Source organism: Blautia sp. HCP3S3_B11, from assembly GCF_052064435.1.
GTDB lineage: Bacteria > Bacillota > Clostridia > Lachnospirales > Lachnospiraceae > Blautia_A.
The window spans coordinates 57,672-115,342 of the sequence record NZ_JBQHVP010000008.1 but is presented as its reverse complement, the minus strand read 5'-3'; the positions used below and the strand labels follow the sequence as shown (position 1 = coordinate 115,342).

Annotated in this window: 61 protein-coding genes and 2 pseudogenes (2 of these 63 cut by a window edge); 53 read left to right on the top strand and 10 right to left on the bottom strand. The window is 42.9% G+C overall.

Annotated features, from left to right (window positions below; all coding sequences use genetic code 11):
• The 9 genes from ACTNC0_RS07920 to dusB form a co-directional block, all read left to right on the top strand.
• On the top strand, positions 1-1,042 hold the 3' portion of the coding sequence (locus ACTNC0_RS07920; protein WP_441086946.1) for a TrkH family potassium uptake protein. 257 nt of this gene lie to the left of the window's left edge; the window shows 1,042 of its 1,299 coding nt (coding positions 258-1,299); the start codon falls outside the window, past its left edge; the stop codon is at positions 1,040-1,042.
• Between the two features lie 28 nt (positions 1,043-1,070).
• Entirely contained in the window at positions 1,071-1,724 is a 654-nt protein-coding gene (locus ACTNC0_RS07915) for a potassium channel family protein (RefSeq protein WP_441086945.1), read from the top strand.
• 9 nt (positions 1,725-1,733) lie between these two features.
• Positions 1,734-2,507, top strand: coding sequence for a TrmH family RNA methyltransferase (locus tag ACTNC0_RS07910; RefSeq protein ID WP_441086944.1), 774 nt, complete (start codon positions 1,734-1,736; stop codon positions 2,505-2,507).
• A 98-nt stretch (positions 2,508-2,605) separates the two neighbouring features.
• Complete coding sequence (locus ACTNC0_RS07905; protein WP_117676872.1) at positions 2,606-3,040, top strand: NfeD family protein; 435 nt, start codon at positions 2,606-2,608, stop codon at positions 3,038-3,040.
• A 2-nt stretch (positions 3,041-3,042) separates the two neighbouring features.
• On the top strand, positions 3,043-3,984 hold the full coding sequence (locus tag ACTNC0_RS07900) for an SPFH domain-containing protein (RefSeq protein ID WP_441086943.1): 942 nt from the start codon (positions 3,043-3,045) through the stop codon (positions 3,982-3,984).
• 167 nt (positions 3,985-4,151) lie between these two features.
• Positions 4,152-5,153 (top strand): ornithine carbamoyltransferase, encoded by a 1,002-nt coding sequence (gene argF, locus ACTNC0_RS07895; protein WP_117846163.1) that lies wholly within the window; start codon positions 4,152-4,154, stop codon positions 5,151-5,153.
• Complete coding sequence (locus ACTNC0_RS07890; RefSeq protein WP_441086941.1) at positions 5,153-5,962, top strand: biotin--[acetyl-CoA-carboxylase] ligase; 810 nt, start codon at positions 5,153-5,155, stop codon at positions 5,960-5,962. The genes argF and ACTNC0_RS07890 overlap by 1 nt, the downstream gene beginning before the upstream one ends.
• Before the next feature lie 38 nt (positions 5,963-6,000).
• Positions 6,001-6,366: a DUF6145 family protein gene (locus tag ACTNC0_RS07885; RefSeq protein WP_008707791.1), complete on the top strand. Its 366-nt coding sequence runs from the start codon at positions 6,001-6,003 to the stop codon at positions 6,364-6,366.
• A 52-nt stretch (positions 6,367-6,418) separates the two neighbouring features.
• The gene (dusB, locus tag ACTNC0_RS07880) at positions 6,419-7,378 is read left to right on the top strand and encodes a tRNA dihydrouridine synthase DusB (protein ID WP_441087006.1); all 960 of its coding nucleotides are present in this window, start codon (positions 6,419-6,421) and stop codon (positions 7,376-7,378) included.
• Between the two features lie 43 nt (positions 7,379-7,421).
• Here the strand turns inward: dusB and ACTNC0_RS07875 are convergent, their stop codons facing one another.
• The 4 genes from ACTNC0_RS07875 to ACTNC0_RS07860 form a co-directional block, all read right to left on the bottom strand.
• On the bottom strand, positions 7,422-8,672 hold the full coding sequence (locus ACTNC0_RS07875) for a lipopolysaccharide biosynthesis protein (RefSeq protein ID WP_441086939.1): 1,251 nt from the start codon (positions 8,670-8,672) through the stop codon (positions 7,422-7,424).
• Positions 8,673-8,756: 84 nt separating this feature from the next.
• Entirely contained in the window at positions 8,757-9,980 is a 1,224-nt protein-coding gene (locus ACTNC0_RS07870) for a Coenzyme F420 hydrogenase/dehydrogenase, beta subunit C-terminal domain (RefSeq protein WP_441086938.1), read from the bottom strand.
• Between the two features lie 77 nt (positions 9,981-10,057).
• On the bottom strand, positions 10,058-11,137 hold the full coding sequence (locus ACTNC0_RS07865) for a polysaccharide pyruvyl transferase family protein (protein WP_441086937.1): 1,080 nt from the start codon (positions 11,135-11,137) through the stop codon (positions 10,058-10,060).
• Between the two features lie 45 nt (positions 11,138-11,182).
• Positions 11,183-12,775 (bottom strand): DUF6020 family protein, encoded by a 1,593-nt coding sequence (locus ACTNC0_RS07860; RefSeq protein ID WP_441086936.1) that lies wholly within the window; start codon positions 12,773-12,775, stop codon positions 11,183-11,185.
• 486 nt (positions 12,776-13,261) lie between these two features.
• Here ACTNC0_RS07860 and ACTNC0_RS07855 point away from each other — a divergent pair, with 486 nt between their 5' ends.
• From ACTNC0_RS07855 to ACTNC0_RS07815, 9 genes are all read left to right on the top strand, one after another.
• Positions 13,262-14,227 (top strand): glycosyltransferase family 2 protein, encoded by a 966-nt coding sequence (locus ACTNC0_RS07855; RefSeq protein WP_441086935.1) that lies wholly within the window; start codon positions 13,262-13,264, stop codon positions 14,225-14,227.
• A 216-nt stretch (positions 14,228-14,443) separates the two neighbouring features.
• Positions 14,444-14,926, top strand: coding sequence for a transcription elongation factor GreA (gene greA / locus ACTNC0_RS07850; RefSeq protein ID WP_117676877.1), 483 nt, complete (start codon positions 14,444-14,446; stop codon positions 14,924-14,926).
• A 265-nt stretch (positions 14,927-15,191) separates the two neighbouring features.
• Positions 15,192-16,793, top strand: a complete 1,602-nt coding sequence (gene lysS / locus ACTNC0_RS07845; protein WP_441086934.1) for a lysine--tRNA ligase — start codon at positions 15,192-15,194, stop codon at positions 16,791-16,793.
• 293 nt (positions 16,794-17,086) lie between these two features.
• Entirely contained in the window at positions 17,087-17,560 is a 474-nt protein-coding gene (locus tag ACTNC0_RS07840) for a DUF6075 family protein (protein WP_441044460.1), read from the top strand.
• Positions 17,560-17,736: a hypothetical protein gene (locus tag ACTNC0_RS07835; RefSeq protein ID WP_002582201.1), complete on the top strand. Its 177-nt coding sequence runs from the start codon at positions 17,560-17,562 to the stop codon at positions 17,734-17,736. Before ACTNC0_RS07840 ends, ACTNC0_RS07835 begins: the two co-directional genes overlap by 1 nt.
• 23 nt (positions 17,737-17,759) lie before the next feature.
• Positions 17,760-18,542: a ParA family protein gene (locus ACTNC0_RS07830; protein WP_441086933.1), complete on the top strand. Its 783-nt coding sequence runs from the start codon at positions 17,760-17,762 to the stop codon at positions 18,540-18,542.
• Positions 18,535-19,428 carry a ParB/RepB/Spo0J family partition protein gene (locus tag ACTNC0_RS07825; RefSeq protein WP_441086932.1) on the top strand — a complete coding sequence of 298 codons (894 nt, stop codon included), beginning with the start codon at positions 18,535-18,537 and terminating at the stop codon, positions 19,426-19,428. The genes ACTNC0_RS07830 and ACTNC0_RS07825 overlap by 8 nt, the downstream gene beginning before the upstream one ends.
• 15 nt (positions 19,429-19,443) lie before the next feature.
• Positions 19,444-20,517, top strand: coding sequence for a DUF6017 domain-containing protein (locus ACTNC0_RS07820; RefSeq protein ID WP_441086931.1), 1,074 nt, complete (start codon positions 19,444-19,446; stop codon positions 20,515-20,517).
• Positions 20,498-20,827 (top strand): DUF6050 family protein, encoded by a 330-nt coding sequence (locus ACTNC0_RS07815; RefSeq protein ID WP_441086930.1) that lies wholly within the window; start codon positions 20,498-20,500, stop codon positions 20,825-20,827. Before ACTNC0_RS07820 ends, ACTNC0_RS07815 begins: the two co-directional genes overlap by 20 nt.
• 50 nt (positions 20,828-20,877) lie before the next feature.
• On the opposite strand, the gene ACTNC0_RS07810 is transcribed toward ACTNC0_RS07815, so the two are convergent.
• The gene (locus ACTNC0_RS07810) at positions 20,878-21,084 is read right to left on the bottom strand and encodes a helix-turn-helix domain-containing protein (protein ID WP_035779437.1); all 207 of its coding nucleotides are present in this window, start codon (positions 21,082-21,084) and stop codon (positions 20,878-20,880) included.
• Positions 21,085-21,253: 169 nt separating this feature from the next.
• Here ACTNC0_RS07810 and ACTNC0_RS07805 point away from each other — a divergent pair, with 169 nt between their 5' ends.
• The 12 genes and pseudogenes from ACTNC0_RS07805 (at position 21,254) to ACTNC0_RS07750 (ending at position 31,497) form a co-directional block, all read left to right on the top strand.
• Positions 21,254-21,616, top strand: coding sequence for a hypothetical protein (locus ACTNC0_RS07805; protein WP_441086929.1), 363 nt, complete (start codon positions 21,254-21,256; stop codon positions 21,614-21,616).
• Between the two features lie 100 nt (positions 21,617-21,716).
• Positions 21,717-22,364: a hypothetical protein gene (locus ACTNC0_RS07800; RefSeq protein ID WP_441086928.1), complete on the top strand. Its 648-nt coding sequence runs from the start codon at positions 21,717-21,719 to the stop codon at positions 22,362-22,364.
• 126 nt (positions 22,365-22,490) lie between these two features.
• On the top strand, positions 22,491-23,531 hold the full coding sequence (locus ACTNC0_RS07795; protein WP_441086927.1) for an HNH endonuclease: 1,041 nt from the start codon (positions 22,491-22,493) through the stop codon (positions 23,529-23,531).
• Positions 23,532-23,625: 94 nt separating this feature from the next.
• Complete coding sequence (locus ACTNC0_RS07790; protein WP_441086926.1) at positions 23,626-23,931, top strand: hypothetical protein; 306 nt, start codon at positions 23,626-23,628, stop codon at positions 23,929-23,931.
• A gap of 249 nt (positions 23,932-24,180) precedes the next feature.
• Complete coding sequence (locus tag ACTNC0_RS07785; protein WP_441086925.1) at positions 24,181-24,657, top strand: PcfB family protein; 477 nt, start codon at positions 24,181-24,183, stop codon at positions 24,655-24,657.
• Between the two features lie 224 nt (positions 24,658-24,881).
• Positions 24,882-25,676, top strand: a pseudogene (locus tag ACTNC0_RS07780) (type IV secretory system conjugative DNA transfer family protein); the annotation flags it as partial.
• Between the two features lie 92 nt (positions 25,677-25,768).
• On the top strand, positions 25,769-27,631 hold the full coding sequence (locus ACTNC0_RS07775; protein WP_441086924.1) for a recombinase family protein: 1,863 nt from the start codon (positions 25,769-25,771) through the stop codon (positions 27,629-27,631).
• A gap of 30 nt (positions 27,632-27,661) precedes the next feature.
• Positions 27,662-27,928 carry a hypothetical protein gene (locus ACTNC0_RS07770; protein ID WP_441086923.1) on the top strand — a complete coding sequence of 89 codons (267 nt, stop codon included), beginning with the start codon at positions 27,662-27,664 and terminating at the stop codon, positions 27,926-27,928.
• 15 nt (positions 27,929-27,943) lie between these two features.
• Positions 27,944-29,188 (top strand): serine/arginine repetitive matrix protein 2, encoded by a 1,245-nt coding sequence (locus tag ACTNC0_RS07765; RefSeq protein ID WP_441086922.1) that lies wholly within the window; start codon positions 27,944-27,946, stop codon positions 29,186-29,188.
• A 9-nt stretch (positions 29,189-29,197) separates the two neighbouring features.
• Positions 29,198-29,833, top strand: a complete 636-nt coding sequence (locus tag ACTNC0_RS07760) for a CHC2 zinc finger domain-containing protein (RefSeq protein WP_002592618.1) — start codon at positions 29,198-29,200, stop codon at positions 29,831-29,833.
• Positions 29,787-31,070 carry a virulence-associated E family protein gene (locus tag ACTNC0_RS07755; RefSeq protein WP_002592617.1) on the top strand — a complete coding sequence of 428 codons (1,284 nt, stop codon included), beginning with the start codon at positions 29,787-29,789 and terminating at the stop codon, positions 31,068-31,070. The genes ACTNC0_RS07760 and ACTNC0_RS07755 overlap by 47 nt, the downstream gene beginning before the upstream one ends.
• A 274-nt stretch (positions 31,071-31,344) precedes the next feature.
• Positions 31,345-31,497, top strand: a complete 153-nt coding sequence (locus ACTNC0_RS07750; protein ID WP_080633429.1) for a transposon-encoded TnpW family protein — start codon at positions 31,345-31,347, stop codon at positions 31,495-31,497.
• Positions 31,498-31,539: 42 nt separating this feature from the next.
• On the opposite strand, the gene ACTNC0_RS07745 is transcribed toward ACTNC0_RS07750, so the two are convergent.
• The 4 genes from ACTNC0_RS07745 to ACTNC0_RS07730 form a co-directional block, all read right to left on the bottom strand.
• Positions 31,540-32,088 (bottom strand): sigma-70 family RNA polymerase sigma factor, encoded by a 549-nt coding sequence (locus ACTNC0_RS07745; RefSeq protein ID WP_441087005.1) that lies wholly within the window; start codon positions 32,086-32,088, stop codon positions 31,540-31,542.
• Positions 32,089-32,687: 599 nt separating this feature from the next.
• Complete coding sequence (tet(40), locus tag ACTNC0_RS07740) at positions 32,688-33,908, bottom strand: tetracycline efflux MFS transporter Tet(40) (RefSeq protein ID WP_024407615.1); 1,221 nt, start codon at positions 33,906-33,908, stop codon at positions 32,688-32,690.
• A 50-nt stretch (positions 33,909-33,958) separates the two neighbouring features.
• Entirely contained in the window at positions 33,959-35,878 is a 1,920-nt protein-coding gene (gene tet(O), locus ACTNC0_RS07735; RefSeq protein ID WP_117477955.1) for a tetracycline resistance ribosomal protection protein Tet(O), read from the bottom strand.
• Between the two features lie 366 nt (positions 35,879-36,244).
• Positions 36,245-36,619 (bottom strand): TnpV protein, encoded by a 375-nt coding sequence (locus ACTNC0_RS07730; protein ID WP_013291955.1) that lies wholly within the window; start codon positions 36,617-36,619, stop codon positions 36,245-36,247.
• Between the two features lie 55 nt (positions 36,620-36,674).
• Here ACTNC0_RS07730 and ACTNC0_RS07725 point away from each other — a divergent pair, with 55 nt between their 5' ends.
• The 8 genes and pseudogenes from ACTNC0_RS07725 (at position 36,675) to ACTNC0_RS07690 (ending at position 40,841) form a co-directional block, all read left to right on the top strand.
• Entirely contained in the window at positions 36,675-37,367 is a 693-nt protein-coding gene (locus tag ACTNC0_RS07725) for a serine hydrolase domain-containing protein (RefSeq protein WP_010073961.1), read from the top strand.
• Positions 37,368-37,509: 142 nt separating this feature from the next.
• Positions 37,510-38,346: pseudogene (locus ACTNC0_RS07720) on the top strand (VirD4-like conjugal transfer protein, CD1115 family); the annotation flags it as partial.
• A gap of 167 nt (positions 38,347-38,513) precedes the next feature.
• Positions 38,514-38,672, top strand: coding sequence for a Maff2 family mobile element protein (locus ACTNC0_RS07715; protein ID WP_066548971.1), 159 nt, complete (start codon positions 38,514-38,516; stop codon positions 38,670-38,672).
• Positions 38,673-38,827: 155 nt separating this feature from the next.
• The gene (locus tag ACTNC0_RS07710; protein WP_002593556.1) at positions 38,828-39,100 is read left to right on the top strand and encodes a helix-turn-helix domain-containing protein; all 273 of its coding nucleotides are present in this window, start codon (positions 38,828-38,830) and stop codon (positions 39,098-39,100) included.
• A complete protein-coding gene (locus ACTNC0_RS07705) occupies positions 39,060-39,437 on the top strand; it encodes a TnpV protein (protein ID WP_173877592.1) in 378 nt (125 codons plus the stop codon). The genes ACTNC0_RS07710 and ACTNC0_RS07705 overlap by 41 nt, the downstream gene beginning before the upstream one ends.
• 150 nt (positions 39,438-39,587) lie before the next feature.
• On the top strand, positions 39,588-39,851 hold the full coding sequence (locus ACTNC0_RS07700) for a helix-turn-helix transcriptional regulator (protein ID WP_173877593.1): 264 nt from the start codon (positions 39,588-39,590) through the stop codon (positions 39,849-39,851).
• Positions 39,826-40,284, top strand: a complete 459-nt coding sequence (gene def / locus ACTNC0_RS07695; protein WP_173877594.1) for a peptide deformylase — start codon at positions 39,826-39,828, stop codon at positions 40,282-40,284. Before ACTNC0_RS07700 ends, def begins: the two co-directional genes overlap by 26 nt.
• 44 nt (positions 40,285-40,328) lie before the next feature.
• A complete protein-coding gene (locus tag ACTNC0_RS07690; RefSeq protein ID WP_173877595.1) occupies positions 40,329-40,841 on the top strand; it encodes an AAA family ATPase in 513 nt (170 codons plus the stop codon).
• Between the two features lie 62 nt (positions 40,842-40,903).
• Here the strand turns inward: ACTNC0_RS07690 and ACTNC0_RS07685 are convergent, their stop codons facing one another.
• A complete protein-coding gene (locus ACTNC0_RS07685) occupies positions 40,904-41,710 on the bottom strand; it encodes a helix-turn-helix transcriptional regulator (RefSeq protein ID WP_173877596.1) in 807 nt (268 codons plus the stop codon).
• Between the two features lie 473 nt (positions 41,711-42,183).
• On the opposite strand from ACTNC0_RS07685, the gene ACTNC0_RS07680 reads away from it, so the two are divergent.
• The 15 genes from ACTNC0_RS07680 to ACTNC0_RS07610 form a co-directional block, all read left to right on the top strand.
• Positions 42,184-42,372: a hypothetical protein gene (locus ACTNC0_RS07680; RefSeq protein WP_005930722.1), complete on the top strand. Its 189-nt coding sequence runs from the start codon at positions 42,184-42,186 to the stop codon at positions 42,370-42,372.
• Entirely contained in the window at positions 42,369-42,710 is a 342-nt protein-coding gene (locus tag ACTNC0_RS07675; protein ID WP_173877597.1) for a DeoR family transcriptional regulator, read from the top strand. Before ACTNC0_RS07680 ends, ACTNC0_RS07675 begins: the two co-directional genes overlap by 4 nt.
• The gene (locus ACTNC0_RS07670; protein ID WP_173877598.1) at positions 42,703-42,999 is read left to right on the top strand and encodes a DUF3847 domain-containing protein; all 297 of its coding nucleotides are present in this window, start codon (positions 42,703-42,705) and stop codon (positions 42,997-42,999) included. The genes ACTNC0_RS07675 and ACTNC0_RS07670 overlap by 8 nt, the downstream gene beginning before the upstream one ends.
• A 746-nt stretch (positions 43,000-43,745) precedes the next feature.
• Positions 43,746-45,206 carry an Lsa family ABC-F type ribosomal protection protein gene (locus tag ACTNC0_RS07665; protein WP_002584327.1) on the top strand — a complete coding sequence of 487 codons (1,461 nt, stop codon included), beginning with the start codon at positions 43,746-43,748 and terminating at the stop codon, positions 45,204-45,206.
• Positions 45,207-45,420: 214 nt separating this feature from the next.
• On the top strand, positions 45,421-45,966 hold the full coding sequence (locus tag ACTNC0_RS07660) for an AAA family ATPase (RefSeq protein ID WP_002584326.1): 546 nt from the start codon (positions 45,421-45,423) through the stop codon (positions 45,964-45,966).
• A gap of 196 nt (positions 45,967-46,162) precedes the next feature.
• Positions 46,163-47,743 (top strand): MobQ family relaxase, encoded by a 1,581-nt coding sequence (gene mobQ / locus ACTNC0_RS07655; RefSeq protein WP_002584325.1) that lies wholly within the window; start codon positions 46,163-46,165, stop codon positions 47,741-47,743.
• A gap of 65 nt (positions 47,744-47,808) precedes the next feature.
• Positions 47,809-48,453 (top strand): CHC2 zinc finger domain-containing protein, encoded by a 645-nt coding sequence (locus tag ACTNC0_RS07650; protein ID WP_002584324.1) that lies wholly within the window; start codon positions 47,809-47,811, stop codon positions 48,451-48,453.
• Positions 48,422-49,759 (top strand): virulence-associated E family protein, encoded by a 1,338-nt coding sequence (locus tag ACTNC0_RS07645; protein WP_002584323.1) that lies wholly within the window; start codon positions 48,422-48,424, stop codon positions 49,757-49,759. Before ACTNC0_RS07650 ends, ACTNC0_RS07645 begins: the two co-directional genes overlap by 32 nt.
• 241 nt (positions 49,760-50,000) lie before the next feature.
• Positions 50,001-50,198, top strand: coding sequence for a hypothetical protein (locus tag ACTNC0_RS07640; protein ID WP_002592708.1), 198 nt, complete (start codon positions 50,001-50,003; stop codon positions 50,196-50,198).
• Positions 50,199-51,869: a recombinase family protein gene (locus ACTNC0_RS07635; RefSeq protein ID WP_002584321.1), complete on the top strand. Its 1,671-nt coding sequence runs from the start codon at positions 50,199-50,201 to the stop codon at positions 51,867-51,869.
• A 94-nt stretch (positions 51,870-51,963) separates the two neighbouring features.
• Entirely contained in the window at positions 51,964-52,044 is an 81-nt protein-coding gene (locus ACTNC0_RS07630) for a Maff2 family mobile element protein (protein ID WP_334309820.1), read from the top strand.
• A 3-nt stretch (positions 52,045-52,047) separates the two neighbouring features.
• Positions 52,048-52,920, top strand: a complete 873-nt coding sequence (locus ACTNC0_RS07625) for a VirB6/TrbL-like conjugal transfer protein, CD1112 family (RefSeq protein WP_066548951.1) — start codon at positions 52,048-52,050, stop codon at positions 52,918-52,920.
• A gap of 30 nt (positions 52,921-52,950) precedes the next feature.
• Complete coding sequence (locus ACTNC0_RS07620; RefSeq protein ID WP_117567531.1) at positions 52,951-53,364, top strand: PrgI family protein; 414 nt, start codon at positions 52,951-52,953, stop codon at positions 53,362-53,364.
• Entirely contained in the window at positions 53,306-55,756 is a 2,451-nt protein-coding gene (locus ACTNC0_RS07615; RefSeq protein WP_441086920.1) for a VirB4-like conjugal transfer ATPase, CD1110 family, read from the top strand. Before ACTNC0_RS07620 ends, ACTNC0_RS07615 begins: the two co-directional genes overlap by 59 nt.
• Positions 55,756-57,671 carry the 5' portion of a CD1108 family mobile element protein gene (locus ACTNC0_RS07610; RefSeq protein ID WP_441044388.1) on the top strand. 754 nt of this gene lie beyond the right edge of the window, so only the first 1,916 of its 2,670 coding nucleotides appear in the window; its start codon is at positions 55,756-55,758; the stop codon falls past the right edge of the window. Before ACTNC0_RS07615 ends, ACTNC0_RS07610 begins: the two co-directional genes overlap by 1 nt.

The following is a 57,671-nucleotide window of genomic DNA, read 5'->3' as shown; positions in this document are numbered from 1 at the left end:
ATCCTATAACATGGATAGAATGAGCGGAATGGTGAATTTGGTAAGAAAAGTGTTACTTTGTGTACTGGGTGCCGAGGGAATCGGGGCTGTTTGTTATTCGTTCCGATTTATTCCTCAGTTTGGTCCGGTAAAGGGAATCGGCTATTCTGTTTTTACGGCAGTGTCAGCATTCTGTAATGCCGGAATTGATTTGATTGGTGAGGATAGTCTGGCACCGTATGTTGCGGATCCGGTGGTGAATTTTACAACGATCGGACTGGTTATCATGTCAGGACTTGGATTTGTCGTATGGTGGGATATCTGGGATAAGATTAAACAGGTTGTCAGGGGGAAACTTCCTCTGAACAGGGCATTTAAAACACTTCGCCTTCATAGCAAGATGGTATTGGTTATGACTGTTTCGCTGGTTGTCGGTGGAACGGTGCTGATTTTTTTGTTTGAGCATGGAAATATATACAGTATTGGATCTTATTCCATCGGGACGAAATGGATGGCTTCTTTATTCCAGTCAGTAACAACAAGAACCGCAGGATTTTTTACGGTAGGGCAGGACAGATTTTCCAATGCAACGTATCTGTTATGTCTGGTATTGATGTTGATTGGCGGTTCACCGATGGGAACAGCCGGCGGAATTAAGACCACTACTGTAGCGGTTCTTCTTCTGGGGCTGAAATCAAATCTTCAGGGAAAGAAGGATGTAGAAGTACACCACAGAAGAATCAGAGACAGCTATATCCGTTCTGCTATTGTAGTAACGGGAATGGCATTTGGAGTACTGATTGTCATGAGTATTCTGTTATGTGCGATTATGCCGAAAGCAGCAGTGCAGGATGTTGTTTATGAGATCACTTCAGCAGTTGCGACGGTAGGACTGACCAGAGGCCTGACACCACAGTTGAATGCAATTGGTAAATGGATTGTGATTCTGACCATGTATCTTGGAAGAATCGGTCCGCTGACTCTGGGAACAGCAGTGACGGTACGTGCGCAGAAGATGCCATCAGATTCTCATCTTGCGGCTGAAGATATTATGATTGGATAATTGGATTAGAAGGAGAAATTGGGAAGAAATGAAGAACAAATCTTATGCAGTGATCGGTCTTGGCCAGTTTGGAATGACCGTAGCGCTCACGCTGGCAGAGGCGAACTGTGATGTGCTTGCCATTGATGACAAAGATGACAATGTGCAGGATATTGCAGAGAAAGTTTCATATGCTGTCAAAGCAGATGTACGTGATCCGGGCGTTCTGGAGTCGCTTGGCGTACAGAATGCAGATGTTGCAGTCATTGCGGTAGCTGAAAACATGGAAGCCAGTATCACTGCCACCATGCAGGTGAAAGAACTTGGCGTTCCTTTTGTAATGGCGAAAGCAATGAATTCTCTTCACGGAAGAATCCTTGAGAAGATCGGAGCGGATAAGGTCATCTATCCGGAACACTCTATGGGAGTCCGTGTGGCAAGAAATTTACTCTCCAGTGGCTTTATCGATATGTTCGAACTTTCTTCCGATTTCAGCATGGCGGAATTTAAGATTCCACAGGAATGGATAGGAAAAACACTCCGGGATCTGAAAATCAGGGAGAAATATCATATTAATCTGATTGGGCTGAAACAGGGTGAGCGGATAAATATGAATGTGAAGCCGGATAAAGCACTTCCGGCAGACTGCACGATAGTGGCAGCAGGAGCAAACAGTGACCTGAATAAGGTTTCGGGAAATTGAGGATAATATATGATCACCAGTGTAAATAATGGACAGGTAAAAAATATCATACAGTTAAACCAGAAAACAAAAGCCCGCAGAGAACAAGGGCTTTTTGTTGCAGAAGGAAGAAAAATGTTTGGCGAGGCACCAAGAGAATGGGTTTCTAAAGTGTATGTGTCAGAGACACTTACCGACGATACAGGACTGATGACCCAGGTGGAGAAACTTCCATATGAAATAGTTGCAGATTTTGTTTTCCGTCAGATGAGCGATACACAGACTCCACAGGGAATCCTTACTGTGTTGAAAAAACCTTCCTATACAATAGAGGATATTCTTGGCGGTGAGAACCCGCTGGTCATGATCCTGGAGGATCTGCAGGATCCGGGAAATGCAGGAACGATTCTCCGTACAGGCGAGGGTGCCGGAGTAAGTGGAATCCTTCTGACAAAGACTTGCGTGGATATCACTAACCCGAAAGTTATACGATCTACGATGGGCTCTGTCTACAGAATGCCTTTTCTATATGTAGAAAGTGTGGTATCATTAGCACAGGAACTGAAAGACAGAAATATCCGCACTTTTGCGGCACATCTGCATGGAAAGAACTCTTATGATCAGGAATCCTACACAGGAGGAACTGCGTTCCTGATCGGCAATGAGGGAAAAGGCCTGACAGATGAGGCGGCGGAGAGCGCAGATTGTCTGATCAGGATTCCTATGTGTGGAAAAGTAGAATCCCTGAATGCCGCCATGGCATCTGGAATTCTCATGTATGAGGCTGCACGTCAGAGAAGATGAAAGAATAGCTATTCTGGCAGCGATATTTGTCTGTTGAGATGCTGTACCAGAATAGTTACTTTGACTGATGTCAGCACATATCAGAAAGGGGGAGTTTCATGCAGCCTTTGATCTGGCTTGGATTTCTTGCATTATTGCTTGTGATAGAAGCAATCACAGCAGGACTCACCACCATCTGGTTTGCCGGAGGTGCATTGGTCGCAGCCATTGCATGTTATGCAGGGGCGAATCTGACTGTACAGATACTGTGTTTTTTGTGCGTTTCCCTGGTACTTCTGATTTTTACCAGACCATTGGCCATGAAGTACTTCAACAAAGAAACCACACAGACCAATGTAAACAGTCTGATTGGAAAGAAAGCAGTTGTGATTCAGGACATTGACAATCTGGCACAGACAGGTCAGGTTCGTATCAATGACATTGAATGGACTGCACGTTCTGCCGATGACGAAAAAATCGGCAAAGACACCGTCGTGACGATTCAGGAGATCCGCGGTGTGAAACTCATTGTAAAACAAAATAAGGAGGATTAGTTATGAGCGTGGTTTTTCTGATAGTTATTATCATTATCGCAGTATGGGTACTTGCATCCTGCATCCGCATCGTGCCACAGGCATATGCAGTGATTCTGGAACGCCTTGGCGCTTATCAGGCAACCTGGAGCACCGGAATTCATTTCAAGATTCCGTTCATTGAACGAGTAGCAAGAAAGGTAAATCTGAAGGAACAGGTAGTGGATTTTCCACCGCAGCCGGTTATTACAAAGGATAACGTAACCATGCAGATCGATACAGTTGTATTCTTCCAGATCACAGATCCGAAGCTTTACACCTATGGAGTAGAGAATCCGATCATGGCCATCGAGAATTTGTCCGCAACAACCTTAAGAAATATTATCGGTGACATGGAACTGGATGAGACACTGACATCCCGTGAAACTATCAACACCAAGATGAGAGCTTCTCTTGATGAAGCAACTGATCCATGGGGAATTAAGGTTAACCGTGTGGAATTAAAGAATATCATTCCCCCGGCTGCCATCCAGGATGCGATGGAGAAACAGATGAAAGCCGAGCGTGAACGTCGTGAGGCAATCCTGATCGCAGAAGGTCAGAAGAAATCTACGATCCTTGTAGCAGAAGGTAAAAAACAGTCCGCTATTCTGGACGCAGAAGCTGAGAAACAGGCAGCAATCCTTCGTGCCGAAGCGCAGAAAGAGCGTATGATCAAGGAAGCTGAAGGTCAGGCTGAGGCAGTTCTGAAGGTACAGAATGCCAACGCAGAAGGTATCCGCATGATCAGAGAAGCGGGAGCAGATGAAGCAGTTCTGACATTGAAGAGTCTGGAAGCCTTTGCTAAAGCAGCAGATGGAAAAGCAACCAAGATCATTATTCCGTCAGATATTCAGGGAATCGCCGGTCTGGCAAGTTCTTTGAAAGAGATCGTAACTGATTCGAAGTCTGAAACTGATAAATAATAATTTATAAAGTGAATTATTAATGAAGCAGATAGAGATTTTCGTTATTGTTTACTCTGCTTTCAATAATGAGATATCTGCTTTATTACATAGGAATAAAAGAATATAAATGTTATAGTACACGAAGTGAACAGTAACAAATAAATGGCATCGGGGAGAGAATTATCATGAATTTAAAAGGAAGAAATTTTCTGACACTGAAAGATTTTACACCAGAAGAGATCACATATCTTATTGATTTATCCGCAGAACTTAAAGCAAAGAAAAAAGCCGGAGAGCTTCATGAATATTACAAGGGTAAAAACATTGCGCTGATTTTTGAAAAAACAAGTACAAGAACCCGCTGCTCTTTCGAAGTAGCTGCTCATGACCTTGGAATGGGAAGCACATATCTGGATCCTACAGGTTCTCAGATTGGTAAGAAAGAAAGCATTGCAGATACAGCAAGAGTTCTGGGAAGAATGTATGATGGTATCGAATATCGTGGATTTGGTCAGGAAGTTGTAGAAGAACTTGCAAAACATGCAGGTGTTCCGGTATGGAACGGTCTGACAAACGAATACCATCCGACACAGATGATCGCAGATATGCTGACAATCCGTGAACATTTCGGTGATTTAAAAGGCCGCAAACTGGTATATATGGGCGATGCCCGTTACAACATGGGTAACTCTCTGATGATTGCCTGCACAAAACTTGGTATGCATTTCGTAGCCTGCACAACTAAGAAATATTTTCCGAATGCAGAGCTTGTTGCTCAGTGTGAGGAATATGCAAAAGCATCCGGCGGAAGCATCACTCTTACAGAAGATGTTCAGACAGGAACAAAAGACGCCGATGTTATCTATACAGATGTATGGGTATCCATGGGTGAGCCAGACGAAGTATGGACAGAGAGAATCCATGATCTGACACCTTATAAAGTAACAAAAGATGTTATGAAGAACGCAGGAGAGAAAGCAATCTTCCTTCACTGCCTGCCGGCATTCCATGATCTTAAGACAAAGATTGGCAAAGAAATGGGAGAGAGATTTAACCTGACAGATATGGAAGTAACAGACGAAGTATTTGAATCTGAACAGTCCAAAGTATTTGACGAGGCAGAAAACCGTATGCATACTATCAAAGCAGTTATGGTAGCAACATTAGGAGAGCCGGAGAACAAATAATGGCACAGAATGATCTGTATAATGAAGAAACAATTTCACAGGCAATAAATACAAAATGGGCGGGCAAAACCGTCCATTTTGCAAAAGAAACAGATTCTACGAATTCATGGATCAAGCGCCTGGCAAAAGATGGTGCAGAGCATGGAACTCTGGCAGTTGCGGAATTCCAGTCTGCGGGAAGAGGGCGTTTTGACAGAAGATGGGAAGCGCCGGAGGGCAGCTCTATTATGATGACACTGCTCTTACGTCCGGAATTTTCACCGCAGTATGCGTCCATGCTGACACTGGTCATGGGAATGGCAGTGGCACAGGCAGCGGAGGAACTGGGGTTTAATGTAAGTATTAAATGGCCCAATGATATTGTGATCTCTAAGAAGAAAATCTGTGGTATCCTTACCGAGATGGGAACAAATGGTGTGAAGATCAATTATGTTCTCATCGGAGTAGGAATCAATGTAAATCTGAAAGAATTTCCGGAAGAAATGCAGGACAAAGCGACTTCACTGATTTTGGAGGGCGGTCATGAATATGACAGAAATCAGGTGATTGCACTGGTGATGAAATATTTCGAGATCAACTATGAGAAATTTATCCAGACCTGTGATTTTACTCATCTGCTGGATGATTACCACAGAATCCTTGCAAACCTGAACCAGCCGGTCAGAGTGATCGATGGTGACAGAAGTTTCGAAGGAATCTGCAGGGGAATTGATGAAAAAGGTGAGCTGCTTGTGGAAAGGCAGAATAAAGAAGTTGTGAAAGTCAGTGCAGGAGAGGTCTCGGTGCGTGGGCTTTACAGCTATGTATAAAGATTTTGAATAATTTTGAAAGAGGGAAACAGTAATTTATGTATCAGGACAACATTACTCTCTGCGGCGCAAGTGCCTATGAGAAGAAATTTTACTTTAATCAGGATTTCAATGCACTTCCGGATCATGTGAAGAAAGAACTTCAGATCATGTGTGTTCTTTACACAGAGGATGTAGGAGGAATCCTGACTCTGGAATTTGACGAAAACGGCAGACTTCAGTTTAAAACAGAAGCTCTGGAAGCAGATGCCCGTTACGATGAGATCGGAAGCGGACTGAAGATCAAACAGCTTCAACAGGACAAGAAAGAACTTCTGGAATCTCTGGAAATGTATTATAAAGTATTCTTTCTCGGAGACATCCCGGAAGAAGAACTGAAGAAAACATCGGGCAGTGAGGACTGAATCCATGCAGACAAAGAATGAGCCGGTACAGGCAAGACAACTATTCATGAAGATGCAGTGGAAAATAGGAAACGTACAGATTGATAATCCGTTTGTCCTTGCACCAATGGCAGGTGTCACAGACCTGCCATTTCGAACGCTCTGTAAAGAGCAGGGAGCCGGACTGATCTGTATGGAAATGATCAGTGCCAAAGCGATTTCTTTTCACAATAAGAACACCATTGCCCTGATGGAGATTGATCCGTGTGAGCACCCGGTTTCCATGCAGCTTTTTGGAAGTGAACCGGATCTTATGGCAGAAGTTGCAAAATCCATTGAGGACAGAGACTTCGATATCCTGGACATCAACATGGGATGCCCTGTGCCGAAGGTTGTCAATAACGGTGAGGGATCTGCATTGTTGAAGAACCCGAATCTGATTGAAGAGATTGTTCGAAAAGTATCATCTGTAATCAGTAAACCGTTGACTGTCAAGGTGCGAATCGGATTTGAGAATGAACCGGTAGATATTGTTGAGATTGCGAAACGTATTGAGGATGCGGGAGCAGCAGCGCTTGCAGTGCATGGGCGCACCAGACAGCAGTACTATTCCGGCACTGCAGACTGGGATACGATCCGCAGGGTAAAAGAAGCGATTACCATTCCTGTAATTGGAAACGGGGATGTAGATTCTCCGCTGAAAGCAGAAGAACTGGTGAAACAGACCGGATGTGATGCAGTTATGGTGGGACGTGCAGTAAGGGGAAATCCCTGGTTATTCCGCGAGCTGAATCATTATTTCCGGACAGGAGAACTGTTGGAACATCCATCTGTAGAGGAAATACGTGAAATGATCCTGCGTCATGCCAGAAAACAGATTGAATTAAAAGGTGAATTCGTAGGAATCCGTGAGATGCGTAAACACGTTGCCTGGTATACTGCAGGCATGCGTCACAGCGCAGGGCTCAGAAGAGAGTCAAATACCATAGAAAGTTATGAAGCCCTGGAGGAGCTTCTGTCAAGACTTGGATAAACTAGTGTGCCAAGGCCTTGACGGGAACCTTCCCAGGGCTTTTTTAAGATGTTTTGTGTTTCTTACGTCGAAGAATAACATAAATTAAAATTGCGGCAAACAGGATGAACAATATGCTGCAGGAATACAGGTAATTCATACATGCTCCCATGATTCCCCATTTCTGAACCATGAATGTGGCAGGGAAGATTGTAAGTACAGCAGTGATCGCATATACAATAATAATGCATCCGCCATTACGGATCGCGATCAGGATATTGTACATCATATAAACCCCGGCACCAATCGTTCCTCCGACCAGCAGAACAATAAAGTGCAGCTTATAAGGGGAGAGGTCAACCTCGTAGATGATCTCCAGCAGAGTTCTTCCAAGCAGATGTCCGGCAACAACAACTGCTGCACCACAGATCAGGATAATGCCGATGATCCTGAGAACATATATGGAAAACTTTTTGAGATCATTTTTCCACCAGAGTTCTGCGATAGTAGTGATAGTTGGTTTAAATACAAATTCGCACATCAGAGTAATGACAAAGGATGGCATAAACAGAACACTGTAATAGGTCTGATATTCATCTGTCATAACGCTGGACATCGCATATTTCGGTATGTTGTATAAAAGCAGTGACAGAAATGTTCCTGCAAACAGAGGAGTACAGATCTTCAGAAGTTTCCGTACATTGGAAAACTGAAATGATCTGTTTACAGTAACTGCTTCTCCCGGATATTTCTTAGTAAAAACATTATTGATGACCAGACACAGAATCAGCGAAGTCACTGCAGTGGAAGTACAGGTAAATGCCAGATTTTGTGTCACAAGCAGGGCTGCTGTGAAATATACTGCGGAATAAATATTCCTTACGGCAAGCATTTTTCCCATGATCTCAACGTGGTAAGTCTGCTGGAAATTCCCGTGAAATACATCCTCTACGGCATCTACCATTTTCATCATAATAATAAATACACTGATAATAATGTACTCACCCGAAAAGCTCCAGGCACTGTAGATGATTCCAAAGAGGAGCATCAGCCCGCAGGTAATGATACGTGATACTTCATACTCTGAGAAGAGATACTTGCGATCCAGATCAGTGGCCTGATAAGTTCGCATTCCATATCTTCCCACAGTGAGAAGCAGCTGTGCAGTAGCATAACTCAGGGAAAAAAATCCCGCAGGTCCCACACCGCAGATTCTGGTTACGACCATAAGGTACAGAAAAGAAGACAGCGAATAACTGGTACTTCCGATCATGTTCCAGAGGAATGCCTTCTTTGTATTTTTTTCTTTTGCCATATGATGACCTTTCTTTAACTGGTTTTATAAGCGGGCAGTGCAGAGGATTGAGAATAATCTGCCTGAGCTGCCCGGTAGATGAGTTTAATTTTTCTTTCTTACAATAAGTAGTTTATACATTTTACCTGCCAGATTATAAAGACCTGTTTTTCGCAGAAAAGGTGAAAGTGTACGGATAATACGGGTAATCATAGAACCTTTCATATACTTTCTTAAAACAGCTTCCTTTTCAGAGGCAAAAGCTGTCAGATATTCCTGCCAGAATTTCTGCCGGTTTTTTGGAGGCTTGGCAGAGTACTCCAGATGAGGCTGCCAGCATTCCTGTCTGGTGACAGATTTAGAGTCAAACTGACCTTTCAGTGAATCAAAAAGCTGCTGACCCTTTGCAGTGTTGACCAGAACAACATTTACACCGGATTCGATGTCAAACGGCAGATTTGCCTTCTCGCCTGTCCAGAAATCGCCCAGAGAAAAATCACCGGGGCGTTTATAGCTTGTGTATCTGCAGTGGAAGCAGGAAGGACGATTTCCATATAAACTCAGGAAAAATTTGTTGAAAGAAAACGTACTGATAACAGAGTCAACAGAACCTTTTTTTAAACGTACATCAAGAACCTGTTCACGCCAGGAAACTTTTTTGCTTCTCATATTGATATGAGTGATCTCATCGTCGAAAGCAATGTATTTTGTTTTGAGAATCTTTATGTAATCTTCCCAGATCTTACGGCTTGGAACACCGTGACAGATATTGTCACAGGTATACAGTTTTTCTGTGTTGATCCGTTTAACTTTCAGGTATTTACAGACTCCTGAGATTTGACATGGAGTACCGGTGAGAAGAACGGTTCTGCTGTTTTTAAGATCATCAATGATGTGGGCATATACTTCAGAAATATCACTGTCTACATATTTTGATGTTCTGAATTTCCATGCAGTTTCCTCATCTTCGGCACGCATATGGCGGACAGAAAAACTATCGTCAAATGCAACACCATAGATAACACCGTTCTGATTTAAGGTCCATCTGGCAAGAAGTGTAAACATGCCGCCGGAAGAACTCTCCATAAGAACAGACTTATCAGGATTGCGGACTGCATAGATAGCCGGATCTGCTTCCTGGTTTACATAGTTTTCCAGCATAGGACATACTTTTTCGCATAAGCCGCAATTCTTACATTTGGTTTTATCTAAACGAGGATAATAAAATCCGTATTTATCCTGTCTCATGGTAATTGCAGATGCACTGCAGATATTACTGCATGCAGAACATCCGCAGCAGTCTTTGCGGGACTGATTTTCTAAGAACATTTTTACCTCTTTTCCAATTTCGGATCTGTTGTTTACAGCAGGATCACGAAAATCTCTTTTTGTTGTCAGGCAGATATTTATTTTACCATTTCGCTGAGCTTATGTAATGAGAAATTGCGGAAATTTGCAATCTGTTCATTTGCATAAGTAAAGTCAATCTCTTCTGTAAGCTGTTCATCAGACACATCATTCATTGTGCGGTCAGAAAGATTTACCAGTTTCAGAAGCTGTTCTACGCGGCGGTTTTTATGATGGCCGTCTGCTTTGGCAAAGAATTTACGGTTGAATAACAGAGAAAATACCACTCCATGGAAGGAATCAGAGATTACATATTCGGCATTTTTAAACAATCCCATCCATTCAGCCGGACCTACAGTGATTTCGCAGCGGCATTTCAGCAGGCCTACAAGCGGGAATGGAATGTATACGATGCGGTATCCGGTTTCTTTTTTGAGACGTCTTGCAAAGTTTACAATCTCAGGATTGATTCCCAGCTGATAAACCAGAATATATTTTCCTCTGATTTTGGGGTCTTTCAGTAATTTATTCCATTCATCTGCGGTGAGAAGAAGAGTAGGATCGCAGACAACTTCCGGTTTCTTTCCGGTGAGTTCATTTACAATGTCTGCGCCGTAATCCTCACGGACAAGGATTTCGTCAAAATCATTCAACAGACGGCTGTAATCATTGCGGAACTGTTCCGGCGGGATGTGTTCGCCGATACTGGCAGCGTAACTGCACTTTTTCTTTCCTTTTTCAGGGAAATCAAGAAAATAAGTCTGGTCAAAGTTTGTAAGCTTGTAATCCCAGATCTGATCGCTTCCTGCAATATAAATATCATATTTACCGGAAACAGCCCGCATATTTCCTTTTGTTACAGGTTCACTGTATTTCATGTGTTTACGGAACTGATCACATTTGCGGCGGCGAGGAATATAGCAGATATGTCCGATGGCACCGTAGATATAGTTGAATAATCCTTTTTCCTTCAGGTTGATCAGGCGGAAAGGATTACTGATATACTGACAGCTGTAATCGATGATCTCAGGGTAAGTACCAAGCTCGCGGAGCTTTTTCTGCAGAGCATAGCTTTGTAAGATTGCACCATAGTTGTCATAATTGTGGAAGGTGATAACACCAATTCTTTTTTTATTCATAAAATCCTCCGGTTTTAAAAAGTAAAGCTGTCGGATAATCCGACATTATGAAAGGGATTCGGAAGTTATAAAAATTCCGAGAAACAGCGGCAGAGCATAGATGATCGGAAATGTATATCTTGGATGTCCCAATGCTGCCGGACCGATGAAGGTAACAGCAAGAGTAAGCAGTAAAGGCAGTCCGAGAAGCAGAAGTCTGCCGTTCTTTTTACATAAAGCGTAAAGACATACTGTCAGGAGCAGAAAATCGGTAAAGCCCTGATTTACACAGAGACCTAATATTGGAATGTTGCTGAATTCCAGATAATAAGAGTTTAGAGCCGCTTTTGCTTCCTGATTAGAATATACTGCCTGATAAACATCAGAATAATCAGGATTTTTAATCTGGACAATTTTTTTCCTGACGCCCAAATAATATTTTGAATTATCTTTCAGAGGGCTGAACAGGCAGTAATTCTGATTTAAAGTTGCATTGATGCACGTTCCGGGATGACGAAAAAACAATTTAACCCATGTATGAAGGAAATCGAGAAGTTCTCTGGATGAAACATTATTATTAAAGCCGTGCTTGATTCCGTCATAATTAGCAGGATTGTAATGGCTGGCGTATTCCTCAGGTGTATATTTGATTACTGAAGAAATAGATTGCAATTCGTCATCAGACAAATCATCACTGTGATAAAGCATATAACGTGCAGTTTGCTGCAGTGGAAGTGCGAACATGGCACGTGTGGAAATTTTTTCTACATTATATTTTTCGTATAAGAAAGAGGTATTTACCTTTCCTGTACATAAAGGTACGGTCAGCAATGCAAGAAACAGGATTGCCCAGCGTATGGTTTGTTTTCTGTGCAGGATGAGATATATCTCCCGGCATACAGCAAAGAGAATCAGGACTGCAACAACATAAAAACCGTTTTGTCGGAAAAACATACCGAGTACGGCGATAACGGTAAGAACTGGATGTTTCAGGTCCTTTTTGTAAATATCTGTTCTGAAAATATACCATGTCAGTTCATTCATCAACAGCAGAATAGCTACATTGTAAAAAATGTCGATGAGCAGAGAAGTAACGTATCCTGCAATGACAGGTGCAACGGAAAAAATAATAAGTGTTCCAAATAGACAGTGGCGGGGAACATTAAACCTGTTCATGGTAGAAATTGTATAGGCAAGTACCAGTAAAAGACATAAAGCCTGGATAAATGCCAGAATAGTCAGACCGATGACCGGACTGCCAAGTGCCGCACCCATATCGGAAAATCGTCCCAGAAGCTGCGTGTAAATGATTGGATGTTGTGAGGTATATGGGCAGACGCCATAATACTGTAAAAGGCTGACTTCACTGTCTATCGGGACTGTGAAGGGATAACGGATAATCAGGTGCGGAAGCCACAGAATCCCCATGACTATAAAAGATTTGAGAAAACATTTTTTTTCAAATAAAAAAGAAAATAATGTCTTAAATGTCTCAGAAACTTTGATGTTATGGAGATGTGACAGACTGCCAACTGCCTTCAACATTATCCGGAAAAAGATTGCTCCACCCAGAAACACAAGCAGCAGCTCGGGTAAAACCAGTTTTTGCGAAGTGATAGCATTTTTCAGGCTGGTATCTGCGGAATAGAATACTCCCATAATGGAACATATGGTAAAAACTATTACAATAATTCCTGCCAGTATCTGAAAAAAAATACCGGATATGTCAGGCTGATTCCAGATGATTTTTTTATATGCCAGAAATAAGACAATCAGTATGCAGGATGAAATGACAGATGAACCTGAAAAAAGGGAAAATACATGATCTTCTGTGACCGCAAAAGTAAAGAAAAGGGTACTGAGAATTGCGTATATAAAAATACTGAGATCATGTTTTAATATTTTGGGCATGATACGTGTTTCCTTTCTGTTATATGTTTATGGGGACCTGTTCTGCCGGAAAAAGCCGCCATTCTTATTTAAATATAGCAACATTAAAGAAAAAAGTAAATGATAAGCAGAGAAATTTTTATAGTTGACGATTAGCTGGCAGTGTGCAATAATCGTAAATAGCAGAAAGCCCTGAAATGGGCTGTTTTTGTGTAACAGAAGGAGAAAAGACATATATTTTGGAGGAAACTTTCAATGTTAGATGAAATAGCAGTTCTGATTCCCTGCTACAATGAAAGTAAATCGATTGCCAAAGTAATCCAGGATATGAAAAGGGAGCTGCCGGAGGCAACGATTTATGTATATGATAATAATTCAACAGATGGAACAGATGAGATTGCCAGAGGAGAAGGTGCAGTAGTCCGTTATGAATATCAGCAGGGAAAAGGAAACGTAATCCGGAGTATGTTCCGGGACATTGACGCACGGTGTTACATTATGGTGGATGGAGACGATACATATCCGGCTGAATATGCCAGAGAAATGTGTGATAAAGTTCTGAATGACAGGACAGATATGGTGGTGGGAGACAGGCTTTCTTCCACTTATTTTACAGAGAATAAGCGCCCGTTCCACAATTTTGGAAATACAATTGTCAGAGCGTTTATCAATCGGCTTTTTCGCAGTAATATTAAAGATATTATGACCGGCTACCGTGCCATGAGTTATCGCTTCGTGAAAACTTTTCCTGTTCTTTCCAGAAATTTTGAAATTGAAACAGAGATGACCATCCACGCAATTGATAAGAAAATGCGGGTCGACAATGTGATCGTAGATTACAGAGACCGTCAGGAAGGCAGCGAATCAAAGCTGAATACATATTCAGACGGAGCAAAAGTGCTAAAAACCATATTCAGAATGTATAAAGACTATAAGCCGTTACAGTTCTTTTCAACGATTGCGGGGATTTTATTTGTGCTTGGAATTATCTTTTTTATTCCTATTCTGAAAAAATATATTAAGATGGGAGTTGTTACAAAAATCCCAAGCCTGATCGTTATCTGTTTTGTGATTCTTACAGCAATTATCTGCTGGTTCTCAGGTATTATCCTGTCTACGTTGGTACATCAGCATAAACAGAACTTTGAGTTTGAACTGAACACAGTATCTGACAGATTTAAAGAACTCTGTGAAAAAGAGAAACGGGAAATAAAAGAGTAATGGACAGAGCAATGAAATGAAGCAATGAAAGGCGTCTGGAATGCTTGACAATCCAGGCGCTTTTTTGTATAATACAGAAATTGTGAATATCCTAGAATAAGTCTGCCCTTTTTTAGGTATGATGTATCAGGAAGCACATAAATCCATGTAGTGATCCGGGGTGTATATAAGACACCATAGACTATATACCGGATGTTGAAAGGGAGTAAGGTTATTATGGAAGAAAAGAAAAACTTACTAACTTATGCAGGACTTAAAAAATTAGAAGAAGAGCTGCATGATTTAAAGGTAGTAAAGAGAAAAGAAGTAGCAGAGAAAATTAAGGAAGCCAGAGAACAGGGCGACTTATCAGAGAATGCGGAATACGATGCAGCGAAAGACGAACAGAGAGACATTGAAGCACGTATCGAAGAAATCGAGAAGATCTTAAAGAATGCTGAAGTTGTAGTTGAGGATGAAGTAGACCTTGACAAGATCAGCGTTGGATGTAAAGTAAAAGTACACGATTTCGAATTTGAAGAAGATATCGAACTGAAAATTGTAGGTTCCACAGAGGCTAACAGCCTTGAAGGCAAGATCTCCAACGAATCTCCTGTTGGAAAAGCACTTATGGGTGCTCACACAGGTGATGTAGTAGAAGTTGAGATGCCAGCCGGAATCATGAAATACAAAGTTCTGGAGATCCAGAGAAACGTATAAGAAACGGATGACTGAGGTGCGCGTAAAGATTTTCCATGCAGAGCATGACGCGCACCTTTCTGTGACTATAAAAGATTAATCGTAAACTGTTCAGTACCTTCACAGTTACGAGTCAAAATCCATTAAAAATCGCCTTCGGCGATGGGATTTTGACTCGTATGTCTCGGGATTTTGGCATGCTCATGCCAAAACACCTCGCGGGATAGTAGACTTCTGAATAGTTATGATTAATCAAATAAATACAAGAATATAAGGAGGAACCAAGGTGGCACAGCAGAAGCAGCAGGAACAGGATTTAAACCAGTTACTGAAGGTACGTCGTGAGAAACTTGCAGATCTTCAGGCTAACGGAAAAGATCCATTTCAGATCACAAAATTTAACCAGACTCATCACTCACTCGAAGTGAAGAACCTTTACGAAGCACATGAGGCAGAACTTCTCAAAGACCGTCAGGAAGTAGATGTAACCGGTCTTGATGAAGAACAGGCAAAGGAAGCTGTTAAGAAAGATTACGAAGAAAGAAGAAGCATCATGGACGCAAGTCCGATCCACGTATCAATCGCGGGCCGTATGATGTTTAAGAGAGTTATGGGTAAAGCTTCTTTCTGCAACATCCAGGATTTACAGGGAAATATCCAGGTATATGTAGCAAGAGATGCAATCGGAGCAGACTCTTATGCAGACTTCAAGAAATCTGATATCGGCGATATCTTTGGACTGGAAGGTTTTGCATTCAGAACAAGAACAGGTGAGATTTCCATTCATGCAGAGAGCATGACTCTTCTCTCCAAGAGCTTGCAGATCCTTCCTGAGAAATTCCATGGTCTGACAGATACAGATACACGTTACCGTCAGAGATATGTGGATCTTATTATGAATCAGGACAGCAAAGAAGTATTTATCAAACGTTCAAAAATCCTCAAAGAGATCCGTAACTTCCTTGCAGACCGTGATTTCATGGAAGTTGAAACTCCAATGCTTGTTGCAAATGCAGGTGGAGCAGCAGCAAGACCATTCGAAACACATTACAATGCACTGAACGAAGATGTTAAGCTTCGTATTTCTCTGGAACTTTATCTGAAGAGACTGATTGTTGGTGGTCTTGAGAGAGTTTTCGAGATCGGTCGTGTATTCCGTAACGAAGGTGTTGATACCCGTCATAACCCGGAGTTCACTCTGATGGAACTTTATCAGGCATATACAGATTACGAAGGAATGATGGAACTGACAGAGTCCATGTTCCGTTATCTGGCAGAAAAGGTTTGCGGATCTACTAAGATTTCCTATAAGGGAATTGAGATCGACCTTGGAAAACCTTTCGAACGTCTGACAATGAACGATGCAATTAAGAAATATACAGGAATTGATTTCGACGAAGTAGCAGATGATGAAGCAGCTAAGAAACTTGCTGAGGAACATCATATTGAATATGAAGAACGTCACAAGAAAGGTGATATCATCAACCTCTTCTTCGAAGAATTCTGTGAGAAAGAACTGATCCAGCCGACATTTATCATGGATCACCCGATTGAGATTTCTCCGCTGACAAAGAAGAAACCTTCCGACCCTTCAAAGGTAGAACGTTTCGAACTTTTCATCAATACATGGGAAATGTGTAACGCATACTCCGAACTGAACGACCCAATCGACCAGCGTGAGCGTTTCGCAGCACAGGATGCAAATGCGGCAGCAGGAGATGACGAAGCAGAACATACAGATGAAGACTTCCTGAATGCACTGGAAATCGGTATGCCGCCAACAGGTGGTATCGGATACGGAATCGACCGTCTGGTTATGCTGCTTACAGACAGTGCAGCAATCCGTGACGTTCTTCTGTTCCCGACGATGAAGTCTTTAGATAAATAAATCCAGTAAAATCAAGGGTTTCAGCGATTACAAGTTGTGATTTACTACAAATTTACTACAAATTTGCTACGCATAATACGGAATAATACTTAATAATACGTTTTGTGCGACATTCAATTTTATATTTTGTACTTCAAGGACACTTTCCAAGTGAGAATTTGGGAGTGTCCTTTTTGCGTGTTGCAATGAGCCAAGTGCCATGCTTGCATGAGCATTTGGCGAATGCCGCGACAACGAGCAGCTATGCTGCGAGTGTGGTTATGGTCAAAAATAAAGAATTGGAGGAATAAAGCATGAATAGTACAGCGTTAGGAGCAGAAAACACAAAGAAAGAGAGCATTATTTTTATCAGTGAAGCACATGAGAAATTCTACTACGAGAAATTAGAAGAAGTAAGGTATCAGGATGTGTACCACAAGGCACTTTGCTATTGCCTCGGCATTAACGATGATACCAGAAGGAATGCGAATCGCATTTATGATTTTAAGACAGGCTGTGTAAAAACAGAATGTTTGCATGAAGGCTGGCAGACCAGCGGAAGCGTGAAAGTAGTCAGAATGGCATTTAATCTATATTGCAATGCCACACCAAGCGTGGATGATTACACGGACGAAGAGGAGCGGATTAACGAGTGCAGGCAGTACACAGTGGAGGAATTATTCTGCTGTGCCTATGCACCATATTTTTGGCAGGCGATACAAATCCGGTATCCGGAGTATGCAACCTATAACCGGAAACTGTATGCCCTGTTTGGAGGAGCAGATTGATGTTAAAAGTTCGATTGATGGGAACAAAGAATGATATTAAATGGTTTGGGAAGATTTTGCAGAGAAATTCCAAAATCGAAGTGACAGAGTTTTCAGATTTATACCCGAATAAAGGGACAAAGAAGTTTTACAGAGCGTATGTAGAAGTGAAAAAGACTAATGTAGCAGAAAGTTAGCAAAGAGTAAAGGAGAATGTATCATGTGTAAAATAATAGCAATCGCAAATCAAAAAGGCGGAGTCGGAAAGACTACCACAACAAGCAACTTGGGAATAGGACTGGCAAAGCAGGGCAAGAGAGTTCTGCTGATAGATGCGGACGCACAGGGCAGTTTGACTGCAAGTTTGGGATTTACAGAGCCGGACAAGCTGGAGGAAACACTTGCGACTGTGATGGCAAATATCATCAATGATGTGGAAATGGAAGATGATTACGGTATTTTAAGGCATGAGGAAGGAATTGACCTTATGCCCGGTAATATCGAATTATCCGGTCTGGAGGTATCCTTGGTAAATGTCATGAGCAGGGAGCTTGTGATGCGTTCCTACATAGAGCAGGTGAAAGACAGATATGATTATATCCTGATTGACTGTATGCCTTCACTTGGCATGATAACCATAAATGCATTTGTCTGTGCGGATAGTATCTTAATCCCGGTACAGGCGGCATATCTGCCAGTGAAAGGTTTGGAACAGCTTATCAAGACCATTGGTAAGGTGAAGCGTCAGATTAACCCAAAGCTGTCCATTGAGGGTATTTTGCTGACCATGGTTGACAGCAGAACAAATTATGCAAAGGACATCAGTGCATTGCTGATTGAGAATTATGGAAACAAAGTGAGGATATTTGAGAATAGTATTCCGATTTCCGTAAGAGCTGCCGAGATTTCGGCAGAGGGCGTCAGCATCTATCAGCATGACCCAAAGGGAAAAGTAGCAAGTGCCTATCAATCTTTGACGGAGGAGGTGCTTGGCAATGAATAAGGCAGGAAGTGCGGCAAAGGTAAAGCTAAACAGTTTTGATGATTTATTCGGTGCTTCTGATATGACAGCAGGCACCAATCAGGTGCAGGAGATACCTCTTTCAGAGCTTTATGAGTTCAGAGGACACCCTTTTAAGGTGCTGGATGATGAGAAAATGCAGGAGACAGTGGAGAGTATCAAAAATTATGGTGTGCTTATGCCCGGTATTGCAAGACCGAGGGCAGAGGGCGGTTATGAGATAATCGCCGGACACCGCAGAAAACATGGCTGTGAGCTTGCAGGTCTTTCCACTATGCCTATGTTTATCAGAGATTACAATGATGATGAAGCTACGGTGATTATGGTAGATACTAATATCCAGAGGGAAGATATTCTCCCAAGTGAAAAGGCAAAAGCCTATTCCATGAAGTATGAAGCCATGAAGCATCAAGGCAAAAAAGGAAATGGAAGCAGCCTTGATGAAGTGGGAGAAGCAGCCGGAGAGAGTGGAAAGACGGTTCAGCGATATATATGGCTTGCACGTCTGTCAGATGAATTGCTGGATATGGTTGATAAGAAAAAAATCGGTCTGGTACAGGGTGTTGACATATCTTTTCTGACAGAGCAGGCACAGGAATGGGTGAAGGTCATTCTTGAAGAAACGGGTGCAGCTATCTCGACTACCCAATCATCAAAGTTAAAGGAATATGGGAAAAACGGCGAGCTGACTCTGCCAATGGTAAGACTGATATTGACGGAGGAAAAGCCAAAGGAAAGAAAAGTTACAATCAAAGCTGATAAAATCAGCAGATATTTTACGGAGGATTATTCCAGTGAAGATATAGAAAATATTATCTATCAGCTATTGGAAGAATGGAACACCGGAAAGGCGACGAATAAGCAGTAAAGGAGGCACGGTAAAGTGGGCGATACAATAAACTTTGATTATTACTACGGAATTGAAGCAGAGCAGTTCTCTTTTTATCGTGTTCCCCGACTTTTGATTAAAGACGAGAGATTTAAGGGGCTTAGCAGTGATGCTAAGCTCCTCTATGGGCTGATGCTTGACAGAATGTCATTATCCATGAAAAACGGCTGGTTGGATGATGAAAACCGAGCTTACATCATTTATACGGTGGATGCCATTATGGAAGATTTGGGATGTGCAAAGGCAACCTGCGTTAAGATTATGAAAGAGCTTGATACCGAAAATGGAATCGGTCTGATTGAAAAGAAACGCCGTGGACTTGGAAAGCCGGACATAATTTATGTGAAGAATTTTTCTACAATTACTGATGCACAGACAGAAGAAAAGTCCGATAATGCTGATAAATCCACAGAAGTTCAAAAACTGAACCTCAAGAAGTTTAATATGCATACTTCCAGAAGTTCAGAAATTGAACTTCAAGAGGTTCAGGATTTAGAACACCAGAAGTTCACAATGCAGACTTCAAGAGGTTCAGAAAGTGAACTTGCAGAAGTTCATAAAGCAGACCCTATTTATACTAACTATAATAAAACTAACCAGAGCTATATTGATATGAGTTATACCAATCCTATCAATCAATCTGGCAATGAGAGTAAGTCGGAAAAAAGGATTGATTTGATGGATGATGTCAATGCATACATAGAACTGATTAAGGATAATATCGAATATGAGCATCACATGAAGTACGATGACTGGCAGAACAAGGCTTTGTATGAGGAGCTTTTTGAGGTTATCTGTGAGGTTGTATGCGTAAAGCGTACAACAATCCGGATTGCAGGAGAGGATTATCCTTATGAGCTTGTAAAATCTAAATTCCTGAAGCTGAATAGTGGACATCTGGAGTATGTGATTGGCTGTATGCATGATACAAATACGAAAATAACCAATATCAAGGCATATATGGTTACTGCTCTTTATAATGCACCCTCAACGATAAACCATTATTATCAGCAGGAGGTGCAGCACGATATGTACGGAGGTGGCTGGCATGAAAAAGGCATTGTTTAAAATAATTATTCCGCTATGTGTTCTTGTTCTGTGGATGATTACCTGTTATCCGGTTTGCAATAAAGCAGATGGGTTTGATTATTTCCTCTATTGGATTTTGGTAGGATGTCCTTATGGTATCAGAAAAATGTGTATGTTTCTTGTACCGAAGAATTTTGGAATTGCAGGAAGTATGGGAATACTGGCACTGAATTGTATCGTTGGAGGTCTGATTGGTGGTATTATTGTTTTTGTGAGGATTATCGTTATATTTACGGAGATAATAAAAGTAATAGCAGGACACTTCTGGACACATTGTCCAAAGGTGTAAAAGAAAAAAGCAACAAAAAAGGCATTGTCAATCAATCATAAACAATACCTCTACTTGTCATCTGGAACATATTCCATAATATCTTCAATCCGGCAGTCAAGTATCTGACATAGCCTGTTCAGAATAATGGTCTTTACCACCATATTTTGCCGGAGCCGCTGAAGCTGTGCTTTGTCAATGCCATAATCTTTAATGAGCTGGTACTGACTGATGTTCTTAGCCTTAAGCGTTTGCCAAAGTGGATCATATTTAATCATACAGGCAACTCCTTTCCTAACTTGTATTTTAATGGCAGGGAACTTATAATAATATGGTGCGTGTATGCACCATAAAGTATGTAAATGGTAAAGACAATAATGGTTTATTTCTGGAGATTGAGGATATAGATGCAGGTAGTGTGGTTTTGAAACAGGAGGATGGTTAATTGTGAAAGAAATATACATTACAGACAGTGAAAGGGAAAAATGCAGAAAGGTTGCAGATGCTTTTGCAGAGTTGTATGAGATTGAGAATATACTTGTCGTGGATGCGGGAAGATACGGTTTTGTTAAATTACAGTATTATAGACCGCCACAGGGTTTTGAAGATGCAATAACCTTTACGGACAGCCGGAGCATGTTTGAGAACTTGTGGGAGGAATGGTTTGACACGCAGCTTTTTCTTCTGGCAAAAGGAACACCGATGGCAGGAATGGGATATCATGAGATATTCCGGTGTCTTCCAAAGGAGAAACAAGAGGAACTTATGAATAGAAAAGCCGAATTTGCAAAAACGGCAGGAATAGAATAATCGAGAAACAGCGTCAGGGCAGTTATGAGTGAAATACTTGTAGCTGCTTTTTTTATGCTTTTGGACATGATGTCTAGAAGCGGGAAGGAGAAACAGACAAATGGAATCAATGAGAGATATTAACAGGGTAATGGAGCGTGAGATAGCGAAGGGGAGCTGCCCTTTGAAGCTGGATCATATTGAATTTGGGGATTATTCGTATCAGGAGATAACATCAAAGGAGAAATTGCTGGAGGTGCTATCCTATTTGCTAAGGATAGCTGATTTCAAGCAGTATGCCGGAAAGACTATCTTAAATAATGTTTATATGGACTTGCGTGGGAAAAAGCCTGTATTTAAGCTAACAAAGACAGCCATGGAAAGAAATAATATATTTGCAACAATCAGAAGATATGCAAAGAAGCTGAAACCGCAGTATAATGGAGATGTATATCTGGAAACGGTCAGATGTTATTTCGACATACCGCAAGAAAATCTGGAAAAGTGCCGATATACATATCAAGGGAACGAAACATATGCCTTCTTGATGTCGGACAAGTATATCATGGCATTGTATACACATTGTCTGGTGGCAAGAAAAGAAGCTGCCATGCAGGATATGCAGGTTGAAGGGTTTAAAGAAAAAGAGTATGGAATGGTTAAGCTGAAGAATGTGGGGGATGTTTTGTTTCAGGCATTGTTGTTGGATAATGTAAAAGCTGAAAGTAATAATATTTATGCAGAGATCTATACAATGTATCTCTATTAGGACATAGGTAGTGTATTGTAATTTAAAAGTAGATTAGCTGTATGCGAGAAATGACTCTTGCGTAAGCAATTCGGTTTATGATAAGGCGGAAATTTACATAAGGTCAAATCAATTAGGAGATATATTATGAAAATAGGAATTAATGAGACAATTGAACCAGAAAGAATAGAGTATTATGAGTCATTTTACGATATTCTTCGTACTCCAGATTTTGATGATAATTCTAGATTGCTAAAGCCATCACATGGAATACATACAATAGGATATTCGAAAAAGAAAATATGTCGGTTTTGTGGTAAAGGCGAAGACGAAGTTAGCTTTAATAAGATTGCACATGCCGTTCCTGAATCTATTGGAAATCATGTTTTAGCTTCAAATTATGAGTGTGATGTATGTAACGAGTTTTTTGGAGATACTATCGAAAATGAATATGCCAATTTTTTTAGTTTATATCACAGTATAATGCAGATTGCTGGTAAGAATGGTGTACCAAAATGTAAATATAAAGTACCATGTGATAAACGTACTGAAGATTGTGCAAAATATTGTGTTGAGGTGTTTTTTAAAGATAATATGCCATGTATCCGCAAGTGTAGAGAAGTTGGTAATGAGTATTTATTACTTTCTAACAATTCACTTACCATTTCAAAACCAGTAGGGAGATGTTGCCCAATTGCAGTATTTAAAACAATTATAAAAATGGCAATCTCAGTTATGCCTGTTGAAGAATTGCATCTTTTTTCAAGTGTGATAACATGGATTTGTGAACCTAAACATTCTAATTTTTACAAGAATAAAAAATTACTTGTTCGTTATAAAATAATACCGGGATTTAATGTGACGAAGTATCCTCATTATGCTTTATTTCGACGAAAAAAAGATGTTTGGAATAAGCCATATATGCTTTTTAATTTAACGTATGGTTGTTATTCATTATTTGTAGAAATTCCAAGAGATGCTGATAACAGTACTAATTTCGAGTTTGAAAAGATGCCGTTTCCACCAATTCCTTTTTACACGTCTTCTGAGGGAACGTGGGATATGTCAGAAAAAGAAGTATCTAAAGATGTAAAACATAGTATTACATTGAACTTTGGGACCATGAATGATTGCTCAGATAATATTGTAATGGGTAATGGAGAGTTTAATTTTGTTCGAAAAGAATAAAATTAAGAGTATCAGAGTAAGCAAGTGTGGTATATTATTATTGGTAAATTGAAGAATTGTGAAAAACAAGAAACAGTATTGGGAGGTGAAGTGTATGTTCAGAATACAGCATAGTGATGCGATAGAATTAGAACATCAAGTTCGTAGATTATTCAAATGTGATAGAGCCGGAGTTTCTGGTTTAGCTGATGCTGATAACTTTGAATCTCGTCCTATGGATGCTGCTGTCATGGTTGTATCCTATATTCATGCAAAAGGATTGCAGAGTAGTGAAACACAATATGACGAGTTTTTATGCAAATATGATAGTATATTTACATATCCGGATGAGAATGATGCGGAACATGAAGTAGAAAATTATATTGAAGAATTAACAGCAATTATTGAGGATTATTTATAATTATTAGTGATTGATCCGTTTATTAAATTCATGCAAGTTTCAGTTTACCAATATGGATAATAATATAATACAGTACTAAAACAGCGTCAGGGCAGTTATAAGTCGAGAGATTTATAGCTGCCCTTTTTTTATTGCTTTTGGACACGATGTCCAGAAGCGGAAAGGAGAATTATGAGGTATTTATTACATCGGCTGTATGTTCCACCTTAGCGGAGCATACGCACAGGAAGATACAGAACGGAGGTACTTATGCAAGAGGAAGTAACGCAGAAAACAATCGCTCTTGTAATTAAGACCGCTAAACTGGATGCCAACGTCTTAAAGGCTGCAATGCGGATGTATCTGAACCACCGCAGACAGAAAGCGCAGAAAACGCATGGTAAAACTTCTGTGAAAAAGCTGGTTGGCGAAGGCGTGGGAGTTTCGTCTATCGAAGTGACGGACGGCAATATCAAATCCTTTGAGCGGGTAGCTCGTAAATATAATGTTGATTTCGCCGTCAAGAAAGACAAAACAACGGACCCATCGAAATATGTGGTATTTTTCAAGGGCAGGGATGCCGATGCGGTAGCACAGGCATTCAAGGAATTTGTTTATGGTAATGAGAAACGAAAGGGCAGGACTTCCGTAAGGGAGAAACTGAAACGCTTCAGGGATGCAGTATCACAGAATAAGAACAGAGAACGGAGCCGGGAAAAGAATAAGGACAGGGGGCAGAGCCTTTGAGTAACATCATTGAAGGCATAACCAAAGACCTGAAGGCTATCCCGAAAAATCTGAAAGCAAAAGCCGGCGGTATGGATACCAAGAAGCTGGTGCTTTTGAATCTGCCCTATATCTTTGTTGGATATTTCTGTGATAAGGTTGCATGGCTGTGGAGAGTATCAGAAGGTACAAATGCTTCTGATAAGATGATGGCAGTCATGAACCGTTTTGATAAGCTGTTTGCCAATCCTTTGCCCAGCTTCCACCCAAGAGATTTATTGATTGGTGTGGTAGGTGGCATAGCGCTCCGCCTTGTGGTGTATTACAAAGCCAAGAATGCCAAGAAGTTCCGGCAGGGTGTAGAATACGGTTCCGCAAGGTGGGGAAATGCCAAGGACATAGAGCCATATATGGACTCTGTGTTTGAAAATAATGTCCTTCTGACACAGACGGAACGGCTGATGATGTCTGGCAGACCGAAAGAGCCGAAGTACGCAAGAAATAAAAATATTCTTGTTATCGGTGGTTCCGGTTCTGGTAAGACTCGCTTTTTTGTGAAGCCGAACCTGATGCAGATGCACTCGTCTTATGTTGTCACTGATCCGAAAGGAACGGTACTGGTTGAGTGCGGAAAAATGCTAAAGAAGGGCAAGTACAAGATAAAAGTTTTGAATACCATAAACTTTGCTAAATCCATGCATTACAATCCTTTCGCCTATATTCGAAGCGAAAAGGATATTTTGAAACTTGTAAACACGATTATAGTCAACACCAAAGGAGAGGGACAGCAATCCGGTGAGGACTTCTGGGTCAAGGCTGAAAAGCTCTATTACACGGCTCTTATTGCTTATATCTGGTATGAAGCTCCGGAAGAGGAGCAAAATTTCGCAATGCTGATTGATATGATTGATGCCAGCGAAGCCAGAGAGGACGATGAGAATTTCAAAAATGCCGTAGATTTATTGTTTGAGGAGCTGGAAGCGGATAAACCCAATCATTTTGCAGTAAGACAGTACAAAAAGTACAAACTTGCTGCCGGTGTAATAAGATGAAAGAGACTTTTTAGTACATATTAGAAATTCTCTTTGAGCTTATTACTTTTAGGTTCAAATACAGAGGAAAGGAGCAGAGCATGAGTAGCGAAAAAATAATCGCATTGTATGAGAGACTAAGTCGTGAGGATGAGAACTTGGGGGAGTCGTACAGTATTCAAAACCAGAAGAAGTTGCTAGAAGATTTTTGTAGAGAAAAAGGGTGGACTAGGTTCAGGCACTTCACTGATGATGGAATATCCGGTACAACCTTTGAAAGACCGTCTTTTCAGGAAATGATTAGCCTTGTGGAAGATGGAGAAGTGGAAACGATTGTGTTAAAAGATATGAGCCGATTAGGGCGAGATTATCTTGTGGTCGGTCAGCTTCGAGAGTTCTTCCGTAAAAAGGGAGTACGGCTGATTGCCATTAACGATAACCATGACAGTTCCAACGGAGATGATGATTTTCTTGTGTTCAGGGATGTTATGAATGAAATGTATGCAAAAGACATCAGCAAGAAAATCCGGTCTACCTTTAAATCAAAAGGTAAGTCGGGCAAGCATGTGGCAAGCGTTACTCCATACGGTTATCTGAAAGATGAAAATGACGGTAATCACTGGATAATTGATGAAGAAGCTGCCGAGGTGGTTCGTCTGATATTTAAATGGACTATTGATGGTCTGGGTCCTTATCAGATAGCTAATTTATTGCAGGAGAAGAAAGTGGAAATACCGGCAGTACACATGGCACGCTTCGGACAGGGTAACAACAGGCACAAGCAAGTAAAAGACCCGTATGGGTGGGGTTCATCTACGGTGGTCGGCATTTTGAAGAAAAGGGAGTACTTGGGGCATACCGTAAACTTCAAAACGCAGAAGCACTTTAAGGATAAAAAGAGCCATTATGTATCGGAAGATAACTGGGTAATCTTTGAGAATACCCAAGAGGCAATTATAGACCAAGATACCTTTGATACGGTGCAAAAATTACGAGCAAATGTACGAAGATATCCGGACGGATGGGGCGAGCATCATGTACTTACCGGTCTTATGTATTGTGCTGATTGTGGTGCTAAAATGTATGTTCACAGAACGAGCAATGGCAAGAGAATTGCACAATATACCTGTTCGGCATATACCAAAGTTCCGTGCGGTACGCTATGCAAGACACAGCACAGAATTAACGAGTCCGTGGTGCTGGAACTGATAGGAGATATGCTGAAAGCAATTTTTGAAAGTGCCAAGTATGACAGAGCGGAGTTTTTGGAGACGATAACAACCGCACAGTCCTCACAAGAGGATGCAGAGGTAAAAAAGGTCAAGGCACGAATTAAAGTGGCTAGAAATCGCTGTGACGAGCTTGAGAAGTTAATCTGTCGTATCTACGAGGATAACATTCTCGGCAAATTGCCGGATAGCAGATATGAGGTTCTTGATAAGCAGTACGCAAAGGAGAAAGCGGAACTGGATGCAGAAATCACGGAGCTTGAGAAGAGGGTTGCAGAGTATGACGGAAACAGAAATTCCGCAAGCCGGTTCATGGCACTGATTGATAAATACGAGAAATTTGAAGAGCTTACACCGGCAATGATTAACGAATTTGTTGAGAAGGTGCTGGTGCATGAGCGAGACAGAAAGGGGAGCATTCAGACCACGCAGGAGATTGAGATTTACTTCAATTTCTTAGGTCGGTATGTACCACCGGCAATGGAAGTGGAACTTACACCGGAAGAGCAGGCGGAGATAGACCGAATTAACCGGATTAAGGATAAGAGGCATCAGCAGTATCTTCGCAGAAAAGAAAGTGGCTGGCAGAGAAAATATGAGGAGCGTGTGAAGAGTGAAAAGCGTGAGAAACTGCAAGCCATGAAAGAAGAAATCCGTAAGCAGGATAGGGAGAACGGAGTGTATGCAACGGTGGGAAGCCTTGCATTAAAACCGACAGTCGGAACGCCTGAATAGGATTTCGGAAAAAGCACTTGAGAGATAATCTTGAGTGCTTTTTTCATGCCCAAATTTCCAGAGGAAATGCAGGGCATACCGAAGAAGTTGAACAGTGCTACCGGCTGTGTGGTGGCAGTTTTCAACTCCTTCGGAGCAGAGTACAGAGGTGCAACCTTTGTCGGAGTTGAGAGGCAGAGCCTTCATCAGGTCAAGGGCGGAAGCCTTGCCCAGTTTATTGTCGTTTCGACAATAAGTACTGGGTATTACTTGTCGAAAAAATCTCAAGTAATTGGCTTCGCCACGGAAGTTAGTTGAAAGGAAAAAGAAGAAATGAGCAAAGAGAAAATGAGAGCTTCAAGGCACAACGGAAGAAGCGGAAAGCATGGTGTTTATGATGTAAAGCACAATGACAGAGACTTTGATGTAGCCAACAGTGAGCATATTGATGCCGAGAGAACGAAGCTGAATGTTTACTGGGACTGCTATCAGGGTTACTGTTTGAACGGTGATACATCGGAAAGGAAAATGACTTTCACGGGAATTGAAAAAGCATATTATTTTGAGCATTACGGAGACCATGTGGATGCACAAAATGAAAGAAATGAGAAAGCGGGTCACGCAGAACGGAACAGAACGACAGATGATGTTCTGAAAAATAATAAGACCTGTCCGGAAGAGAGTATATTGCAACTTGGTAATATTGATTGTTCAGTGACACCCGATGTATTGGCAAAAGTGGTGGCAGAGTTCTTTGAGGAATTTGAAAAAAGATATGGTAGCCATGTTCACATTCTTGACTGGGCATTGCACTTGGATGAAGCCACTCCTCATGTTCATGTAAGACAAGTCTATGATGCCCTGAATAAATATGGGGAGCTTTGTCCACAGCAGGAAAAAGCACTGGAAGAGTTGGGGTTTGAATTACCTGACCCGACAAAAAAGAGAAGTCGATTCAATAACCGGAAGATGTGCTTTGATGCAGAGTGCAGGAAGCTGTTTTTGGATATTGGGCAGAAGAACGGTGTGGAGCTTGAATATGAACCGGAATATGGTGGAGCAAGCTATTTGGAGAAGCAGGACTATATCATAGAAAATCAGCAGAAGAGAATTGCAGAGATGCAGGCGGCTTTGGATGACATTACCTTGAAGGTCTTGGATATGGAAAATATGGTGGAGCAGATAGCGGATGATGCCTATGAAAAAGCGTGTGAGGTCGTAGCTGATACAGTGGCAGAGCATACCAGAGAAGAAGATATAGCAGAGCTTCGCAGTTATAAAAAATGGCTGACTTCGGATGAGCGGAAAACTCCAAAAGACAAGAGAGATTTTGTGGGGAAGTGCCTTGACAACTTGGAAGCACGCTTTAGAAAAATGGCACAGGCAGTTGCAAAGAAAGTGCTGGGAGCTTTACAGAGTCCACAGATAAAGGAACAGAAAAAAGAAGAAATAAAGGAAAGGGCGAGAGTGTCTGTCAGAGAGAGGCTGGCAGAACATCAGAAGCAAGTGGAAATGGAAAAGCAGAGAAAAGCGGAACTTCCAAAAGTGAAAAAGCAGAAAACGGAAGAACTTGGATAGGAGGCTGTTATGAATGTTTTTGCAGTGGTAAAGGATAATGTTACCGCAAAAGATGTAGCTATGAGATATGGCATAAAAATCAATCGGAGCGGGCTGGCTTGTTGTCCGTTTCATAGGGATAAGACACCCAGTATGAAGATTGATAAGAGGTACTACTGTTTTGGTTGTGGAGAAACCGGAGATGCTACTGATTTGGTGGCAAAATATTTTGGACTTGCACCAAAGGAGGCTGCAATGAAGATTGCCTCCGACTTTGGTCTAAACTATGATGCAACCAACCGTCCATTACCAAAACCGGCAGTACCGCAGAAATCGAAAGAGCAGATATTGGATGAGGAACAGAAGAAATGTTTTAGGGAATTATCCGACTATTATCATCTGCTAAAGGAATGGAAAATAAAATATGCACCGAAGAGCATGGATGAAGAACTGCATCCGCTCTTTGTGGAAGCCCTGCAGAATATCAGCAGAGTGGAGTATCAGCTTGACACTCTTCTTGAAAAAGATATTCCTGACAGGGCTTTTGTTATTTCAGACATAGGAAAGGGGGTAAAGAGCATTGTCGGAAGAATTGAAGAGTATCGAAGAAGTGAGAGAGATGCTGGAGTGCACACAGCAGGGAAATGTAAGGCAGACTGCCGGTAATTATCGTACAGTTTTGCTCCATGACCCACATTTAGGCGGAGCATTCCGTTTGAATATGTTTACCGATAAAATCGACATTACAAGAGATTTGGGCTGGTATCGGGAAAGTGAAAATCTGACAGATGTTGATTTGAAATTCTTGGTGCTGTACTTTGAAAAGAATTATGGTCTGGCAAATGAAAAGAGAATTGATGATGCAATCAAGGTAGTGGCAAATGAAAACCGTTATCATCCGGTGCAGGACTATCTGAATGCCCTGCAATGGGATAAGGTGGAGCGTATCAGATATGCCCTGCATTACTTTTTGGGGGCTGAAATCAGTGATTATACCTATGAAGTGTTGAAACTCTTTATGCTGGGAACAATCGCAAGAGTTTTCCGCCCTGGCATTAAGTTTGAGGTTATGCTGTGTCTTGTCGGTGGGCAGGGTGCCGGTAAATCCACTTTTTTCAGATTTCTCGCCATGAAAGATGACTGGTTCACGGATGACCTAAAGAAAATGGATGACGAGAATGTATACCGGAAATTGCAGGGGCATCTGATAGTGGAGTTCCCTGAAATGGTAGCAATCCTGAATGCGAAGAATGTAGAGGATACCAAGTCCTTTATGAGCAGGCAGAAGGATACCTACAAAACACCGTATGACAAGCATCCGAAAGACCATAAGAGGCAGTGCGTATTTGCCGGTTCGTCAAATTCTCTTGATTTCCTGCCTATGGATAGGTCGGGGAACAGAAGATTTCTTCCTATTCAGTGCAATGTGAATGAGGCAGAGGTTCACATCCTTGATGATGAGAAAGTATCAAGAGAATATATAGCACAGATGTGGGCAGAGGCAATGGAGATATACAGAAGTGGTAATTATATGCTGAAACTGCCTAAAAAGACGCAGGAAGAGCTTTGTGAGTATCAGAAGAGATTTATGCAGGAAGATACCAAAAAGGAGCTTATTCTTGATTATTTGGAGCATTGCAAGGGCAATATGGTGTGTTCCCGATTGCTTTATGCAGAGGCACTGGGGAATGACGGAAGTCCGGCACAGTGGGAAATTCGGGAGATTAACGATATTATGAATAATTGTAGTGGCTGGATAGCATTTACTAATCCGAGATATTTCCCAAGCCCATACAACAGACAGAGAGGATGGGAAAAGCCCGACAACAAAGAGAGTGAATTTCAACCATTAACCGAAGAACAGATGCAACAGTTATCGTTGCCGGAAGAGTGGATGAAGTAAAAACTGCCCGGTAGATTGTCGGTCTGTTGTCGCTTCCGTTGTCGGGTTCGTTGTCGGTTCTATATTTCTATAATCCTTATATTTCCTACATTTTTTAGGGATAGATACAGTTCTGACAACGAAAGCAACGGAATATTTGAAAAAAAGAATAAAAGCAGAAAAGTAACTATAAATGATAAGGTTTAGGAGTTTTTAGGTGTCCGTTGTCGTTGCCCGTTGTCGAGAGATAGAGGCACTTCCTTATCGGGCATTAACAAAAAAGGAGAACAAACAAATGGAGAATAAAAAAACAAACACACCGGTAGCATTAAGAAAGCAGATAGGCGGTACAACCTATGTAGTCAGGGTGCATTTCAATGAGGATGCAAAGGAAAGCATGAAGGACAAGATAAAGAGGCTGATTGCTAATGAGGTCAGGGCTTCGTAGCACACTGCATAGGTCAAAAAGCATGTAGAATAATAGTATATATCATGATATAATTGATGGTGTTCGAGGAGAACGAAAATTTGAATTTTCTATTATCTTTCTTAGTTTTATTAGGATTCTGGCTTTGCGTTTGTTTACAACGCTCTGGGTTATGCCCAACCTCGCCCCGACTTCACGCTCGGAAAGTCCGTCAAAAAAGATTGCCTGTATCAGCTCCTGTTCACTATCCGACAGCAAAGGCAGGGCGGCTTTCAGCCTGTCCACCATGACCGCATTGACAACGGTTTCTGCAATGTCCACCGCTTCATCAGTGATAAAGTCCAGAGGATTCCCCTCGCTGTCCGTAAATCCGTCGAGAGATAGCAGTCTATTCTTTGTATCTAATTTTTGCAGATAACGCCACCGTTCCTTGTCACGGTAGAAGTCTGTGTATTGCTCCCTCACGACTTCAAGCAGACAGCCTTGAATGGGGATAAACAGCTTGTCCATATAGGTCTGGTCGGATTCCCTGCAACGGCAGAACTCCGTGTAGGATAATTCCACATAGCCGCCACTTTCTCTGATATATACCTTTCTTGGTGCATATTTCACCATAAATACCTCCCATCTGAATTTTTGAAATGTAAAAAATCCAGATGGAGAGGCGGAGAACGACACCGCATATCAGAAACAGCCCTACGGCACTTTCCAACAAAAATCGACAAAAGAAAAACCGCAAAGGCTCTGTGACCTTTACGGTTATAGGAAATAGTAATTCTATTGTATGGAGATTGTACTTCTACTTTCAAGGTGAGAAGTACCGTTGCACTGGCAGAAATTTTTTTAACTGGTTTCCTGCCGTTCTCTGATATGCTATGTATTGATAAATTTTGCTTCGTATGAGCAGATAGATAACTGCCCGAAAAAAGGACATAAAAAAATCCCTCCAAATTTAAAAACAAATTCAGAGGGTAATTTAGGGTATAACAAAATAACCCACCCGAATATCGTTTTTTTTATTTGGTGAGTTTGTTCTTTCAAATACGAAACAAATGCTCATGTACGGTAAAGTATCACAAGAAAATTATGTCGAATTGACAGCCGCCTCCGCTATACCGAATAAGGAAATAAAGAGTCCTCAAATTTTGCGCTACTAAATGAAGACGAGCGGAAGTAATCTCCCGCTCGTCAGTAAACTTAACTATGCCATATCAATCCCGCTTCTTTCCCGCCACCGGCACTAAGAACAGCGCGGGCAACAGCAGGAAAGCGGTACAGACCAGCCCCCAGGGTATGGACACCTGCTGGGCTACCAGCCCCACAATAGGCCCGCCGATGATCTGCCCGAAAGAGTCCAGCTGTCCGCTGGTGGAAAAGACTGTGGCGCGCATTTTCTCATCCACATGGTCGTTCATCCAGGCGGCCAGCACAGGCTCCTTGATGGTGCGCATAAGCCCCGCCAGCAGGAACACCAACAACATGAACCAAAAGCTCCGCCCTACCGCGAAGAGAACCAGGCACAGGATATACCCGGCACTGGTGGACATGACCACACTGGTTCGGCTGACAGTCCCTTTTTTCTCCATGCGGGCGATGAGCAACTGAGAAGCCAGAATACCTAAGCCGTTGCCGATAAGACTGATAACACCGAACCAAGTGACGCTGTTCAGCGGCCCGATAACGGGTATTACCGTGTCATCCAGAAAATGAGCGGTGGAGAGCCGGTCAAAGCCTTCACTGGCAAGTCCCCCGCATAGTGTGATTGCTAAGAGCGCCAGCAACACAGGTGCGCCTTTCACAAAGCCCAGGTTGAGCTTGAACAGGCAGACAAAGTCTTTAAGCAAGCCCTGCCGTTCCTCAATAGCAGGGGAGAAGTTGGTTTCTGGCATGATGCGAACCATCACCAGCCCCAACAACAAGCACAAACTGCCCCCCAAGATGACAGGCATTTGCAGGTTTATGTTTCCCAGCAGTGTGCCCAGCACCACGCCCAGAACGCCGCCGATTTGCCCCATTTGACTGCCCCGCAGGAACACCTTGTCTATGGGTTTGTCCTCTTCCTCCGAGGCAATCCACGCCTCCAGAGCGCCGGTGATGAAGGTATCACCGCAACCCCAGACAACCTGGGCCAGCAGAACCGGCGCGAACCACGGTAGCGCACCCTCCATCAGAAAGCCCAGGCCGTAGAGGAACATTCCAATCAGCACCGAGCGCCGACGGCTATACAAATCCGCCACCACACCGGTGGGTATCTCGAACAGAAAGCAGGAGGTCTCCAGAACCGTCCCTACCAGGACAAGCTGGAAAGCATCCAGCTGCACCACCTCCAGGTGGTACACGATGGAAAGCACTGTGGACATAGAAACCGCCAGGGAACAGACAAATCGGAACAGCAGGTAGACAGAATATGCCTTTGAATTTTTAGCAAACATGAAGTTACATTCTCCTTTCAAATCTCATTTTATATGACTTTTGCAAGCTGTTAAGCTAACTTGTGGAACATATGCCGAACCTTATCTATACGGCTATTCGGGCGGCGGGGTTGGCAAATAAATTTACCAATAGCTGGCTGGTATCCTTTTAACTCTGTCAAGCAGACTCCCTGCCCATTTGTGAAATAAGTTAAATCGTTCCTGTATTCTTGAATACATCTAGCAGGGATTTCTCCTTTCAGAATGACCTCGTCATTCTTTATCTGAGTACTTACAATATCTGCACAATACCTTGGAGCATCATGATACGCCCGTGAGAGATATTCCTGCGGTGCATAAATTTCAAAGTGGAGATATGGCTCTAATAGTTCTGTCCCTGCTTTTTTTAAAGCCTGCTCCAATACGATAGGGGAAAGCAGCCGAAAGTCTGCGGGGGTACTTACAGGACTATAATACAATCCATATTCAAAACAGATTTTACAGTCTGTCACTTTCCATCCATACAGCCCCTGCTCGCAGCCATAAAGAACCCCCTCCATAACCGCATTTTGGAACGATTGATTTAAATATCCAAGTGAAACTCTGCTTTCATACTGCACTCCGCTTCCAATAGGGAGCGGCTCTATGGACAACCCGACAGAAGCCCAGAAAGGATTTGGCGGGACTTCTATGTGGATGGTATATTCTGCTTTTCTAAGCGGTCTTTCCATATATATAACAGTAGGCTCTTTTATTTCTGCCTCCACATGATATTTTTCCTCAAGGATGGCACAAATGACTTCCATCTGCACATTCCCCAAAAAAGAAAGTATAATCTCATGCGTTGTAGTATCCACATAATATTTTAAAAGAGGGTCGCCATCTGAAATTTCTGTAAGTGCCCCAAGCAATATTTCCCGCTGTTCAGGTTTCTTTACTGCAATCGTTGTTTGGAGCATAGGGAGAGGATTTTCAATAAATTTTCTCTGCGGCAACAGCATTTCGTTCCCCAAAATACTGTTTAGCTGCAAAACATCATTTGGTAAAATTACAATATCACCAGAGCAGGCTGTATCGGATGGATATAATTCACCGTTTGTCGGAACACACATCTCTGTGATTTTTATTTTCTCTTTTTCAGATATTCTAATAACATCCCTCAAATGCAATGTTCCGCTATATATACGCACATAAACAAAACGCCGCCTTTTCTCTGAATATTCAATCTTAAAAACCTGCCCGCATAATTCAGATTGACCTTCAGGCGTTGATGAATAAAATTTACTGGCAATCACTTCTATAAGCTGCCGAATCCCCAGATTGTTTTTAGCGCTTCCGTGATAAACGGGAAATAACGTTCCGTTTTGGAATCTCCTGTTTTCTTCCTGTTCCAGTTCTGACATTTTAAACGGTTTCCCTGACATATATTTCTCTAATAGTTCATCGTTTCCCATAATTACCGCATCCCACTGTTCCATATCGTCATTGTCCGTTACATTTATATGGGGATGCTGCCCAACCTTTTGCTTCACTATAATTTCCGAAGAAAGCTTTGCTTTCATTTCCCGATATACCATTGGCAAATCAATCCCCTCTTGGTCAATTTTATTGATGAAAAAGATTGTCGGAATCTTCATTGTCTGTAGTGCATGAAACAGTATACGGGTCTGTGCCTGTATGCCATCCTTTGCAGAAACTAATAATACTGCTCCGTCTAAAACGGATAAAGAACGGTATACTTCCGCCAAAAAATCCATATGGCCTGGCGTATCTATAATGTTGACTTTTACATCCTCCCACTGAAAAGATGTCACTGCTGTCTGGATAGTGATTCCCCTTTGACGCTCCAAATTCATTGTATCTGTCCTTGTTGTGCCTTCATCTACGCTCCCTAGTTCTGCAATTGCACCACTGGTATATAATAAACTTTCCGTTAATGTTGTCTTTCCTGCGTCAACGTGAGCCAGAATGCCTAAGTTAATTATTTTCATGTGATTTTCCTCCTATCAACACCCAAAAAAGGGCATAAAAATACCCAGTGATAAATACTCCTATCACTGGGTAAATAACTCCAATAGCCCCAAAACACTTATATGTTTTCGGGCATATAAAATTACATGATAAAAGTATTCTTAAACTGGGTACAAAAAACTAAGCCCCATATTAAAAGTGAAACGGGACTGCTACTTTTTGTTCCCACTATCAAATTGACAGTTTATTTAAGAATACCTTGCCGCATATTTATTAACTCCTTGTATAATACTGAATCTAATTATATTCCTTAACCCTTTATTTGTCAAGCTGACAAACTAAAGCAGAAAAAGCGGCAGGATTTCCCCCTGCCACTAATCATCTGTTTATGCAAAAATAATTTCCTTTTCCACAATCTCCCTCGCACAAGCCCTTATGTTATTGAGGCATCCTGTCCATTCTAAGGCGTTTTCTGCCTTTAGCTGTTCCGTTATGCCCTGTGCCTGTTTCATACCCTCTATGAGCCTTTCAAAGCGTTCCTGTGCCTGTCTGTTGATGTCGGCAAGGTAGGCGTTTAGCCTGCCGCTTGTAAGAAGATTGGTGTATGTAACTTTACGGTACTGTTTTAGATAATCTAAATGCCGTTGCCCCCAGATGCCTATTGCCTGTTCTTCTTCGGCGGGTACAGTTAAGCACGGTATCAAATAATCCCCTTGCCTTTCGTATTTGCCGCCCAGTTCCTCAAATAATGATTGTACAATAGACAACTATTTATCTTTACCGGAAGGAAATACATATCCAACAATAGAGGAACTATTGACACATACTTCAGGCTATAAAGGATATTATTTAGAAAGTCCTATGGTTTCTAACTTTTTTAATGGTAGAAATGATTTTTATGGTGTTACAAAAGAAATGGTTTCTGACAAAGCAGGAAACTTGAATATGAATAAAGCAAGTTATGATTTCGTATATTCTAATTATGGTTATGCAGTATTAGGACTTGTTCTTGAGTCAGTATATGAAACGGAATATACAAGCTTGTTAAATGATTTTGCACAAAATGAATTATGTTTAACCTCAACACAGATTTCTGATAAAAGCGGAGACCTTGGAAAGTATTGGGATTGGAAAGAAGGCGATGCATATTTGTCAGCGGGAGCTGTCACATCAAATATTGAGGATATGCTTTTATACGCACAGATGCAACTTGAAGATAATTCATATTTTTCAGATTGCCATAATAGCCTGAAAAGCATTAATGCATCAACCGAAATGTATAAAACCATGGGTATTCATATGGATGAGATAGGAATGTCTTGGATTCTTGATAGTAAGAATAACATCATATGGCATAATGGTGGTACAGGAAATTATAATAGCTATCTTGGTTTTAATCCCGAAACAGGTACAGCTGTTGTTGTGCTTTCAAATCTCGCCCCGAATTATAGAGTCCCAGCTACTGTATTAGGTGTAAAATTGTTATTAGAACTTGATAATGAGAAGTGAAACTTTCAGTTTGGGCACGAGTTTGCCAGTAATCAAAAGTGAATAAAAATGACTTTAGAGCCATTGTAGAGAGATAAATCTACAGTGGCTTTTTTCGTGCAATAAAATGGCAGGGGTACTAAAAAGTCCTTGACATTTCGTCTCAGGAAAGACAGCGAAATCAATCTTGATTAGCTGTGGTGCGAGGTTAGCACCATTTGATATTAAGGAGCTGCGTGACCTTATGGAATATGACGAGCTGGAGCTTGATACGCTGGGAGAGGAAAAGACGGCATTATTCGTTATTATCTCTGATACCGATGCCACATTTAATTTTGTGGTATCAATCATGTATTCACAGCTCTTTAACCTGCTTTGTGATAAAGCAGATGATGTTTATAACGGAAGGCTCCCAATTCATGTGCGTATGCTCCTTGATGAGTTTGCGAACATCGGGCAGATTCCACAGTTTGAGAAGCTGATTGCTACAATCCGTAGCCGTGAAATATCAGCTTCTATTATTTTGCAGTCAAAATCCCAGCTCAAGGCGATTTATAAGGACAATGCTGACACCATAGAGGGCAACTGTGATACCACCTTATTCCTTGGAGGAAAGGAAAAGACCACGTTAAAAGAATTGGCGGAAGTATTGGGTAAAGAGACAATTGACCTTTATAATACCTCGGATACAAGAGGTACGAGCCAGTCCTATGGTCTGAATTATCAAAAGACCGGAAAAGAGCTTATGAGTCAGGATGAGATAGCGGTCATGGATGGCGGAAAATGTATTATGCAGCTTAGGGGCGTGAGACCTTTTTTCTCAGATAAGTTTGATATAACAAAGCACAGGCGGTACAAAGAGCTGTCCGATTTTGACCCGAAAAATGCCTTTGACATTGAGGACTATGTGAAGCATCTGCATCGCATGAAAGTTACGCCAGACACAGAGGTAGATGATGCCTTTGATTGTGGAGAAGTTGAGGGCGATACAACGAAATAGCGACTTTTGGACAGAATGTCTAAAGGTGCAGAACTGATAACTGAATATGGAACCATTAACCTCTGGACATTGTGTCCAGAAGAAAAAAGAGTTTTGTTGTGTATGCTGATACATCTCAAAACTCTTTCTTTTTGAAAAAATTAAGAGAAAGAACGAGGTAGATTAAAATGTCATTTTTTACAACAGCAGTAACAGGATTAAAGACGGTAGTAACCGCAATCGGAGCAGGTGTAGGCGTGTGGGGAGTTATCAATCTCCTGGAGGGTTATGGTAATGATAATCCCGGTGCAAAGTCGCAGGGTATCAAACAGTTCATGGCTAATTAAAGGGAACAAAAAGAAAGGAAAAGCACAATCCAGACGGTATCAGCGGCAGTCTACAAGAATAAATTGTGATTACACAAGATTGGTGCTATAATAAGAGAAAAGTTCCTGCCGGGGCAGCCGCCCCGGTGGTATGGATAGAAAGGCAGGAAAACAATATGCACATCAGCTATAAACCACTCTGGCACACACTGTTAGAGCGTGATATGAGGAAAGAGGATTTAAGGCTTGCCGCCGGTATGACAACGAATATGATTGCCAACATGAGCAAAGAGGGAAAGCACATCAGCATGGATACATTAGCCCGTATCTGCGAAACGCTGAATTGTGAGATTACCGATGTGATTGAGTTAGTACCAGACGAGCCTGCTTCCACAGGAGGTAAGGAACATGAGCGAATTGAAACCAAGAATAACGGAAAACGGAATTGATTATATCCTTGTTGGGGATTATTATATCCCAGATTTGAAGCTGCCGGAGGAACACCGCCCTATCGGAAAGTACGGACGGATGCACCGGGAATATTTAAGAGAAGTCCACCCAGTCAGATTGAACACATTGATATTGACCGGAGAGCTATGGACATATCTTGCAGACCTGAACAAACAGGCACAGGAACGGTTAGACACCATCATGGAGCAGATGAAAACTGCCGAGGGCGTAACCGAGGAATTAAAGCGTACCTGTCAAATGGAATGGGTGCAGCATTGCAATAACATTCACAACCGGGCAGAAGAAATTGTTTTGCATGAGATGATTTATTCATAAGGGTATGATATAGGGAAACGATATCTGAAACATGGTATCGTTTCCTGTATTTATAGATATTTGTGTAGCAGAAAACAGATGTAAGGTTGACATTACAAGCGAAAACACATATAATTTTATTATAATATTAACCTTACTTTTGGAGGAACTATGAAAAACAGAATAAAAGAATTGCGGGAACAGCGAGGGCTGACGCAAGAGCAATTAGGAGAACTGGTTGGAGCTTCAAGGCAGGCGATAAATGCCATAGAAACAGAAAAATTTGAACCATCTATCTGGCTTGCATATGATATTTCTAAAGTGTTTGAGTGTGCCATTGAGGATGTATTTTTATTTGATGTAAGTTTGAGAAAATCAAGAGCTGACAGCAGCAGACAGGAGGTAAAAAGTGGCAACAAGATTTCTTCGCTATGACAGCGACCCTATATTGAGAAAAAAATGTAAAGCTGTCCTAAAAGTTGATGATAAAATCAGGCAGCTCTTAGATGATATGCTTGATACATTACATGAAACAGAAAATGGAGCTGCACTGGCAGCAAATCAGGTTGGCGTTTTGAAACGGTTGGTTGTCATTGATTTTAACGACACACGATTAAAACTTGTAAATCCGCAAATAATAAGCCAAAGCGGTGTGCAGGAATGTGTTGAGGGATGCCTTAGTTTCCCGAACCGTTTTGTAAAAACAATTCGTCCGCAAAAGGTCACGATTCAGGCACTCAATGAATATGGAGAGGAAATTATAGTTGACGGAGAAGATGAAATGGCAAAATGCTTCTGCCATGAGCTGGAACATCTGGATGGTATGATTTTTTTAGATAAAGCGATTGAAGAACTTTCTGCTTTGTAGTGCAAATTGATAGATGCCGTTTCGGAAAAAGAAAAAGGGGTCTTATGAGCAAGGTTATTATGATGTGCGGCGTATGTGGTTCTGGAAAGACTACTTACGCCAAGAAAAAAGAACAGGAAGGATATATCCGACTTTCCATTGACGAAGAAATGTGGAAACTTTATGGAAGAAAGGGAATTGATTATCCGGAAGAACAATATGAAAAATTGTCAGAGCAGGTGGAAGCTGCGCTTCAAAAAAAGCTGCTATCCCTGATTCAGCAGGGAAAAGATGTTGTGATTGATTTTAGTTTCTGGAGTAAGGAAAATCGGAATGTTTATAAAGAACTGATTCAAAAAGCAGGCGCTGAAACGGAGCTTGTCTATATGAAAGCCAGTAAGGAGCTTTTGCAAAAAAGACTATATAAAAGGAATCAGGTCTTAAATGCCAATTCACCGTTTGTGATAACAGATGAACTATTGGAACATCATTATCACGCATTTCAGGAGCCATGCGGCGAAGGAGAAAAAGTAATTTTGCAGAAAGAGGATATTATGCAATATTCAAATTTCAACTGAATAATCCCAGCACAAACCGCTGCTACATGGAAGCTAACAAACCATGCAACAGCGGTTTTTCTTTACCGTTTTTTCCTCTGGCTGATAGGCGTTCCCATTTTCTTTGATTTTTTGAGAATCCGAATGAGCCAGCGAAATTCTTCGTCTGACAGATTTTTATAGTTGATACCAAGCTGCTTGCAGTAAAGAACAACCAGCTTTTCATCCCGACTGCCTTTGAAATTTTCGACAGCTTCCAGATTTTCTTTCAGTTCATCGGCAACGGTGATCTGGGGCGCACTCTCACTGTCCTTTTTGTGGGCTTCCCGAATATCCCGGATAATAAGGTTGAGGTCATCCAGAACCATATGGCTGAAATATTCATCATCACTGATATGGGCGGCTTGCAACACTTTCAAATGGGGGTCGTCTTCGCCGGGGCGATACCGTTCAATGATTTCATGCCGGACGGTATCGACAAGGGCGTTGAGGTTCTGAATCTGCATGGTGGCAATCCCATCCACATAAATCTCAATGTCCGCAAGAAACTTGATAAAGTCCTTATGGGTGGCAAGTTCGCAGAGCAGACGGTTGTTAATCCGACCGCTTTTCAGAAGTGCTACCATCTCATCACTCAAATGCAGCTCACTTAATGGCGTGTTGATCTCCGCCCGGTTCTCTGTCCGGCAAAAGAGATAATCGAGGGACACCCCATAAAAATCTGCCAGCAGGATAAGGTTGCCATGATTGATTTCCTTATAGTCATCTTTTTCATAACTGCCAAGAGCCGATTTTGAAATACCCGTTTGCTCAGCCAGTTCTTCCAGTTTTAATCCTTTGTTTAATCGTAAATCTTTTAGCCGTTCCTGTATTGTAGTAGCTCCGTTCATTGAAGCAGTTCCCCCTTTCTAACGACATTTATAACCGTTGAATTGATTATACCATATCAATTCCGCAATCGTGGAAATTTCTGATTTTTACCCCTAATTCCTACTTTGTGGACATACGGCACAGGGCACAAAAATGTTCTATGATACAGGTAGTTCATCGATGGATTATTCCAATCGAATGACCAGCCTGTGTGGGATATGCTTCCCCGGCGATGTAGTGCCATGACTTTTGGCAGGGATATGGAGGAACCCTGACCGAAACGAGCGTACCAAAGGGAGCGATACGCCGCTGTGAGATTCAGGGGAGGAACGACACCGGGGAGAACTGGCGAACTGACACCGAAATACGACAATTTGATAGGGGGATAGTCTACCCTATCGCTGATACTTCGGGAGATTTTAGGCGGCTCTATGGCTGTAATTTTTCCGAAAATCGCCCCGAAACCATACACAAAAACGGGAGGAAGCGCAATATGCCGAGAATGAGCAAAAAGAGGAAGCATGAGCTTTCCTTTTACCTCAATGACCGGGGGCGTGTCACTTACAACGAATTATGCAGGAAATGCCAGCATGGGTGCAGGCAGAGCTTCCGGGCGGTTGTGATTGACTGCCCCCGTTATTTATCCAAACGAGCAAAGAAAAAGGAGGAACACACCGAATGAATTTTGAATTTATGACGATAGACACACCATTGCCGCCCTGTATGCCCTTTCCCATAGCGTTGACAGGATTTCCAGTCAGCAGCACCGCAAAGGTCATGTACTGCCGGATGCTGGACGATATGCTGTCCAAAGGACAGGAGGACGAGAACGGAATCCTGTTTGTGTGCTTCCCTGTCACAGCCATTGCCGCAGTCCTGTCCCGCAGCCCCATGACGGTCAAGCGTTCTTTGAATGAACTGGAAACCGCCGGACTTATCATGCGGGTGCGTCAGGGCGTTGGAGAACCAAACAGGATTTATGTTCTGATACCGGGAAAGGAGGACGCTGCCCTTGCCTGATACCTCAAAGCTGGAAAAACTCAATCGGGAGTTGGAAAAAAGCGAAAAGAAACTGCGGAAAGCCATCAATGATGAAAAGGCATTGCAGCACCAGTTGAAACAGCTTACCCGAAAGGAACGGACGCACCGGCTCTGTACCCGTGGCGGTATGCTGGAAAGTTTTCTGCAAGAACCGGAACGTCTGACAGATGATGATGTCATGCTGTTGTTGAAACTCATTTTTCACAGACAGGACATGCAGGAACTATTGAAAAAACTGCTGGAACGGGAGAAGCCGGAAACCCCTTAGTTTACTAAGGGCGCAATTATACACCACCCAAAGGTTGGTGCATTGCGTTCTCCGAAGGCTCCTTGCCGGAGGGCTGTGATTTTTCGCAGTCATGGTCTGCTCCAAATCATACAGGGGACGCTACGCTTCCCCTGCGCTGGCTACCGCCAGCTACCCTTTTGTGGACTTGTCATCTGGGGACACCTTGCGTTGCAAGCTGTTCCCAGCCGACAAGTTTCATAAAATATGCTATCTTTTCGATAGGCAATAAAGTATAATAAAGTCAGCAATAAATCGGAATTTTACGGTCAGTAAGGAATGCGTAAAGTTATATGATTGTATTATAAGCGATTTGTTAAATTTTTATAACCACTTGTATTTGCCTGCGATTTATGGTATAATATTTTGAAATTTAGAAAGAGGTGGGAAGATGATTAACTTTTCTTGCAAATAAAATCAAAATATGCGGTAGTGCTATACTTTGGCATTATTGTGTCTATTGCAAGAAAGTTATATGTCTATCTTACTCAATATAGTGCTGTTGCCACTTTTGCTTAGTGGTGTTATTTTATGCTATGACGAGCTGCAAGGATAAACTTTCTTGTGGCTCTTATTTTGTTTTGGAGGTGCTTTATGAATAGTGCAGAACAGATAGTTACACATGATTCACTCCGTATAGTGTCGGTTCCTTTTGGTGAAATCTATACGTAGTAAACATTCACCGAACCGACTTTGTATCGTATGACATGCAAAGGAGGATAATATTTATGTCAATGATTAAAATTGAAAACCTTACGTTTTCATATCCGACAAGTTATGATAATGTTTTTGAAAATGTCAGTTTCCAGGTTGATACCGATTGGAAGCTTGGTTTTGTGGGTAGAAACGGACGAGGTAAAACAACCTTTCTGAATCTTCTGCTTGGGAAATATGAGTATAGTGGAAAAATCCTATCATCCGTACAGTTTGATTATTTTCCTTATCCCGTTTCAGATAAGAATCGTATTACAGAGGATATATTGCAGGAGATTTGCCCACTTGCGGAAGAATGGGAACTTATGCGAGAACTTTCTTATCTTGATGTTGATGTCGATGTGCTTTGGCGACCTTTTGAAACACTTTCCAACGGAGAGCAGACAAAGGTTTTGATTGCCGCTCTTTTTCTTAATGAAGGGCATTTCCTACTGATTGATGAACCTACCAACCATTTGGATGCCAAAGCGAGAAAAAGTGTGGCGGCATATCTGAAAAAGAAAAAGGGATTCATCTTAGTTTCTCACGATCGTCGCTTTCTTGACGATTGTGTTGACTATATTCTATCGATTAACCGAGCGAATATCGAAGTGCAAAGAGGAAACTTTTCATCATGGATGTCAAATTTTGAGCGACAGCAAGAATTTGAACTGGCTCAGAACGAACGTTTGCAAAAGGACATCAGACGATTACAGCAGTCGGCAAAACGCGCTGCAGTATGGTCTGAACGTGTAGAAGCTTCCAAAATTGGGGCAGCAGATAAAGGTTATGTCGGTCATAAAGCCGCCAAAATGATGAAGCGTTCAAAATCTATAGAAGCGAGACAACAACAGACAATCGAACAAAAATCAGCATTGCTGAAAAATATGGAAACCGCAGAAGCCCTCAAGATACAACCGCTTAATTACCATACAGATTTGCTTGCATCATTATCGAATGTAGTAGTTTATTATGATGGCATTTCAGTTTGTGAACCCGTTTCGTTTGAAATAAGACAGGGAGAACGCATTGTGCTTGATGGAAAGAACGGCAGTGGCAAAAGTAGCCTGTTAAAGTTGGTAGTCGGGCAGTCCATAGATTATACGGGTACAGTAACACTTGGCTCTGGGCTTGTAATTTCTTATGTGCCACAGGATACATCGTATTTATGTGGAACCCTTTCCGAGTTTGCAGAAGAAAACAACCTTGATGAAAGTTTGTTCAAGGCAATTCTTAGGAAAATGGACTTTGAGCGTGTACAGTTTGAAAAGGATATTAAAGACTTTTCTGGCGGGCAAAAGAAGAAAGTCCTAATTGCGAAAAGCCTTTGTGAAAAGGCACACTTGTATGTATGGGATGAACCGCTCAACTTTATTGATGTGTACTCACGTATGCAGATTGAACAACTCATAACGGAGTTTGCCCCGACCATGCTCCTGGTAGAACATGACAGTGTTTTTCGAGATACTGTGGCAAGTAAAATTGTGAATATCTAAATTGGTTCTTCCGCAATTTTACGTTTTTCGCTTTAATAAAAATGGAGAATGCTGATTTACACTGGCATTCCAGTATTGAAAAATTACAAAATACGGATAATTGCGTAAGAACCTCTAAATTAAAATAATTGTATGGGTTAATTCCAGCTTTACAGAGACTCAAATTCCAGTTTGTAGAATTAAGAAAATCGTAATTTGTGGAGGTAAAATATAGATGAATCAAGGTAGAATTATTGTAATCACAGGTGCGCCGGGGACAGGAAAAACTACAACGGCATCTGCTGTTGCAAAAGAATCAGATTTGGAAAAGTCTGTGCATATGCACACAGATGACTTTTATCATTATTTGAGTAAAGGGGCAATACCACCGCATTTGCCAGAATCAAATGAGCAAAATTTGATTGTCATTGAAGCGTTTTTAGAAGCTGCGAAGCGATATGCTCGTGGTGGATATGATGTAATTGTTGACGGTATTATCGGACCGTGGTTTTTAAAGCCGTGGCAAAGTCTTGTTCGGGAACATTATGAGGTGCATTATATTATTTTAAGGGCAAGTAAGGAAGAAACCTTGAAGCGAGCTGTTGAACGCTCAAAGTTAGACCGAAAGACAAATATCGAATTGGTAGAAACCATGTGGGAGCAATTTTGCAATCTGGGAATATATGAATCGAATGTTATAGATACGACCACTTATTCCATTCAAGAAACTGTTTCCGCAGTACAAGAAAAAATCGCAAGTAGGGCAGCGTTGTTGTCTTAGATTGTTTTGGTGCAATTCCAGTTTGTTAGCTTTACATCGGGTCAACTTGTCCCGAACTTTTACAACTAAATACCCGCCGCTCACACAGTGGCACACCGAGCAGGAAATCTGAAAAAGGTCTCCTGCTTTTTTTCTGCCCAAAATGAGGTGGTAAAACGCCACCCCATCCACCAATTAGCGAAAGGAGGGACACGAAATGCCTTGTCCACACAACGAAATCACGATTGTTCAGCGCAGCCAGCGGCAGTCTGCGGTTGCCGCCGCTGCTTACCAAAGCGGCGAAAAGCTGTTCTGTGAATACGACCAGCAAGTAAAGCACTACCCGGAAAAGCGTGGTATCGTCCACAATGAAATCCTGCTCCCGGCAAATGCTCCACAGGAATATGCAGACCGCAATACTTTATGGAATGCCGCCGAAGCGGTGGAAAAGCAATGGAACTCCCAGCTTGCAAGGCGGTGGGTGCTTACCATTCCCAGAGAGATACCGCCCGACCAGTACGCTGTCCTTGTACGGGAGTTTTGTGAACAGCAGTTTGTTTCCAAAGGCATGATTGCTGATTTTGCCATCCATGACCCCCATCCGCCGGGACACAATCCCCACGCCCATGTCCTGCTGACCATGCGGGCAATGGATGAACATGGAAAATGGCTTCCCAAGAGCCGCAAGGTTTATGACCTTGACGAGAATGGGGAACGGATAAAGCTGCCGTCCGGCAGGTGGAAAAGCCACAAGGAGGATACGGTGGACTGGAACGACCAGAAGTATTGTGAAATCTGGCGGCATGAATGGGAGGTTATCCAGAACCGCTATCTGGACGCCAATGACCGCCCGGAGCGTGTGGACTTGCGTTCCTATGCCAGACAGGGGCTTGATATAGTCCCCACTGTCCATGAGGGGACTGCTGTCCGGCAGATGGAAAAGCGAGGTATCCAGACGAATATCGGCAACCTGAACCGGGAAATCAGAGCCGCCAACCGCCTGATGAAGTCCATCCGGCAGCTTATCCAAAACCTCAAAGGCTGGATTACCGAGCTGGGAGAAAAACGGAAGGAGCTGCTTGCACAAAAGGCGGCGGAGGAAGCGACACTTCTTCCCAATCTGCTGATGAAGTATATGGAGATACGAAAGGAAGAACGGAAGGACTGGACAAGGGCTGGACAGAACCGGGGAACTTCACAGGACTTAAAGGCAGTCAGCGAAGCCCTGTCCTATCTCCGGCAAAAGGGGCTTTCCACTGTGGAGGACTTAGAAGCGTTTCTGGAATCTTCCGGGAAATCAGCCGCAGATTACCGCAATCAGATGAAGCCAAAGGAAGCCCGGAGCAAAGTGATTGACGGGATTCTTGCCAGCCGGACAGACTGCAAGGAATGTAAGGCTGTCTATGAGAAGTACCAGAAGATATTTTTTAAGAAAATAAAGGGGAAATTCAAACAGGAACACCCGGAGGTTGCCCGGTATGAGAAAGCCGCTGACTACCTTGCCAAGCACCCGGACGATAAGGATAAAACGAAAAATGAGTTGCAACAGGAGCAGGAAACGCTTCTCAGCGAAATCGCAGAGCTGAAAGTACCACTGACCGAGGTACAGGAGGATTTGAAGAAGCTGCGGGACATCCGCTACTGGGTACGGAAAGCCACACCCGGCACAGAGGAAAGCAAAGAGCCGCCCAAGAAGCAGCCCATCAAAGAAGTCTTGCAGGATAAGACTGACGAGAAAAAAGCACAAAGAACCGCCCCGGCACAGGAGAAACACAGACAACAGGATATGGAACTTTAACAGGCACTTGCCATTTTCAATTAGAGAATGTCAGGTGCTTTTCTTATTTTCAAGGAGGGATAGATTTGAATGTATTCGAAGCTGTGAAGCAGTCCGTCACAACAAGACAGGCTGCGGAGTATTATGGAATCCATGTAGGTCGGAACGGGATGGCTTGCTGCCCGTTCCATAACGATAAAACCCCAAGCATGAAGCTGGATCGGCGTTACCATTGCTTCGGCTGCGGTGCGGATGGGGATGTGATTGATTTTGCCGCCGCCCTGTATGGGCTGGGAAAGAAAGAAGCCGCCGTACAGCTGGCACAGGACTTCGGGCTTTCCTATGAGGACTGGAAACCGCCGGGAAAGGTAAAAAAGCCCAAGACCCGGCAGAAATCCCCGGAGGAACAGTTTCAGGAAGCAAAGAATCGCTGCTTCCGTATTCTTGCCGATTATCTCCATCTGCTGATGGCATGGAGAACGGACTACGCCCCGCACTCCCCGGAGGAAGCCTTTCATCCCCGGTTTGTGGAAGCCTTACAGAAGCAAGCCCAAGTGGAATATCTGCTGGATGTGCTGCTGTTCGGGGAAACAGAGGAAAAAGCGGATTTGATTACGGACTACGGAAAGGATGTGATACAGCTTGAACAGCGAATGGCAGAACTTGCAGCCGCAGACGCAGCAAGAACTAAAAAACACTATGAACGCCATGCAGCCGCCCCAGAGCGTTGAGGAAATCAAGGCGGGGCTGGAAACCACCGAGAAAGGCGGTGTCCGTCAGAGCATACGGAACTGCCTGACCGTATTCCAACGTGACCCTCTGCTTTCAGGGGCTATCGCATACAACATCCTGACTGACCGCAAGGACATCATAAAGCCCATCGGTTTTCACAGAGAAAGCACCGCCCTGAACGATACGGACATGAAGTATCTGCTTCTTTATCTGGAAGAAACCTACGGGCTTACCAATGAGAAAAAGATTGATAACGCCATCGGGATTGTGGCGAATGAAAACAAGTACCATCCCATCCGGGACTATCTCAATACCCTTGTGTGGGACGGGACAGAGCGAATCCGCTTCTGCCTGCGGCACTTTCTGGGGGCTGACGCAGACGATTACACCTATGAAGCGTTGAAGCTGTTCCTGCTGGGTGCAATCTCACGAGCCTTTCAGCCGGGGTGCAAGTTTGAAATCATGCTCTGTCTGGTAGGCGGTCAGGGGGCTGGAAAGTCCACCTTCTTCCGGCTGCTGGCAGTCCGGGACGAGTGGTTCTCCGATGATTTGCGGAAGCTGGACGATGACAATGTGTACCGCAAGCTGCAAGGTCACTGGATTATTGAAATGTCGGAAATGATGGCAACCGCCAACGCCAAGAGCATTGAGGAAATCAAGTCATTTTTAAGCCGGCAGAAAGAGGTCTACAAGATACCTTATGAAACCCACCCGGCAGACCGCCCCCGTCAGTGCGTGTTTGGCGGCACTTCCAATGCCCTTGACTTCCTGCCCCTTGACCGTTCCGGCAACCGCCGCTTTATCCCGGTCATGGTGTACCCGGAGCAGGCGGAAGTTCACATTTTGGAGGATGAAGCCGCTTCCAGAGCCTATATCGGGCAGATGTGGGCGGAAGCGATGGAGATTTATAAAAGCGGCAGGTTCAAGCTGGCTTTCAGCCCCGCCATGCAGCGGTATCTCAAAGAACACCAGCGGGATTTTATGCCGGAGGACACCAAAGCCGGGATGATACAGGCGTATCTTGATAAATACACCGGGAGCATGGTCTGCTCCAAGCAGCTCTATAAGGAAGCCTTGAACCATGCTTTTGACGAGCCGAAGCAATGGGAAATCCGGGAAATCAACGAGATTATGAACCAGTGCATTTCCAGCTGGCGGTACTTCCCAAACCCAAGAATGTTTTCCGAATATGGCAGACAAAAGGGCTGGGAGCGTGAAAACCCGGCAACGGACTCCGGCAACCCGTCTGAAAAAACGATGGACGGTTTTGTGGAGGTCACAGAACAGATGGAGCTTCCATTCTGAAAAGGACAGCCCGTTGCACCCCCTGTTGTTATCCCGTTGCCGAGCCGGTTGCCGGGAAAAACCCCTTATTTCCGGGCTTTTCTCCCTTATAACAACCAAAACAACAAAAAAATAAAAGAAAAGTATAAATAGTAACCATCGCCAGATTGAGATTGTTTGCAAGGTCTTTTGAAGTCCGTTGCCGGACTTCGTTGCCGACACCCTCTGTCTGGCTATTTTCATGTATGGAGGATAACTGCCTATGGCAAAAAACAAAACAGAGATTCATGTGACCACTGTATTTGACGGGGAGCTTGACGCCACTGATGTGTTCGTCAGCCTGATTTCCCAGAAATACGGAAAGACAAATGCAAAAGAATATCTTGCTAAAAAGAAAGATATAGGCTATAATGAAGATGAGGTTCAAAAGAGCCAGATACCGTCTGGATTGTGTGGGTAAATGGCTATGATGAACGAAATGGAATACAGAACAATCGGTTCGGCACTTGCCGGGGGTTATCGTGCGGCGGTCTATTGCAGGCTGTCAAAGGACGATGACCTGCAAGGCGAAAGTGCCAGTATCGCAAACCAGCGTGATATGCTGGAAAAATACTGCGAAAAGCAGGGATGGGAGGTTGTGGCAGTCTATCAGGACGATGGCTTCACAGGTCTTAACATGGAGCGTCCTGACCTACAGAGAATGTTGAGAGCCATTGAGCGCAGGCAGATCAACCTTGTCATCACGAAAGACCTCAGCCGACTGGGGCGTAATTATCTGCAAACCGGGCATTTGATTGAGGACTTTTTCCCAAGAAACGGTGTCCGCTATATCGCCATGAATGACGGCATCGACACCCTGCGGGATAACAACGACATTGCCCCGTTCAAGAATATCCTGAACGAGATGTACAGCAAGGATATTTCCAAGAAAGTCCATTCCTCTTATCTTCTGAAAGCGCAGAAAGGACAGTTTACCGGGTGTCTTGCCCCGTTTGGGTATCGGAAAGACCCGGAGGACAAAAACCATCTGCTCATTGACGAGGAAACCGCCCCGATTGTGCGGCTGATTTTCGGATATGCCCTGAACGGTCATGGTCCGAACTATATCCGCAGACGGCTGGAGAAAGAAAAAATCCCCTGCCCTACATGGTGGAACCGGGAACGGGGGCTTCGCAATACCCGCACCAAATGGGAAAAGAAAGACCCAGAAAACGGGCGGTATATGTGGGACTTCTCCGTTATCAAAGACCTTTTGATGAATCCCGTCTACACCGGGGCGATTGCTTCCCAGAAAAAGGACTACCGCTTCAAAATCGGCACGATTGGGGAAAAGAAGCCGGAGGACTGGATTGTGGTGGAGGGACAGCATGAACCGCTGATTGACAGCATGAGCTTTGACATTGTGCAGAACAAGCTGAAATCCCGCCAGCGTCCGGGGCAGACCAATGAAATCAGCCTGTTTGCCGGACTGTTAAAATGCGGCGAGTGTGGGAAGTCGCTGACGGTACGCTACACAAACGCTAAACATCCCCAGCGGATTTACTCCTGCAAGACCTACAATGCCTTTGGAAAGAACCACTGCACCCAGCACCGGATTGATTATGACACCCTTTACAGCCATGTGCTGCGGAAAATCCGGGAATGTGCCAGAGCTGCCCTGATGGACGGGGAAGCGGTTGCCGACCGCCTGACCAATACCTGTGAAGCCGAGCAGCGGGAACAGCGGGAAGCAATGGAACGCTCCCTTACAAGGGACGAGGAACGGATTGAGGTTCTGGACAAAATGGTCATGCGGCTTTATGAGGATATGATTGCAGGGCGTATCAGTGAGCAGAATTTCAACACCATGCTGGAAAAGACACAGACCGAGCAGACGGAGCTTAAAACAAAAGTGTCCGAGGGCAGAAAGCGGCTGTCCGATGAAGTCCAGCTTGCCAATGATGCAAAACAATGGGTGGAAGCCATTCAGGAATACGCCAACATCACAGAGCTGGACGCAGCCACCCTCAACCGCTTAATCAAAGAAATCGTTGTGCATGAGCGCATTGACGAAGATAAAACAAGACACATTTCTATCGAAATTCATTTTAATCTCAAACCCATCCCGGAGGTGGAACAGGTCACTGCCTGACCTGTCCCGCCGGGACGGTTCTCTTAACAACACCATATAGATTTTTTGTACGCCGCCGCCCGCCATCGAGCAGAGTTTTTACACCTAATTGGGGATGAAACAGCTTATGTCCGGAGGCGGTATCATTATCGTAGCACAGACGGTGATCCCACAGCTTTCAACGCTGTTCTCATAATTCATGGGGTCAATCATTGAGAAAATCACTGAATTTATAAAGGAAATGCTGCAAGGATGGGTGCTGGACAATCTCGAAACGATGTTTACTGACGTGAATACGAAAGTAGGAACAATCGCCGGAGAGGTTGGGCAGACGCCCAGCTCTTGGAACGCAGGTATTTTTTCCATGATAGATAACCTGTCAGACACAGTCATGGTGCCCATAGCAGGGATGATCATTAGTGCGATTCTCTGCTATGAGCTGATTACCATGGTAATGGATAAGAATAACATGCATGAGATGGGGAGTGAGTTTTTCTTCCGTTATCTTGTGAAAGCATGTATTGCAGTATTGCTTGTCAGCTATACCTCTGACATTACCATGGCAATTTTTGATGTGGGCAACCATATCGTTACAAGTGCAGCAGGAGTCATTACAGGCTCCACGACACTTGATGTGACGAGTACGTTACAGTCCATGTTTAACAGCCAGCTCTCCACCATGGGGATAGGCGAACTGATAGGACTTGGAATAGAGACCATGATTGTCAGCTTATGTATGAAAATCATTTCCCTGCTAATCACCGTCATGCTATATGGGCGAATGATTGAAATATACCTTTATGTTTCAGTGGCTCCGGTTCCGTTTGCGACACTCAGCAACCGGGAATGGGGCGGCATCGGAAGTAATTATATCAAGGGACTTTGTGCTTTGGCATTTCAGGGATTTTTCATCATGGTATGTGTGGCAATCTATGCGGTGCTGGTATCCAGCGTTGCGGTTGCGAGCAATCTACATACGGCTTTGTGGTCAGTGGCAGCATATACCGTTATCCTGTGCTTCAGCTTATTTAAGACAGGTTCCCTTAGCAAATCTATTTTTAATGCACATTAAAGCAGCGTTATATCAGGAAGGAGGCTGTTTATGGCAATATCAGTCGCAGTGCCGAAGAATTTAAGCGGTATCAAGACAAAGGTGGCAATGAATCTGACAAAACGTCAGCTTATCTGTTTTGGTGCGGCAGGTGCGGTTGGAATTCCTTTTTATATCTTTACCAAAGATATCATCGGGACACAGGCATCCGCACTGATCATGGTGGCTGTCATGCTGCCGTTTTTCTTTCTGGCAATGTATGAAAAGGACGGTTTTCCGGCAGAAAAGATTCTGTACTTTATGATAAGGCAGAAGTTCCTGACACCGGGAATACGCCCCTATAAATCAGAAAATCTCTACAATCGGTTAGAGGAACAGGAAAAAATGAAGAAGGAGGTGCGTTACCTTGAAGCAAAAGCCAAAGGCAAGATTACAGGGCAGTCAGAAGAAAACTGCCAAGCCTAAAGCGGGCTTGAGTTTTTCTGAAAAGAAAAGGTTAAAAGAGCTTCAGCGTACTCTTGCAGGAAACCATAAGGAACAGGAGAAACCTACCACGGCACAGAATACCATTACTTTCAAAAAGATGTTCCGTGATGGTATCTGTCAGGTGACATCTGATTTCTACACAAAAATGGTGGAATTTTATGATATAAATTATGACCTTCTGGAAATAGAGGACCAGGGGGAGATTTTAGAGGAGTACAGCAAGCTCATCAATTATTTTGACCCGTCTATCAGATTTGAACTGTTTTTATTTAACAGGCAGGTCAACGAACAGACGCTGATAGACCAGTTTGACATTCCTTTGCAGGGAGATGATTTTGACGACATCCGTGAGGAATACACGGAAATGTTAAAGAAGCAGGCTGCAAAGGGCAACAACGGAATTATTAAATCAAAATATCTTATTTTTGGTACGGAGTGTAAGGGATATAAGGAAGCGAAATCAAAACTGAATAACATTGAAAAGGATGTTATCAGGAACTTTTTAAACCTTGGAACCCACGCCAAAAGCCTTGACGGAAAGGAGCGACTGCGTATCCTGCATGAGTATTTCAACCAGGATACCATGGAGCCTTTCCGTTTTTCATTTAAGGAGCTGGCAGAGTCCGGAAAGAGTGTAAAGGACTACATTGCACCGCCGGGCTTTGACTTCCGTTATCCAAGCCGATTTAAGGCAGGAAAGATGTATGGCAGTGTCCATTATCTGGATATTATTGCACCACGTTTTAATGATGAGCTGTTAAAGAAGCTCCTTGATATTGATGATAACCTGACCATTACCATGCACATGCAGACGATGGACCCGGTAAAGGCAATCAAGATGTTAAAGGGTGCTTTGACCAATATTCAGAAGATGAAGATTGAGGAGCAGAAAAAGGCAGTCCGCAGTGGGTATGACATGGATATTCTTCCTACGGATATTATCACTTATGAAAAGGATACGCTGGAACTGCTTGACGATCTGAACACCAGTAACCAGAAGATTATCAAAATGACTTTCTTAATTACCTGTTATGGCAGGAGCAAAAGGGAGCTTGAAAATATTACGCAGAGGGTGTCCGGCATTATTCAGCAGGCAAACTGTAACCTAAGATGTTTGCAGTATTTGCAGGAGCAGGGACTTATGGCTTCCGCTCCTATTGGATGCAATGATACGGGAATTGAGCGTGTGCTTACCACAAAGAGTACCGCTATTCTTGTACCGTTCTGTACGCAGGAATTATTTATGCCTGCACCGGCAATCTATTATGGTTTAAATGCCCTGTCAAACAACATGATCATGGCAGACAGAAAGCGGCTTCGTACACCAAACGGAGTGATTTTAGGAACACCGGGCAGTGGTAAGTCCTTTAGTGCAAAAAGGGAGATTTTATCCTGCTTTCTTATGACAAGGGATGATGTGATTATCTGTGACCCTGAGGGCGAGTATTTTGCCCTTGTGGGAGCTTTGCATGGGCAGGTGGTAAAGCTGGCAACCAATTCCAAAGACTATCTGAACCCGATGGATATTCAGTTAAGCCACAAGGGGGATAAGGAAGCTCTGAAATTAAAGAGTGATTTTATCATTACCCTGTGCGATCTGATTGCCGGAGGAAAGAACGGTCTGGAGAATGATGAGAAGGGTATCATTGACGAATGTATCCGTCATATCTATGATGCCTATTTCGAAAATCCGGTGCCGGAGAATATGCCTATCCTTGAGGATTTGTATAATGCCCTTTTAGACCATAAGAATGCGAAAGCAGAGCGTATTGCCAATTCCCTTGTACTGTATGTTCATGGTTCGCAGAATTATTTTAATCACCGCACTAACGTGGACAGTAAGAACCGTATCATGTGCTTTGATATCAGAGATTTGGGAAACCAGTTGAAAGAGCTGGGTATGCTCATCGTACAGGATGCCGTATGGAACAGGGTGTCGCAGAACAGGGAGAGAAAAATCGCTACCCGTTATTACTGTGATGAGTTCCACCTTCTTTTAAAGGAGAGACAGACTGCCATTTATTCGGTGGAAATCTGGAAGCGTTTCAGAAAATGGGGCGGTATTCCGACAGGTCTGACACAGAATGTGGGCGACTTCTTAAAGTCGGAGGAAATCGAGGGTATTCTTGGTAACTCCGATTTTGTTTATCTGCTGAATCAGAATGCAAAGGATCAGGCGATACTTGCAGATAAGCTGGGGCTTTCGGAAAAGCAGCTTTCCCATGTAACCAATTCAGAGCCGGGTTCTGGTCTGATTCTGTTCGATAACGTGGTTATTCCTTTTGTAGATAAATATCCGACAGACACAAAGACTTATGCGATTATGAATACCAAACCGGAAGAAAGCGTAAAACAGGAGGATGTTGATTAGTGGCAGAGAATAAAAAAGACAAGTCGGCTGAGTTCGCAAGGGATAAGAGTGCTTTTGCTAAAGGTGGTTCCGAAAAGGGAACTGCTTCGAAAAAAGTACAGCATAAGCATTCCGGGACACATCAGCCAAGAGATGCAAATGACACTTCCGGAGATGTTCTGAAACAGGAACAGTCTGAAGCTTTTGGACAGAATGTCCAGAAGTCAGGGCTGTCAACAAAACGCAGAAATAAAAAGCAGTATCAGAAGCAGGACACTTTTGGATACAGTGAAAATCTTTCCGCAGAGCAGAAGGATTTGAAGTCTGAGAATACGGATGCGGACAGTAAGAAGAAAAGCGATTTTTCGCAGGAAAATAATACTTTTACAGAGGAAGGTAACAGGGAGCAGGAGGAACATCAGCAAAAGGATGATTGCCACCGCAGGGATACCTACCACCAATCCGAGAAAAAAGGAAAATACCACAGACGGGAGTATCAGAACAGGGAACGGACAAAACAATCTGATTTTGAACGTGATTTCCAGACGAAGGAAAAAACCTTTACGGAAGGAGCAGAGCCAGAGTTTCATGGAAGCAAAAAATTAGACAGACTGCAAAGTAAGGCAGAGAAAGCCGGGAAAAAGACCGAAGCTGCAAGAAAGAAGATACCAAAGACAAAGGAGTATTCCTTTGAGCGTGTCTTTGATGAAAAGACAGGAAAAGCAAAGTATGTGCTGACTGCCGTGGAAAAAGAAAAGCATTTCAAACCGGATAGTCCGGTAAAAGTGGTTGCAGGCAGGGTAGGTGCAGAATATTCCAATTTTGCCCACGGCAAGGTTGCTGAAGTGGAGAAAGAAAATTCTGCTGTGGAAGGAGCACATAAGACGGAACAGACAGCAGAGAATGTCTATCATTTTGTGAAACGCAATCATAAAAGCGGATTGCAAAGGAAGAAAGAGAAAGTCGCAAAGCTGGAGAAAAAGCAGTTTAAGAAAGAGGTCAATTTCCGGTATCAGAAGTTTTTGGAAGAAAACCCACAGATGCAGGAAAAGACCTTGAAAAAGCAGATGCAGAAACGATTGCAGAAACAGCGTATCAAGCGGGAGTATGCAAAGGCAAGGCGTGCAGGACAGGCAGCAAAGAATACAAAAGAAGCGGCTGCAAAATCAGCCAATTTTGTTACCAAGGTTGCCAAGAAAATACAGGAGATAGCAAGCAGGAATGTTTCGTTTCTGGTAACAATCGGTATCTTTGCACTGCTTCTGATTATGATCATGACAGCCATATCGTCCTGTGGGGCGATGTTCTCAGATGGTATGAGTACCACACTGGCAGGAAGTTATATGAGTGTTCCAGCAGAGATTGATGCTGCGGACCTGGCGTTTTCCGAGCTGGAAATGGAATTGCAGAAAGAAATCAATGACATAGAAACGGACTATCCGGATTATGACGAATACCGCTACAATCTGGATGCCATAGGGCATGACCCGTTTGTTTTAATCAGTTACCTGTCGGCAGTACATACGGAATTTACGGCAAGTGATGTGCAAAGTGAGATAGAAAGCCTTTTTGAAGAAATGTATGAGCTGACCTTAAATCCTACCACGGAGACGAGGACAAGGACTGTAACAAAGACAGGAACGAGAACTGTAACAGACCCGGTAACGGGCGAGGAAACAGAGGAAGAATATGAGTATGAGGAGGAAGAAGAATACACCGTAACCATACTTGAAGTAACACTGACAGCCACCGATCTGGGTGTGGTGGTAGCCGGACACATGAATGAGGAGCAGAAAGAAATCTATGCTCTTTACAATGAAACCCATGGACTGACACAGCAGTTTTATACACCGCTCAATCTGTATTGGTATAGCTATGTGTCGAGTTATTACGGCTACCGTATCAATCCGGTCACAGGGCAGGAACAGTTTCACCG

Bases quoted from the DNA above. Each gene is read 5' to 3' on its own strand.
- ACTNC0_RS07755 (WP_002592617.1), top strand. From the start codon at position 29,787: ATGCTGGAGTGCACACAGCAGGGAAATGTAAGGCAGACTGCCGGTAAT.
- ACTNC0_RS07775 (WP_441086924.1), top strand. From the start codon at position 25,769: ATGAGTAGCGAAAAAATAATCGCATTGTATGAGAGACTAAGTCGTGAG.
- ACTNC0_RS07700 (WP_173877593.1), top strand. From the start codon at position 39,588: ATGAAAAACAGAATAAAAGAATTGCGGGAACAGCGAGGGCTGACGCAA.
- ACTNC0_RS07860 (WP_441086936.1), bottom strand. From the start codon at position 12,775: ATGGGAGTATTCTATTCCGCAGATACCAGCCTGAAAAATGCTATCACT.
- ACTNC0_RS07660 (WP_002584326.1), top strand. From the start codon at position 45,421: ATGAATCAAGGTAGAATTATTGTAATCACAGGTGCGCCGGGGACAGGA.
- greA (WP_117676877.1), top strand. From the start codon at position 14,444: ATGGAAGAAAAGAAAAACTTACTAACTTATGCAGGACTTAAAAAATTA.
- ACTNC0_RS07870 (WP_441086938.1), bottom strand. From the start codon at position 9,980: ATGTTCTTAGAAAATCAGTCCCGCAAAGACTGCTGCGGATGTTCTGCA.
- ACTNC0_RS07750 (WP_080633429.1), top strand. From the start codon at position 31,345: ATGGAGAATAAAAAAACAAACACACCGGTAGCATTAAGAAAGCAGATA.
- argF (WP_117846163.1), top strand. From the start codon at position 4,152: ATGAATTTAAAAGGAAGAAATTTTCTGACACTGAAAGATTTTACACCA.
- ACTNC0_RS07840 (WP_441044460.1), top strand. From the start codon at position 17,087: ATGAATAGTACAGCGTTAGGAGCAGAAAACACAAAGAAAGAGAGCATT.
- ACTNC0_RS07905 (WP_117676872.1), top strand. From the start codon at position 2,606: ATGCAGCCTTTGATCTGGCTTGGATTTCTTGCATTATTGCTTGTGATA.
- ACTNC0_RS07810 (WP_035779437.1), bottom strand. From the start codon at position 21,084: ATGATTAAATATGATCCACTTTGGCAAACGCTTAAGGCTAAGAACATC.
- ACTNC0_RS07875 (WP_441086939.1), bottom strand. From the start codon at position 8,672: ATGGCAAAAGAAAAAAATACAAAGAAGGCATTCCTCTGGAACATGATC.
- ACTNC0_RS07640 (WP_002592708.1), top strand. From the start codon at position 50,001: ATGGCAAAAAACAAAACAGAGATTCATGTGACCACTGTATTTGACGGG.
- dusB (WP_441087006.1), top strand. From the start codon at position 6,419: ATGCAGTGGAAAATAGGAAACGTACAGATTGATAATCCGTTTGTCCTT.
- ACTNC0_RS07790 (WP_441086926.1), top strand. From the start codon at position 23,626: ATGTTCAGAATACAGCATAGTGATGCGATAGAATTAGAACATCAAGTT.
- ACTNC0_RS07635 (WP_002584321.1), top strand. From the start codon at position 50,199: ATGGCTATGATGAACGAAATGGAATACAGAACAATCGGTTCGGCACTT.
- ACTNC0_RS07685 (WP_173877596.1), bottom strand. From the start codon at position 41,710: ATGAACGGAGCTACTACAATACAGGAACGGCTAAAAGATTTACGATTA.
- ACTNC0_RS07830 (WP_441086933.1), top strand. From the start codon at position 17,760: ATGTGTAAAATAATAGCAATCGCAAATCAAAAAGGCGGAGTCGGAAAG.
- ACTNC0_RS07705 (WP_173877592.1), top strand. From the start codon at position 39,060: ATGAGCGAATTGAAACCAAGAATAACGGAAAACGGAATTGATTATATC.
- mobQ (WP_002584325.1), top strand. From the start codon at position 46,163: ATGCCTTGTCCACACAACGAAATCACGATTGTTCAGCGCAGCCAGCGG.
- ACTNC0_RS07785 (WP_441086925.1), top strand. From the start codon at position 24,181: ATGCAAGAGGAAGTAACGCAGAAAACAATCGCTCTTGTAATTAAGACC.
- ACTNC0_RS07915 (WP_441086945.1), top strand. From the start codon at position 1,071: ATGAAGAACAAATCTTATGCAGTGATCGGTCTTGGCCAGTTTGGAATG.
- ACTNC0_RS07835 (WP_002582201.1), top strand. From the start codon at position 17,560: ATGTTAAAAGTTCGATTGATGGGAACAAAGAATGATATTAAATGGTTT.
- ACTNC0_RS07795 (WP_441086927.1), top strand. From the start codon at position 22,491: ATGAAAATAGGAATTAATGAGACAATTGAACCAGAAAGAATAGAGTAT.
- ACTNC0_RS07815 (WP_441086930.1), top strand. From the start codon at position 20,498: ATGAAAAAGGCATTGTTTAAAATAATTATTCCGCTATGTGTTCTTGTT.
- ACTNC0_RS07900 (WP_441086943.1), top strand. From the start codon at position 3,043: ATGAGCGTGGTTTTTCTGATAGTTATTATCATTATCGCAGTATGGGTA.
- ACTNC0_RS07665 (WP_002584327.1), top strand. From the start codon at position 43,746: ATGTCAATGATTAAAATTGAAAACCTTACGTTTTCATATCCGACAAGT.
- ACTNC0_RS07715 (WP_066548971.1), top strand. From the start codon at position 38,514: ATGTCATTTTTTACAACAGCAGTAACAGGATTAAAGACGGTAGTAACC.
- ACTNC0_RS07675 (WP_173877597.1), top strand. From the start codon at position 42,369: ATGAATTTTGAATTTATGACGATAGACACACCATTGCCGCCCTGTATG.
- ACTNC0_RS07760 (WP_002592618.1), top strand. From the start codon at position 29,198: ATGAATGTTTTTGCAGTGGTAAAGGATAATGTTACCGCAAAAGATGTA.
- ACTNC0_RS07645 (WP_002584323.1), top strand. From the start codon at position 48,422: ATGAACGCCATGCAGCCGCCCCAGAGCGTTGAGGAAATCAAGGCGGGG.
- ACTNC0_RS07680 (WP_005930722.1), top strand. From the start codon at position 42,184: ATGCCGAGAATGAGCAAAAAGAGGAAGCATGAGCTTTCCTTTTACCTC.
- ACTNC0_RS07690 (WP_173877595.1), top strand. From the start codon at position 40,329: ATGAGCAAGGTTATTATGATGTGCGGCGTATGTGGTTCTGGAAAGACT.
- ACTNC0_RS07855 (WP_441086935.1), top strand. From the start codon at position 13,262: ATGTTAGATGAAATAGCAGTTCTGATTCCCTGCTACAATGAAAGTAAA.
- ACTNC0_RS07620 (WP_117567531.1), top strand. From the start codon at position 52,951: ATGGCAATATCAGTCGCAGTGCCGAAGAATTTAAGCGGTATCAAGACA.
- ACTNC0_RS07625 (WP_066548951.1), top strand. From the start codon at position 52,048: ATGGGGTCAATCATTGAGAAAATCACTGAATTTATAAAGGAAATGCTG.
- ACTNC0_RS07800 (WP_441086928.1), top strand. From the start codon at position 21,717: ATGGAATCAATGAGAGATATTAACAGGGTAATGGAGCGTGAGATAGCG.
- ACTNC0_RS07710 (WP_002593556.1), top strand. From the start codon at position 38,828: ATGCACATCAGCTATAAACCACTCTGGCACACACTGTTAGAGCGTGAT.
- ACTNC0_RS07630 (WP_334309820.1), top strand. From the start codon at position 51,964: ATGAAACAGCTTATGTCCGGAGGCGGTATCATTATCGTAGCACAGACG.
- ACTNC0_RS07890 (WP_441086941.1), top strand. From the start codon at position 5,153: ATGGCACAGAATGATCTGTATAATGAAGAAACAATTTCACAGGCAATA.
- ACTNC0_RS07885 (WP_008707791.1), top strand. From the start codon at position 6,001: ATGTATCAGGACAACATTACTCTCTGCGGCGCAAGTGCCTATGAGAAG.
- ACTNC0_RS07910 (WP_441086944.1), top strand. From the start codon at position 1,734: ATGATCACCAGTGTAAATAATGGACAGGTAAAAAATATCATACAGTTA.
- ACTNC0_RS07865 (WP_441086937.1), bottom strand. From the start codon at position 11,137: ATGAATAAAAAAAGAATTGGTGTTATCACCTTCCACAATTATGACAAC.
- ACTNC0_RS07765 (WP_441086922.1), top strand. From the start codon at position 27,944: ATGAGCAAAGAGAAAATGAGAGCTTCAAGGCACAACGGAAGAAGCGGA.
- ACTNC0_RS07825 (WP_441086932.1), top strand. From the start codon at position 18,535: ATGAATAAGGCAGGAAGTGCGGCAAAGGTAAAGCTAAACAGTTTTGAT.